Source organism: Pseudomonas multiresinivorans (assembly GCF_012971725.1).
In the GTDB taxonomy this organism is placed as follows: Bacteria; Pseudomonadota; Gammaproteobacteria; order Pseudomonadales; family Pseudomonadaceae; genus Pseudomonas; species Pseudomonas multiresinivorans.
In genome coordinates, this window is the sequence record NZ_CP048833.1 from 1246157 (window position 1) to 1303068 (window position 56912).

The 56912-nt window shown below is 65.7% G+C and carries 50 protein-coding genes and 1 riboswitch (2 of these 51 running past the window's edge); of the genes, 37 read left to right on the plus strand and 13 right to left on the minus strand.

Annotated features, from left to right (window positions below; all coding sequences use genetic code 11):
- The 13 genes from waaC to G4G71_RS05685 form a co-directional block, all read left to right on the plus strand.
- A protein-coding gene (gene waaC, locus G4G71_RS05625) for a lipopolysaccharide heptosyltransferase I (protein ID WP_169935992.1) crosses the window boundary here: on the plus strand, nt 1-521 show its 3' end. 553 nt of this gene lie to the left of the window's left edge; only the last 521 of its 1074 coding nucleotides appear in the window; its start codon lies off the left edge, out of view; the stop codon is at nt 519-521.
- Nucleotides 518-1639, plus strand: coding sequence for a glycosyltransferase family 4 protein (locus tag G4G71_RS05630; RefSeq protein WP_169935994.1), 1122 nt, complete (start codon nt 518-520; stop codon nt 1637-1639). The genes waaC and G4G71_RS05630 overlap by 4 nt, the downstream gene beginning before the upstream one ends.
- Nucleotides 1640-1790: 151 nt before the next feature.
- The gene (rfaP, locus tag G4G71_RS05635) at nt 1791-2597 is read left to right on the plus strand and encodes a lipopolysaccharide core heptose(I) kinase RfaP (RefSeq protein WP_169935995.1); all 807 of its coding nucleotides are present in this window, start codon (nt 1791-1793) and stop codon (nt 2595-2597) included.
- On the plus strand, nt 2597-3331 hold the full coding sequence (locus G4G71_RS05640) for a lipopolysaccharide kinase InaA family protein (protein ID WP_169935997.1): 735 nt from the start codon (nt 2597-2599) through the stop codon (nt 3329-3331). Before rfaP ends, G4G71_RS05640 begins: the two co-directional genes overlap by 1 nt.
- The gene (locus G4G71_RS05645; protein ID WP_169935999.1) at nt 3328-4083 is read left to right on the plus strand and encodes a lipopolysaccharide kinase InaA family protein; all 756 of its coding nucleotides are present in this window, start codon (nt 3328-3330) and stop codon (nt 4081-4083) included. The genes G4G71_RS05640 and G4G71_RS05645 overlap by 4 nt, the downstream gene beginning before the upstream one ends.
- The gene (locus G4G71_RS05650) at nt 4080-5558 is read left to right on the plus strand and encodes a lipopolysaccharide kinase InaA family protein (RefSeq protein WP_169936001.1); all 1479 of its coding nucleotides are present in this window, start codon (nt 4080-4082) and stop codon (nt 5556-5558) included. The genes G4G71_RS05645 and G4G71_RS05650 overlap by 4 nt, the downstream gene beginning before the upstream one ends.
- Nucleotides 5559-5573: 15 nt before the next feature.
- Complete coding sequence (locus G4G71_RS05655; protein ID WP_169936003.1) at nt 5574-7331, plus strand: carbamoyltransferase family protein; 1758 nt, start codon at nt 5574-5576, stop codon at nt 7329-7331.
- A complete protein-coding gene (locus tag G4G71_RS05660) occupies nt 7315-8448 on the plus strand; it encodes a glycosyltransferase (RefSeq protein WP_169936005.1) in 1134 nt (377 codons plus the stop codon). Before G4G71_RS05655 ends, G4G71_RS05660 begins: the two co-directional genes overlap by 17 nt.
- Nucleotides 8449-8533: 85 nt before the next feature.
- Nucleotides 8534-9430 (plus strand): lipopolysaccharide core biosynthesis protein, encoded by an 897-nt coding sequence (locus G4G71_RS05665; protein WP_169936007.1) that lies wholly within the window; start codon nt 8534-8536, stop codon nt 9428-9430.
- The gene (locus tag G4G71_RS05670; RefSeq protein WP_169936009.1) at nt 9430-9984 is read left to right on the plus strand and encodes a serine acetyltransferase; all 555 of its coding nucleotides are present in this window, start codon (nt 9430-9432) and stop codon (nt 9982-9984) included. The genes G4G71_RS05665 and G4G71_RS05670 overlap by 1 nt, the downstream gene beginning before the upstream one ends.
- 164 nt (nt 9985-10148) lie before the next feature.
- Nucleotides 10149-11105 (plus strand): glycosyltransferase family protein, encoded by a 957-nt coding sequence (locus G4G71_RS05675; RefSeq protein ID WP_169936011.1) that lies wholly within the window; start codon nt 10149-10151, stop codon nt 11103-11105.
- Between the two features lie 16 nt (nt 11106-11121).
- Nucleotides 11122-12009, plus strand: coding sequence for a glycosyltransferase family 2 protein (locus G4G71_RS05680; protein ID WP_169936012.1), 888 nt, complete (start codon nt 11122-11124; stop codon nt 12007-12009).
- On the plus strand, nt 11919-13247 hold the full coding sequence (locus G4G71_RS05685; protein WP_240964881.1) for an O-antigen ligase family protein: 1329 nt from the start codon (nt 11919-11921) through the stop codon (nt 13245-13247). The genes G4G71_RS05680 and G4G71_RS05685 overlap by 91 nt, the downstream gene beginning before the upstream one ends.
- On the opposite strand, the gene G4G71_RS05690 is transcribed toward G4G71_RS05685, so the two are convergent.
- The gene (locus tag G4G71_RS05690; protein ID WP_169936014.1) at nt 13231-13884 is read right to left on the minus strand and encodes a lipopolysaccharide kinase InaA family protein; all 654 of its coding nucleotides are present in this window, start codon (nt 13882-13884) and stop codon (nt 13231-13233) included. The genes G4G71_RS05685 and G4G71_RS05690 overlap by 17 nt on opposite strands.
- Before the next feature lie 100 nt (nt 13885-13984).
- On the opposite strand from G4G71_RS05690, the gene msbA reads away from it, so the two are divergent.
- The 6 genes from msbA to G4G71_RS05720 all read left to right on the plus strand — a co-directional run bounded on the left by msbA (nt 13985) and on the right by G4G71_RS05720 (nt 22557).
- Complete coding sequence (msbA, locus tag G4G71_RS05695; protein ID WP_169936016.1) at nt 13985-15814, plus strand: lipid A export permease/ATP-binding protein MsbA; 1830 nt, start codon at nt 13985-13987, stop codon at nt 15812-15814.
- Between the two features lie 22 nt (nt 15815-15836).
- A complete protein-coding gene (locus tag G4G71_RS05700) occupies nt 15837-16733 on the plus strand; it encodes a GNAT family N-acetyltransferase (protein ID WP_169936018.1) in 897 nt (298 codons plus the stop codon).
- A 175-nt stretch (nt 16734-16908) separates the two neighbouring features.
- Nucleotides 16909-18321, plus strand: a complete 1413-nt coding sequence (locus G4G71_RS05705) for a PIG-L deacetylase family protein (protein WP_169936020.1) — start codon at nt 16909-16911, stop codon at nt 18319-18321.
- 64 nt (nt 18322-18385) lie between these two features.
- Nucleotides 18386-19810, plus strand: coding sequence for a bifunctional D-glycero-beta-D-manno-heptose-7-phosphate kinase/D-glycero-beta-D-manno-heptose 1-phosphate adenylyltransferase HldE (gene hldE / locus G4G71_RS05710; RefSeq protein WP_169936022.1), 1425 nt, complete (start codon nt 18386-18388; stop codon nt 19808-19810).
- Between the two features lie 247 nt (nt 19811-20057).
- Nucleotides 20058-21341 (plus strand): acyl-CoA dehydrogenase family protein, encoded by a 1284-nt coding sequence (locus G4G71_RS05715; protein ID WP_169936024.1) that lies wholly within the window; start codon nt 20058-20060, stop codon nt 21339-21341.
- Nucleotides 21342-21351: 10 nt separating this feature from the next.
- Complete coding sequence (locus G4G71_RS05720) at nt 21352-22557, plus strand: acyl-CoA dehydrogenase family protein (protein ID WP_169936026.1); 1206 nt, start codon at nt 21352-21354, stop codon at nt 22555-22557.
- A 128-nt stretch (nt 22558-22685) separates the two neighbouring features.
- Here the strand turns inward: G4G71_RS05720 and G4G71_RS05725 are convergent, their stop codons facing one another.
- From G4G71_RS05725 to G4G71_RS05740, 4 genes are all read right to left on the minus strand, one after another.
- Complete coding sequence (locus G4G71_RS05725; RefSeq protein ID WP_169936028.1) at nt 22686-23597, minus strand: NUDIX hydrolase; 912 nt, start codon at nt 23595-23597, stop codon at nt 22686-22688.
- A gap of 329 nt (nt 23598-23926) precedes the next feature.
- The gene (locus G4G71_RS05730) at nt 23927-24730 is read right to left on the minus strand and encodes an aldo/keto reductase (RefSeq protein ID WP_169936030.1); all 804 of its coding nucleotides are present in this window, start codon (nt 24728-24730) and stop codon (nt 23927-23929) included.
- Entirely contained in the window at nt 24727-25902 is a 1176-nt protein-coding gene (locus G4G71_RS05735) for an NAD(P)/FAD-dependent oxidoreductase (RefSeq protein ID WP_169936032.1), read from the minus strand. Before G4G71_RS05735 ends, G4G71_RS05730 begins: the two co-directional genes overlap by 4 nt.
- A gap of 181 nt (nt 25903-26083) precedes the next feature.
- Entirely contained in the window at nt 26084-26416 is a 333-nt protein-coding gene (locus G4G71_RS05740) for a DMT family transporter (protein ID WP_045216137.1), read from the minus strand.
- Nucleotides 26417-26558: 142 nt separating this feature from the next.
- On the opposite strand from G4G71_RS05740, the gene G4G71_RS05745 reads away from it, so the two are divergent.
- Nucleotides 26559-27443 carry a LysR family transcriptional regulator gene (locus tag G4G71_RS05745; RefSeq protein WP_054906323.1) on the plus strand — a complete coding sequence of 295 codons (885 nt, stop codon included), beginning with the start codon at nt 26559-26561 and terminating at the stop codon, nt 27441-27443.
- Nucleotides 27444-27597: 154 nt separating this feature from the next.
- Nucleotides 27598-28869 carry a lipid IV(A) 3-deoxy-D-manno-octulosonic acid transferase gene (waaA, locus tag G4G71_RS05750; RefSeq protein ID WP_169936034.1) on the plus strand — a complete coding sequence of 424 codons (1272 nt, stop codon included), beginning with the start codon at nt 27598-27600 and terminating at the stop codon, nt 28867-28869.
- 258 nt (nt 28870-29127) lie between these two features.
- Here the strand turns inward: waaA and G4G71_RS05755 are convergent, their stop codons facing one another.
- The 4 genes from G4G71_RS05755 to G4G71_RS05770 form a co-directional block, all read right to left on the minus strand.
- Nucleotides 29128-29721, minus strand: coding sequence for a helix-turn-helix domain-containing protein (locus G4G71_RS05755; protein WP_169936036.1), 594 nt, complete (start codon nt 29719-29721; stop codon nt 29128-29130).
- A 54-nt stretch (nt 29722-29775) separates the two neighbouring features.
- The gene (locus tag G4G71_RS05760; RefSeq protein ID WP_240964883.1) at nt 29776-30228 is read right to left on the minus strand and encodes a DUF6896 domain-containing protein; all 453 of its coding nucleotides are present in this window, start codon (nt 30226-30228) and stop codon (nt 29776-29778) included.
- Between the two features lie 67 nt (nt 30229-30295).
- A complete protein-coding gene (locus tag G4G71_RS05765) occupies nt 30296-32245 on the minus strand; it encodes an oxidoreductase (RefSeq protein WP_169936038.1) in 1950 nt (649 codons plus the stop codon).
- An 83-nt stretch (nt 32246-32328) separates the two neighbouring features.
- Entirely contained in the window at nt 32329-32679 is a 351-nt protein-coding gene (locus G4G71_RS05770; RefSeq protein WP_052969598.1) for a cupin domain-containing protein, read from the minus strand.
- Between the two features lie 350 nt (nt 32680-33029).
- Between G4G71_RS05770 and G4G71_RS05775 the strand changes: the two genes are divergently transcribed.
- Together G4G71_RS05775 and G4G71_RS05780 are read left to right on the plus strand one after the other, a co-directional pair.
- Nucleotides 33030-34103: an ABC transporter substrate-binding protein gene (locus G4G71_RS05775; protein ID WP_169936040.1), complete on the plus strand. Its 1074-nt coding sequence runs from the start codon at nt 33030-33032 to the stop codon at nt 34101-34103.
- Nucleotides 34104-34169: 66 nt separating this feature from the next.
- Nucleotides 34170-34958 carry a class II aldolase/adducin family protein gene (locus tag G4G71_RS05780; RefSeq protein WP_024764297.1) on the plus strand — a complete coding sequence of 263 codons (789 nt, stop codon included), beginning with the start codon at nt 34170-34172 and terminating at the stop codon, nt 34956-34958.
- A gap of 265 nt (nt 34959-35223) precedes the next feature.
- Here G4G71_RS05780 and G4G71_RS05785 read toward each other — a convergent pair whose 3' ends face one another.
- Nucleotides 35224-36678 (minus strand): TolC family outer membrane protein, encoded by a 1455-nt coding sequence (locus tag G4G71_RS05785; RefSeq protein ID WP_169936042.1) that lies wholly within the window; start codon nt 36676-36678, stop codon nt 35224-35226.
- A 174-nt stretch (nt 36679-36852) separates the two neighbouring features.
- A riboswitch (TPP riboswitch) is annotated at nt 36853-36960 on the plus strand.
- Between the two features lie 112 nt (nt 36961-37072).
- On the opposite strand from G4G71_RS05785, the gene thiC reads away from it, so the two are divergent.
- Nucleotides 37073-38953, plus strand: a complete 1881-nt coding sequence (thiC, locus tag G4G71_RS05790) for a phosphomethylpyrimidine synthase ThiC (protein ID WP_169936044.1) — start codon at nt 37073-37075, stop codon at nt 38951-38953.
- 165 nt (nt 38954-39118) lie between these two features.
- A complete protein-coding gene (gene cytX, locus G4G71_RS05795; protein ID WP_169936046.1) occupies nt 39119-40405 on the plus strand; it encodes a putative hydroxymethylpyrimidine transporter CytX in 1287 nt (428 codons plus the stop codon).
- 89 nt (nt 40406-40494) lie between these two features.
- Here the strand turns inward: cytX and G4G71_RS05800 are convergent, their stop codons facing one another.
- Nucleotides 40495-41247 carry an RsiV family protein gene (locus tag G4G71_RS05800; RefSeq protein WP_169936048.1) on the minus strand — a complete coding sequence of 251 codons (753 nt, stop codon included), beginning with the start codon at nt 41245-41247 and terminating at the stop codon, nt 40495-40497.
- A gap of 230 nt (nt 41248-41477) precedes the next feature.
- Between G4G71_RS05800 and G4G71_RS05805 the strand changes: the two genes are divergently transcribed.
- The 11 genes from G4G71_RS05805 (at nt 41478) to G4G71_RS05855 (ending at nt 53884) form a co-directional block, all read left to right on the plus strand.
- Nucleotides 41478-42095, plus strand: coding sequence for an NUDIX domain-containing protein (locus G4G71_RS05805; protein ID WP_169936049.1), 618 nt, complete (start codon nt 41478-41480; stop codon nt 42093-42095).
- Nucleotides 42086-42544, plus strand: coding sequence for a DUF1249 domain-containing protein (locus G4G71_RS05810; RefSeq protein ID WP_169936051.1), 459 nt, complete (start codon nt 42086-42088; stop codon nt 42542-42544). The genes G4G71_RS05805 and G4G71_RS05810 overlap by 10 nt, the downstream gene beginning before the upstream one ends.
- Before the next feature lie 159 nt (nt 42545-42703).
- On the plus strand, nt 42704-43513 hold the full coding sequence (cpdA, locus tag G4G71_RS05815; protein WP_169936053.1) for a 3',5'-cyclic-AMP phosphodiesterase: 810 nt from the start codon (nt 42704-42706) through the stop codon (nt 43511-43513).
- Nucleotides 43514-43588: 75 nt separating this feature from the next.
- Nucleotides 43589-44218, plus strand: coding sequence for a YqiA/YcfP family alpha/beta fold hydrolase (locus G4G71_RS05820; RefSeq protein ID WP_169936055.1), 630 nt, complete (start codon nt 43589-43591; stop codon nt 44216-44218).
- An 11-nt stretch (nt 44219-44229) separates the two neighbouring features.
- Nucleotides 44230-46125 (plus strand): DNA topoisomerase IV subunit B, encoded by a 1896-nt coding sequence (gene parE / locus G4G71_RS05825; RefSeq protein WP_169936056.1) that lies wholly within the window; start codon nt 44230-44232, stop codon nt 46123-46125.
- Entirely contained in the window at nt 46125-47177 is a 1053-nt protein-coding gene (locus G4G71_RS05830; protein WP_169936058.1) for an esterase-like activity of phytase family protein, read from the plus strand. Before parE ends, G4G71_RS05830 begins: the two co-directional genes overlap by 1 nt.
- Nucleotides 47174-47698, plus strand: a complete 525-nt coding sequence (locus G4G71_RS05835; protein WP_169936060.1) for a retropepsin-like aspartic protease family protein — start codon at nt 47174-47176, stop codon at nt 47696-47698. The genes G4G71_RS05830 and G4G71_RS05835 overlap by 4 nt, the downstream gene beginning before the upstream one ends.
- 7 nt (nt 47699-47705) lie before the next feature.
- Complete coding sequence (gene parC, locus G4G71_RS05840) at nt 47706-49970, plus strand: DNA topoisomerase IV subunit A (protein WP_169936062.1); 2265 nt, start codon at nt 47706-47708, stop codon at nt 49968-49970.
- A 151-nt stretch (nt 49971-50121) separates the two neighbouring features.
- A complete protein-coding gene (locus G4G71_RS05845; protein ID WP_169942531.1) occupies nt 50122-50844 on the plus strand; it encodes a PqiC family protein in 723 nt (240 codons plus the stop codon).
- A gap of 245 nt (nt 50845-51089) precedes the next feature.
- The gene (locus tag G4G71_RS05850; RefSeq protein ID WP_169936064.1) at nt 51090-52646 is read left to right on the plus strand and encodes an ArnT family glycosyltransferase; all 1557 of its coding nucleotides are present in this window, start codon (nt 51090-51092) and stop codon (nt 52644-52646) included.
- Entirely contained in the window at nt 52646-53884 is a 1239-nt protein-coding gene (locus tag G4G71_RS05855) for a metallophosphoesterase family protein (protein WP_169936066.1), read from the plus strand. The genes G4G71_RS05850 and G4G71_RS05855 overlap by 1 nt, the downstream gene beginning before the upstream one ends.
- A gap of 1 nt (nt 53885) precedes the next feature.
- Here the strand turns inward: G4G71_RS05855 and G4G71_RS05860 are convergent, their stop codons facing one another.
- Together G4G71_RS05860 and G4G71_RS05865 are read right to left on the minus strand one after the other, a co-directional pair.
- Nucleotides 53886-54422, minus strand: coding sequence for a metal-dependent hydrolase (locus tag G4G71_RS05860; RefSeq protein ID WP_169936068.1), 537 nt, complete (start codon nt 54420-54422; stop codon nt 53886-53888).
- Nucleotides 54423-54456: 34 nt separating this feature from the next.
- Nucleotides 54457-56025 carry an AhpA/YtjB family protein gene (locus G4G71_RS05865; protein WP_169936069.1) on the minus strand — a complete coding sequence of 523 codons (1569 nt, stop codon included), beginning with the start codon at nt 56023-56025 and terminating at the stop codon, nt 54457-54459.
- 222 nt (nt 56026-56247) lie between these two features.
- On the opposite strand from G4G71_RS05865, the gene serB reads away from it, so the two are divergent.
- Nucleotides 56248-56912 carry the 5' portion of a phosphoserine phosphatase SerB gene (serB, locus tag G4G71_RS05870; protein WP_024764311.1) on the plus strand. It continues 556 nt past the right edge of the window, so the window shows 665 of its 1221 coding nt (coding positions 1-665); the start codon lies at nt 56248-56250; its stop codon lies beyond the right edge, outside the window.

Genomic DNA, 56912 nt, shown 5'->3' on the forward strand with positions numbered 1-56912 from the left:
ATGGCACCACCTGGGTGACCAAGCACTGGCCCGAGGTGTACTGGCGCGAGCTGGCCCAGCGCATGGGCGAGCGCGGCTGGTCGGTCCGCCTGCCCTGGGGCAACGAGGCTGAGCGGCAGCGCGCCGAACGGCTCGCCGAAGGCTTGGAAAACGCCTCGGTACTCCCCAGATTATCCCTCGCAGGCATGGCCAAGGTGCTGGCCGGCGCTTCCGCCTGCGTGGCGGTCGACACCGGGCTCGGACACCTGGCCGCCGCGCTGGATGTGCCGACGCTGTCGCTGTTCGGCCCGACCAATCCCGGTCTGACCGGCGCCTACGGGCGCTCGCAGGTGCACCTGGCCAGCGACTGGCCCTCTTGCGCGCCCTGCCTGCAGAAGACCTGTACTTACCAGCCTACGGCCGAAGACAAGCGCCAGTTCGACCTGCGGCATGAACAGCCTCTGTGCTTCACACGCCTGAACCCGCAGCGCGTGTCGACCCAGCTGGAGGCGCTGCTGCTGGCCCCGGAGACGCTTCGATGACCCTGGCTTTCGTCCTCTACAAATACTTCCCGTTCGGCGGGCTGCAGCGCGATTTCATGCGCATCGCCCTGGAGTGCCAGAAGCGCGGCCACTCCATCCGTGTCTACACGCCGATCTGGGAAGGCGAGGTGCCGCCCGGCTTCGACGTGCGCGTGGCACCGGTGAAGTCGCTGTTCAACCATCGCCGCAACGAGAAATTCAGCGCCTGGCTGGCCGCGGACCTCGCGCGCTCGCCGGTAGATCGGGTGGTTGGCTTCAACAAGATGCCGGGCCTGGATGTGTACTACGCTGCCGACGGCTGCTTCGAGGACAAGGCGCAGACCCTGCGCAATTCCTTCTACCGCCGCTGGGGCCGCTACAAGCACTTCGCCGACTACGAGCGTGCGGTATTCGCGCCGGAATCGAAGACCGAGATCCTGATGATCTCCGAGGTGCAGCAGCCGCTGTTCATCAAGCATTACCGCACCCCCGAGGCGCGCTTCCACCTGCTGCCGCCGGGCATCGCCCAGGACCGCCGGGCACCGGCAAACGCCGGCGAAATCCGCGCCGAATTCCGCAGCGAGTTCAAACTGGGCGACGATGGCCTGCTGCTGGTGCAGATCGGCTCCGGCTTCAAGACCAAGGGCCTGGACCGCAGCCTCAAGGCGCTGGCCGCGTTGCCGCGCTCGCTGCGCAAGCGCACCCGCCTGATCGCCATTGGCCAGGACGATCCCAAGCCGTTCCTGCTGCAGGTGAAGGCGCTGGGCCTCTCGGACAACGTGCAGATCCTCAAGGGGCGCAGCGATATCCCGCGCTTCCTGCTCGGCGCCGACCTGCTGATCCACCCGGCGTACAACGAAAACACCGGCACCGTGCTGCTGGAAGCGCTGGTCGCGGGCCTGCCGGTGCTGGTCACCGACGTCTGCGGCTATGCCCACTACATCGACGAGGCGAAAGCCGGCCGCGTGGTGCCGTCGCCCTTCGAGCAGGAGCGGCTGAACGCCATGCTCCAGGAAATGCTCGAAGACGGCGCCGCGCGTGCCGACTGGTCGCGCAACGGCCTGGCCTTCGCCGACACCGCCGATCTCTACAGCATGCCGCAGCATGCGGCGGACGTGATCCTGCGGGGGCATGCATGAACGCTTTGGCTTTCGTAGGAGCGAGCTTGCTCGCGAACAGCCGGATGGATCGTGCCACCCCATTTGCGAGGCCGGAGCCGTTCCCTACGGCTTCCGGCATTCCCCACATCCATGTGGGTCACAAGCTCGCTCCTACAGATAGGGCTGTGCCGTGAAGCTGGATTTGAAAGAACCCTTCAAGACCCTCTGGGCCGGCAAGGACCCCTTTGTCGAAGTCGAGCGCCTGCAGGGCAAGGTCTACCGCGAACTGGAAGGCCGCCGCACGTTGCGCACTGAAGTTGACGGGCGTGGCTTCTTCGTCAAGATCCACCGCGGCATCGGCTGGGGCGAGATCGTCAAGAACCTGTTCAGCGCCAAGCTTCCGGTGCTTGGCGCAGGCCAGGAGCAGCGCGCCCTGGAGCGTCTGCACCAGGCCGGCGTGGCAACCATGACCTCGGTCGCCTACGGCGAGCGCGGCGGTAATCCGGCCAGCCAGCATTCCTTCATCGTCACCGAGGAACTGGCGCCGACCACCGACCTGGAAGTCTTCTCCCTCGACTGGCTGCAGACGCCGCCCGAGCCGCGGCTCAAGCGCGCGCTGATCGCCGAGGTGGCGAAGATGATCGGCACCATGCACCGCGCCGGGGTCAACCACCGCGACTGCTACATCTGCCACTTCCTGCTGCACACCGACCGCCCGATCAGTGCCGACGACCTGCGCCTGTCGGTGATCGACCTGCACCGCGCCCAGACCCGCAGCGCCACGCCACGCCGCTGGCGCAACAAGGACCTGGCCGCGCTGTACTTCTCGGCGCTGGACATCGGCCTTACCCGTCGCGACAAATTGCGCTTCCTGCGCGGTTACTTCCAGCGCCCGCTGCGTGACATCCTCCGCGAGGAAGCCGCGCTGCTGGCGTGGATGGAACGCAAGGCGGCCAAGCTCTACGACCGCAAACAACGTTACGGAGACCTGCTCTGATGGCCGGCTGGGTACTCGAAGCCGACTACCAGCACCTCGCCGCCGATTTCGGCAGCCTGGATGCCGTGTTCGCCCTCGAAGGCGAGCGCATCACCAAGGACGCGATGTCCGATGTCGTGCGCGTGGAGCGCGATGGCGTGCGCTACTACGTCAAGCGCTATCGCAAGCCGGGCAAGGGTTTCCGTCGCTACTTGCCGCGACCGCGGGTGAAGGCCGAGTGGCAGAACCTCAAGCAGTTCGCCAAGTGGGGCATACCGACCGCGCAGGTGGTGGCCTACGGCCTGGAGCGCACCAATGGCGGCTTCTCCCGTGGCGCGATCATCACCCGCGAACTGGTCGGCACCGAAGACCTGCACGCCCTGGCCAAGCAGGGCGATCCGCGCCTGAAGGATCGCGCCTGGGTCGCGCATGTCATGCGCCAGCTGGCCGGCTACACGCGGACCATGCATGACCACCACTTCACCCACAACGACCTGAAGTGGCGCAACATTCTGGTCGACGGGGAGGGCACGGTGTACTTCATCGATTGCCCGATCGGTGACTTCTGGGGCAGCTTCATGCTGCGCTACCGGATCACGAAGGACCTGGCCACCCTCGACAAGGTCGCCAAGTACCACCTCTCCTACACGCAGCGCCTGCAGTTCTACCTGCTGTACCGGCGCCGCGAACGACTGAACGCGTCGGACAAGAAACGTGTCCGGCAGATCGTCCATTTCTTCGAGGGACGCGAGTGAAGGATTTCATTGCTGAGGGCGACCAGGCCCTGCTGGAAAGCAACGCCCTGGCCGATTTCGACGCCCTCTGGGCCCTGCAGCTGGATGCGGTGGACGAGCCCAACACCGAGCGTGGCGGCTGGAGCAGCGTGTACCGCCTGGAGCTGGACGGCACCGCCTACTACCTCAAGCGCCAGAGCAACCACCTGACCCGCAGCCTGAAGCACCCGCTGGGCGAACCGACCTTCAGTCGCGAGTTCCGCAATATCCAGCGCTATCACCAGCTCGGCATTCCGTCGATGCAGGCTGCCTTCTTCGGCGCGCGGCAGGTCGGCGGCGAGCGCCGGGCGATCCTCATGACCCGTGCCCTGGATGGCTGGCGCGACCTGGACAGCCTGCTGCAGGGCTGGTCGAACCTGCCCGCCGAACGGCGCCAGGCAGTCCTGCGTGCCTGCGGCATGCTCGCCCGTCGCCTGCATGAGGCCGGGCAGATGCACGGCTGCTTCTATCCCAAGCACATCTTCCTGCGCGAGACCGACGACGCCTTCGAGGCGACCCTGATCGACCTGGAGAAGACCCGTCCGCTGTGGTTCGGCCAACGCGACCGCGTGCGCGACCTGGAGCCGCTGCTGCGCCGCGCGCCGGACTGGAACGAGGCCGACGTGCGTAACCTGCTGGCGGCTTATCTGGGTACTGCCTCGGGTGGTCCGGAGGTCGACGACTGGTACCGCCGCCTGGGCGCACGCCGCAAGAAGAAGGAAAACCGCGCATGAGGTTGTCCGCCCTGCGCGATGCCGGCCGCGCTCCGTCGCTGCCCCTGCGCATCGAGCTGGAAGACGGCGCCGGCCCGGCCGAGCTGCGCCTGGACGGCCTGTTGCGCGTACTGCCCGGGCAGCGCTACGTCGGCGCGGCCAATTGGCGCGGCCGCCCGGTGCTGGCCAAGCTGCTGGTCGGCGGCAAGGCTGCCCGGCACTTCCAGCGTGAGCGTGACGGCGTGCGCCTGCTTGCAGAGCAGGGCCTGACCACACCGCAACTGCTGGCCGATGGCCTGAAGGACGGCGAGGGCGGCTGGCTGCTCTTCGAGTTCCTCGACAACGCCCAGAGCCTCTGGGATGCCTGGCGCGCCGTGGAAGGCGAACCGCTGCTGTCCGACGGCCAGACCGCCGTCATCGCGGAAGCGCTGACCGCCATCGCCCAGTTGCACCTCAAGGGCCTGTGGCAGGAAGACCTGCACCTGGACAACCTGCTGCGCCACGCCGGCAAGCTCTACCTCATCGACGGCGCCGGCATCCGTGCGGAAGCCCCGGGCCAGCCGCTGTCGCGCAGGCATGTGCTGGAAAATCTCGGGGTGTTCTTCGCCCAGTTGCCGGCCAGTCTCGATCCTTTCCTCGAAGAGCTGCTGATCCACTACCTGCTGGCCAATGGCGAGCACGCGCTGCCGCTGGAGGCCCTGCAGAAGGAAATCGCCAGGGTGCGCCGCTGGCGCGTGGGCGACCTGATGAAGAAGATCGCCCGCGATTGCAGCCTGTTCAGCGTCTTCAAGGGGCCGTTCGGTCTGCGCGCGGTGCGCCGCGAGGAAGAGCCGGGCCTGCAGCCGTTGCTGGCCGATCCCGACGCCTTCATCTCAAAAGGGCATATCTACAAGACCGGCGGGGCCGCCACGGTTGCCCGAGTCGAGCTCGACGGCCGGCCGTTGGTCATCAAGCGTTACAACATCAAGAACCTGCTGCACTGGTTCAAGCGCTTCTGGCGCCCGAGCCGCGCCTGGGCCTCCTGGCGCGAAGGCAATCGCCTGGACTTCCTCGGTATCGCCACGCCCAAACCCCTGGCGGTGATCGAGCGGCGCTGGCTGTGGCTGCGCGGGCCGGCCTTCCTGATTACCGATTACCTGGCGGGTCAGGATATAATCGCCCGTTTCAAACCCTACCTGGATCAATCGGAGGGAGGCGGCTTGCCGCCAGAATCGGATCTTGCGGCCCTGGACAGACTGTTCGCGGCGCTGGTGCGTGAACGCATCAGCCACGGCGACCTCAAGGGGCACAACCTGTTCTGGCAGGAGCAGGGCGAAGGCGGGCAGTGGTCGTTGATCGACCTCGATGCCATGCAGCGCCACTCGCGAGAAGCGAGTTTCGCCCGCGCCTATGCCCGCGACCGTGCGCGCTTCCTGCGCAACTGGCCAGAGGGCAGCGCACTGCACCAGCTGCTCGACGAACGTTTACCGCGGGTGCCTGCGCACCCGCCCAGATGAAAGAGGCTAGACCCTGTGGCATTGACCATCCTCGGCCTGTCCGGCGCCGTAAGCCATGACCCTTCCGCCGCCCTGTACATCGACGGCAAGCTGGTCGCGGCCGTCGAAGAAGAGCGCTTCGTCCGCGACAAGCACGCGAAGAACCGCATGCCCTACGAGTCGGCCAAGTTCTGCCTGGAACAGGCCGGGATCAAGCCGTCGGACGTTGACGTGGTGGCCATTCCCTTCGCCCCCATCAGCATCTTCGACAAGGCCCGCTGGCACTACGCCAAGCGCTACGCCTATGCGCCGGACCGCGCGCTGGACGCCATCCTGCTCGGCAACCGCCGCTACCACCGCTACTACAAGCGCATCCAGTGGTGCCTGCAGCAGCTGGGCTTCGACCTGAAGAAGGTCAAGATCCAGCCGGTCGAGCACCACCTGGCCCACGCCTCCAGCGCCTACCACTGCTCCGGCTTCAAGGAGAAGACCGCGATCCTCGGGATCGACGGCAAGGGCGAGTACGCCACCACCTTCTTCGGCTACGGCGAGAACGGCAAGATCCACAAGATCAAGGAGTTCTACGATCCGGACTCCCTGGGCGGCCTGTACGGCGCGCTGACCGAATACCTCGGCTTCGACATGCTCGACGGCGAGTTCAAGGTCATGGGCATGGCGCCTTACGGTGACGCCAGCAAGTACGATTTCTCCCGCCTCGCCAAGTTCGAGAACGGCGAGCTGATCATCAACACCGACTACGCCAACGTCATCGGCTTCCGTCGCTACAAGGAAAAGGGCAAGGGCTACTACTTCTCGCCCAAGCTGATCGAGTGGCTCGGCCCGAAACGTGAAGGCGACATCGCCGACGACCCTTACATCCACTACGCCGCCAGCATCCAGGCACTGTTCGAGAAGCTGTCGCTGGAGATGATGGATTACTACCTGGGCGACATCATCCGCGAGACCGGCAAGATCGCCTTCGCCGGCGGCTGCGCGCTGAACGTCAAGCTCAACCAGAAGATCATCGCCCGTCCCGAGGTCAAGGAGCTGTACGTGCAGCCCGCGGCCAGCGACGCCGGCACCGCGGTTGGCGCCGCCGCTTACGTGTCCTGGGAGCGCGGTGTGCCGGTCGAGAAGATGGAGCACGTCTACCTCGGCCCGGAGTACAGCAACGAAGACGTCATCGCCGCCTGCGCTCGCCACGAGGCCAAGCCGCAATGGCGCAAGATCGACAATGTGCCCGAGCACATCGCCAAGGTGCTGGTCGAGGGCAATCCGGTGGCCTGGTTCCAGGGCCGACTGGAGTTCGGCCCGCGCGCCTTGGGCGGTCGCTCGATCATCGGTTGCCCGAGCATCGCCGGCGTCGCCGACCGCATCAACGCGCAGATCAAGTTCCGCGAGCGCTGGAGGCCCTTCTGCCCGTCGATGCTGGATACCGTCGGCCCGCAGATGTTCAAGATCGACCATCCGGCGCCCTTCATGACCTTCACCTTCGAGGTCAACGAAGAGTGGAAGACCCGCGTGCCGGAAGTCGTCCATGAAGACGGCACCTCCCGCGCCCAGGTCCTCAAGCGCGAGTTCAACCCGCGCTACTACGACATGATGAAGGAGCTGGAGAAGCTCACCGGCAACGGCGTGGCGCTCAACACCTCGCTGAACCGCCGTGGCGAGCCGATGGTCTGCTCGCCGACCGACGCGCTGAACATGTTCTACGGCTCGGACCTGCAATACCTGATCATGCAGGACATCCTGGTGGTCAAGGATGGCGTGGAGTCCCATGACTCGGTCGGCTGAACCGCGCGTCCTGCAGTTCTGCCATGGCTATGACGGGCCGTTCCTCGACTGTGCCCGTCAGTACGCCAGCCTGTTCGCCGGCACCGGCTACCGGGTGACCACGGTGTTCCTCACCGGTGCGCCCGACCCCGAGGTCGTGGTCGGTTGCGCCAGCGACGAAGTGCTCTTCCTCGACTACAGCTCGCGGGATATCCGCGGGCTGAAGCTCAAGGCCATTCGCGATCTGCGCGAGATCGCCCGGTCCCGCGATTTCCGTTTCTGCATTGCGCACCGCTTCAAGCCGACCTGGATTGCCATGCTCGGCACGAAGCTGCCGATCATTGGTGTGCACCACGGTTTCGGCGATTTCCAGCGCCTGGGGCGCAAGCTGTTCGCGCGCTTCTTTGCCGAGCGCCTGAGCCTGCTGGGCGTTTCCAACGCGGTGCGCGACGAAATCCGCGCCTGCCTGCCGGCCTGGCCGCAGGAGCGCATCGAGACGCTGTACAACCGCGTCGACGTCGATGCGCTGCAGGCCATGCAGGTCGAGCGCTATCCGGCGCGCCAGCACCTGGGGCTGGCGGACAACGCCTGGGTGGTCGGCAACGTCGGCCGCCTGCATCCGGACAAGGACCAGGCCACCCTACTGCGCGGCTTCGCCCGCGCCCTGCCGCGCCTGCCGCACAACAGCCTGCTGGCGATCCTCGGCAAGGGGCGCCTGGAAGATGAACTCAAGGACCTGGCGCGTGAGCTGGGCATCGCCGATCGCGTGCTGTTCCTCGGCCAGGTTCCTGACGCCAGACGCTACTTCAAGGCGTTCGACGTATTCGCCCTGACCTCTGATCACGAGCCGTTCGGCATGGTCCTGCTCGAAGCGATGGTTGCCGGTGTGCCGCTGATCTCCACTTCGGGTGGCGGTGCCGGCGAGATCGTCGAAGGGCTGGGCATCCTGTTCCCGCTCGGCGACGATGCAGCGCTGGCCGAAGGCCTGCGGCACCTGTCGGTGCTGGACCGCGAGCAGCGGGTGATGTGTGCGCAACAGATGGACCAGCGCCTGCAGACCCGCTTCTGCGATGAGGCGGTGCGTCGGGAGTTCTGGAGTCTGCCGCTGGTGAAGGCGCTTATCGCCCGAGCCAACTGACGCGGCTGCGGGTCTCCCTTCCTATCTACCGGCCTGGACGCTGGTTGTGCCCTTTGGCAATTCATTGACGAGCGCGCGATTGCAAATGTTGGAACTGAAGCTGGAAGGTGGTCGACGCTGGCTGGGCGAGGGAAGCGTTCAGATTCCTGTCGTCGAGTTCGGAGAATGCCGTGGGCGTTACCAGGGCAGCGTGTTTCTGCTCGCCTCCGGGCCCTCCGCCGGTGAGTTTCCGCTGACCCGCTATGCGGACTGGCCCGTCATCGCGATGAACGGCTCCATCGTTCGCTGTGTCGACCAGCAGATCACCCCATTCTTCTATATCTGCGACGATCCCGGTTTTGTGCGTGATCGCCCTGATCTCGCCTGCCTCGGCGCGCGCAACGCGACCCATCTAGCCATGAGCCTGAACTGCTTCCAGGAGTTGCATCGCCATGATCCGATGTTGCTGCCGCAACGAGCGGGCATCCTGCTGCTGGAACGGGCCAACCGCCGCCATGGCGTGGCTGCGCTTTCCGATCGCTCCTATGCCTGGTCCATCCGCAAGGATCCCGATCTGATCTGCGGGTTCTCCCTGTTGTACAGGAAGACCAATCGTATCGGCTTCAGCCGTGATATGGGCAAGGGTTATTTCGGCGGCCGTACGATCCCTTACGCCGCGACGCAGCTAGCTTGTCATCTGGGGTTCAGCCAGGTCTTCATCGTTGGCATGGACCTGAACAAGAGTATCGGACGCTTCTATGAAACTGGAGCGGCCGCATTGCCCAGCAGCCTCGACGAGGATTTCGAGGATTACATCCTGCCCAGCTTCCGGATCGTCGCCGAGAAGGTCTCGCCCCGGTACCCGCTGAGGCTATTCAATCTGTCGCAGGGCAGCCGGTTGCCGGCCAGCGTTGTGCCGAAGGTCGAGCCCACCCAACTGGATGCATTGCTTGAAGCAGAAATTGCAGCGGCGGGTGGCAAACGTCTGCGAGCGAGGTCGTGATGGATCTGCAGCAATTGATCGAATGCTGGAAGCGCGAAATCTCGAACAAGAAGAAGCCTGGTAGCCGCATCGGGCTTTTCAGCAACATCGTGAAACGTGCCTACAAGAGCAACGTGCTGCGCTATCTACTGCAGTTCCGCCTGGCCCAGTTCCTCTACGGCAAGGGTGGGCTACGGCGACGTTATGCACTGCGCATGCAACGCAAGTTGAATCGACGCTATGCGGTAGACATCAGCGTTGCTGCGCAGATCGGCCCCGGCTTCCGGATCGCTCACCTGCCGGGCGTAGTCATTACCGGTTATGCGCAGATCGGCAGGAATTTCTTCATCCGGCAGAATTCCACGGTCGGCATCAAGACGCTCGGGCGGTTGAACTATTCTCTAGTGATCGGCGATGACGTGAGCCTCGGCGCGCACAGTTGCATCATCGCCGACGAACTCGAGATTGGCAGTGGCGTCACTATTGGAGCGATGACGTTCGTCAACAAGAGCCTTCCGGCAGGCTGCACGTATTACAACACCCGGCAGAGCCAAATTATTCACGCCACATCCTGAGACGGCCGTTGCCTTGACCGGGTTGTTCAGCGTCCCCTAATCTTCGCGGCGCATCGTCCCTGTCGCCTGACCGTGGTGATGAGGCAGGGCGCTGGCGATAGACAAAATCGGTCCAGGATGCACGCTAAATCGATTGCCCGTACTCTGGGATGTAAAGGTGATTCTTGAAAGTTCTGTTCCTGGTCCAGAAAGAACAACGCGCCATTCTCGATCGTCTGTATGACGGTATCGCCGAACATTGCGACTGCGACCTGCGCTGGTTGAGCAGCGACGAGCAGGCCAACCTGCGCCGTTACTTCCGCGAGCAGGTGGATGTGTCGAAGTACGACCGTATCCTGTTCTTCCTGCGCTTCAAAAAGGAAATGCGCCAGGCATCCTTCATCCGCAGCGTGCCCAACCTGGTCATCCTCGAGCACGATGCCTACCAGAACTACATTCCCTGCAAGTACACCGGCAAGTTCAGTGCGCACTACCGCCGACTGCCCTGGGCCCGGGTGATCAGCTCGGGCTTCATGGTCAGCGAGCGTCTGCGCCAGGAAGGCTTCGATGCGGTCTTCGTGCCCAAGGGCTACGACCAGGACCTGCTGCATGACCTGGGGCGGGAGCGGGATATCGAACTGGCCTTCGTCGGCAGCACCGGAAGCGTTGCCTACAGCGGTCGCAAGGCGCTGCTGGACGAGTTGGGCCAGATGGAAAACCTGCTGGTGACCAAGACCAACTCGGGCGAGGACTACCTGAACACGCTCAACCGTATCCGCTTCTTTGTCAGCGCGGATGTCGGGATGGGCGAGTACATGATCAAGAACTTCGAGGCCATGGCCTGTGGTTGCGTGTTGCTGGCGTATGACCAGGGCGAGGTGGAGAACCGCGCGCTGGGACTGCAGGACATGCAGAACGTAGTGCTCTACCGTGATGTGGCCCAGCTGCGCAGCAAGCTGCAGGCGCTGAGGGACGACCCGCAGCGCGCGGCTCGCATCGCCGAGGCCGGGCGGGCGCTGGCGGTGGAGGGCTTCGGGTTCAGCAGGATCGGCGCGCGGATCGTCCAGGCCATGGCTGCCCCACTGCGCGAGCGGCCGCGGCCCGGTATGCTGGAGCGATTGCTCCGGGCCGTGGGGATCTGAGCGATGACAACGTACAATGACACCCGCATCTGAGGTGCCTGTGGAATACCCGCTGATTTCCGTGCTGGTACCTTGCTACAACCGCCAGCGCTATATCGAAGAAGCGCTGCTGAGCATTCTCGAACAGGACTATCCGAACTTCGAACTGATCGTCGTCGATGACGGTTCGCAGGATGCGAGTGCGCAGAAGATCCAGGCGTTGCAGCAGCGCTTTGATTTCCAGTTCTTTCGCCAGGCTAATACAGGGGTGAGTGGTGCCCTCAATACGGCGCTTGGTCATGCCCGAGGTGAGTTCATTGCTACACCGGACTCAGATGATGTCATGTTGCCTGGAAGGCTGAGTGTTCAGGCGGCTTATCTACAGGCAAATCCCGACGTCGGCTGCGTAGGCAGCAAAGTGGTGTACATCGATGAGCAAGGAAGCAGAATAAAATCTGAGAAGGCATCGGAAGTCTGCCGGCTTACTTTCGATGAGTTGCTTGCCAACGCTCGTGCAGTGGGCGGCGGGGTTGCCATGTATCGGCACGAGGCTTTGAGGCGTGCCGGCTTCTACGATTCGGAGATCCGTGTTCAGGATTTCCAGATCACTCTCAAGATCGCTTACCTTGGCTACCGAGTCGATGTTCTTCCGGACCATGGGACCCTCTATCGCCAACACTCCAGCAATTTGTCCAGGACGCTGTATCGGCAGCAGTTGATCTACGACCTGATGGCCATAAACCCCTATCGTGATCACCCTTGCTACCGGAAGGGCCTGGCCTGTGTGGTCAACAAGGCGCTCAAGCATTCGGTTGTCAACGACAAGGCGTATGCATGGTCGGTTCTGCTGAAGCTGCCGCTCTGGAACTGGAATCGCGTTACCTTGCGGCGTTTGCGCCATCTGTTGTTCAAGTTCAGTCGTTAATGAATAAGTTGCTTATGAAAAAACTGATGGTGCGCGCCTGGAATCTCTGGTGTCCCACGGTGGGACCTATTGGTAGCCGCCTCGGAAAGGGCAGTCGGATTGCCGAGGCCATGCTCGGTGTCGGCGTGCTCTGGAGTATCGGGGGCGTACTGCTGACCCCGAGCATGAAGTTTTACTTCAACATGGTCCTGCTGTTCGGTTACCTCCCGGCGCTGTGGCTGAGTGTGGCGCGCCGTCGCGAGCTGGTCCACGTCCTTTCTTCGCACCGGGAAGCCTGGTTGCTCTTGGCGCTGTTCGGCTGGGCGGCTCTGTCGCTGCTCTGGGCCGAGGGAGTAGAAGAGCCGTTCAATGTGCTCAAGCGTGTCTCCCTCTTCATGCTGCTGGTGCTCGGTTGGGTACTTTGGGGGCGCTCGGACGAACGCAGGCTTCGGTTGTCGCTACTGTCACTGGTTACCCTGGCCGGGGCCTACAGTCTGCTGGCGCTGCTCTTGCAGCCCCATTACGACGCGCATCGGCTCAACGGTTTCGGGGGCTTCCTTGATAACCCCAACTCGGCGGCGTATGCGGTTGCCTTCATAGTCGTGATGGGCGTTCCGCTGGTGCCGCGCAAGGGCTGGCAGCAATTGCCCTGGGTGACCCTGCTGGCCGCGGCGTTGCTGTATGTCGGCCTGTGCGGTAGCCGCGGCGCATTGCTGGCGTTGACGGTGACGGCGGTCCTGAGTCTGCTGCTGGTGCCTGGGCGCGTTGCCAAGCTGCTGCCGCTACTGCTGCTGCTGGGTGGCGGAGCTTTGTTCTTCTTCGAACCCGCACTCATCCTTCGAGGTGACTCCGAACGCCTGGAGCTGCTACGTAGCGCCTGGCCGTTGGTGCGCGAGCATTTCTGGGTGGGTGTGGGGTTGGGGGGAGACTATGCGGTGAGTGGGCCTGGCGGGATCTATCATCGCGGGGCTCATAACTTCCTGGTTCACACCTCGATTCAGTATGGTGTGCCGTCCCTTCTGGTATTCCTGGTGATGTGGTTCATGGTCGGCCTGCGCGCCTGGTGTTGCCGTACGCGAGCGCTAGGGCTATCCGTTTTGTTGCTCTGGGTATTTTCCAGCGTCGCCATGCAGTTTGACGTGTTCAGCCTCTGGGAGCGCACGCGCGCAATGTGGCTGATGCCATGGGTGGTGATCCTGCTGGGGCTGTGTCTCGAGCGCTGGCCTCAGGCGAGGCCGGCGATCATGGAGCCGCGCTAAGAATCGCCTCGAGCTCCTGCTGGCTCCAGCGCACTCGGCTGCTTGCCAGGTAGGCTCTGGCGAGGCCGCTGGTGTGGCCACCGGCGAGCAGCCATTGGCGGTCGCTGTCGTAGCGCAGCATGTGGGCGAAGTTGCGTTTGCGCTGCTGGCGCGACAGGGCGCGGCGATGTTTCTTCATGTCGGCGAGGTCGATCAGGCCCAGGGTGCCTTCGGGGGTCTTCACCACGTTGCCCAGGTGCAGCGAGCGGAAGTACACGCCCTGGTCATGCAGCTCTGCGATCAGCTCGCCCAATTGGGCCGCCAGGTGCGTATCCGCTTCTCCGGCCGCAATCACCTGACGCAACGTGTCGCCTGGTAGCGGCTGATAATGCACCGCATCACGGGCGATCTCCGCAATGCGGTAGACCGCAATGATCCGCGGGCAGGGCACCGCCAGGCGCTGCAGTGTCTCGGTGTTGTCGGCGAAGCGCTGCGCGTAAGGATAGAGCGCGGCCGAGGATATCAGTCGCTTGCGCCGGAACAGCTTGAGGAAGTTGCCATCGGCCAGGCACAGGACCTTGTCGCCATGCTTGTCGGCTTCCAGCACCTGGGCGCCGGCGCGCAGCGCTTCGTAGGCGGAGAGAGCAAGGTCTTGCATAACGGGTTCCTGAATCGATAGCCGGCTATAGTAGCCCACCCGCCGGGCAAACGAGAGCGCTGTGTTATAATCGCCGACCTTTTAAGCGTGCGATTCCTACATGTCCGGTAAAGAACCCCAGGCAACTTCCAGCCTGAAGATCTACTTCCGACTGCTGTCCTATGTGCGCCCGTATATCGGGATGTTCCTGCTCAGCATCATCGGCTTCCTGATCTTCGCCGCGACCCAGCCGATGCTGGCGGGCATCCTCAAGTATTTCGTCGACGGCCTGGCCCATCCGGATGCCAAGCTGTTCCCCAATTCCTCCGTGGCCTGGCTCAGTGACCTGTCGCTGCTCTACGCAGTGCCGCTGCTGGTGGTGCTGATCGCCGTCTGGCAAGGCGTTGGCTCCTTCCTCGGCAACTACTTCATTGCCAAGGTTTCCCTGGGGCTGGTGCAGGATCTGCGCATTGCGCTGTTCAACAACCTGCTGACCTTGCCCAACCGCTATTTCGACAGCAACAACTCCGGCCACCTGATCTCACGCATTACCTTCAACGTGACCATGGTCACCGGTGCGGCCACCGATGCCATCAAGGTCGTGATCCGCGAAGGCATGACCGTGGTCTTCCTGTTCCTCTCGTTGCTGTGGATGAACTGGAAGCTGACCCTGGTGATGCTCGCCATCCTGCCGATCATCGCCGTGATGGTGACGACCGCCAGCCGCAAGTTCCGCAAGCAGAGCAAGAAGATCCAGGTGGCCATGGGCGATGTGACCCATGTGTCCTCCGAGACCATCCAGGGCTATCGCGTGGTCCGCAGCTTCGGCGGCGAGCCCTACGAGCGTGAGCGCTTCCGCCACGTGACCAACGAGAACACCAGCAAGAACCTGCGCATGAACAAGACCTCGGCGATCTACACGCCGATGCTGCAGCTGGTGATCTACAGCGCCATGGCCGTGCTGCTGTATCTGGTACTGCTGCTGCGTGGCGATGCCACCGTCGGCGACCTGGTGGCCTACATCTCCATGGCCGGCCTGCTGCCCAAACCGATCCGCCAGCTCTCCGAAGTCAGCTCCACCATCCAGAAGGGCGTGGCCGGTGCCGAGAGTATCTTCGAGCAGCTCGATGAGCAGCCCGAAGTGGACAACGGCACCGTCGAGCGTGACCGCGTACAGGGCCGCCTGGAGGTGAAGAACCTCAGCTTCACCTACCCAGGCACCGAGCGGAAAGTCCTGAACGAACTGAACTTCAGCGTCGAGCCGGGCCAGATGGTGGCGCTGGTCGGTCGTTCCGGCAGCGGCAAGTCGACGCTCGCCAACCTGATCCCGCGCTTCTACGACCACAGCGAAGGGCAGATCCTGCTCGATGGCACGGACGTCGAAGACTACAAGCTGACCAATCTGCGCCGGCACATCGCCCTGGTGACCCAGCAGGTCAACCTGTTCAACGACAGCGTGCTCAACAACATTGCCTATGGCGACCTCGCCAGCAAACCGCGCGAAGCGGTGGAGAAGGCGGCCGAAGATGCCTTTGCCCGCGAGTTCATCGACCGTCTTCCTGAAGGCTTCGATACCGAAGTCGGCGAGAACGGCGTGATGCTCTCCGGCGGCCAGCGCCAGCGCCTGGCAATTGCCCGCGCGCTGCTCAAGGATGCGCCGGTGCTGATCCTCGACGAGGCCACCTCGGCGCTGGACACCGAGTCCGAACGGCACATCCAGGCCGCCCTGGAGAAGGTCATGGAAGGCCGCACCACGCTGGTCATCGCCCACCGCCTGAGCACCATCGAGGCGGCGGACCTGATCCTGGTGATGGACCAGGGCCATATCGTCGAGCGCGGCACCCACGATCAGCTGATCGCCCAGAACGGCTACTACGCCCGTCTGCACGCCCGCCAGTTCGCCGACGATCCGGTCGACGGCAACGAATTGAGCGTCGAGCAGCCGGTATGACGCTGGAGCGGAACACCCTGGCATGCTGAATCGTCTGCGAGTCTTCCGCGAACGCGGCTGGACGCCCATCACGGCGGCAGACTATGCCGCCGCCTGGCACCGGTTTGGTGGCAGCGTCGCTACCCACCCCGACGTCGTCGAGCGCCTGGCCGCCCTGGCCGGTATCCCGGTGCGCTACCTCGGTTGGTTCGAAGGCGACGAACTGCGCGCCGCCGTGGCCACCTGGGGGCGCAACCTGGCGTTGTCCAAGGACGTGCTCAAGCGCGAGGGCAAGAAGGCGTTGTTCGACCTGGGCAATGCCGAAATCATCCTGCCGATCGCCGACGGCGCGCGCATCGAGCTGCGCCATCAGGTGCGCTACCTCTCCGAGCTGAACCGCGAGCAGGTCAGCGACGCCCGCGAGCAGCCCGAGCAACTGGCGATGAACCGCGCGCCGGCCGACTTCTCGAAAAAATTCCGTTACAACCAGCGCCGCGAACAGCGTTTGCTGGAAGAGGCGGGCGGTGTGCTGCAGCCGATGAGCGAGCTGAGCCCCGAGGAGCAGGCGAGCATTTATGCCGACCTGTTCCAGCGCCGCTGGGAGTTCGAGGTGCCGGGGAAGGCGCGGCTGGCCGAAGTGTTCGGCCTGATGCGCGAGTTCATGCGTGGTTCGCTGGTGCGCCTGGACGGCGAGCCGGTGGCGATCCAGATTCTCTACCGCGTCGAGGCGCCGAAATGGATCAGCGTCGAATACATAAATGGCGGCGTGGCACCGGAGAACCGTGAGTTCAGCCCCGGCAGCGTGCTCAGCTTCGTCAATACCCAGGAGGCCTGGGCCGAGGCCGAGGCACTGGGCAAGCCGCTGCGCTACTCCTTCGGCCGCGCCGACCGCGAGTACAAGGACCGCTGGTGTCACCGGGTGCCGGTGTTCCAGGTCTGACCCCGCTTTTCGTAGGAGCGAGCTTGCTCGCGAACCGCATGACACGGCAGTGCCAGGCGGAACACCGTTCGCGAGCAAGGGCCAGGCGCCCCCTCGCTCCTACAGTTCGTGCACGGTGCCTTGGCCCGTGCGTAGGAGCGGACTGCGTCCGCGATCGGTTTCCACGGAGAACGACATGACCGCCCGCAAACAGCAACTGCTCAAACAGCACCGCCGCAAGAAGCGTGTGGTCCTGCTCGTTGCCCTGCTGGCGCTGATCCTGCTGGGTATCCTCGCGCCCTGGTGGAGTGTGCCGCTGGCCGTGTTGCTCGGCTGGGTCGCCCATGAGGCGTGGTTCGCCGATCACCTGTTCTACTCCCCGCGCGACGACTATCGCTACGACTTCCCCGAAGGCTCCATCGCACTGCCGGTCTCCCTGGGCGCGCACGGCTTGCACGTTGCCACCGGCGCGTTGCCGGAGCGGGAGGAGACCCTGGTGCTGGAGATCGAGGTGAAAGCCTCGTTGCTCGGCCGCTGGCTCGATCCGCAGGTAGTGATCGAGGGCGTCGAGAGCGACCGTCAGGACTTCGAACGGGGCGTCAGCGGCAAGCGCTACCTCAACCTCTCCGGTCAGGGTGAAGCGCTGCGTGCCGGGCGGCTGCGCATCCGCAACCGCCATTGCCGGCTGGCGCAGCAGGGCGTGCTGCATGCCTTCGACAATCCCGATTACGCCCGGCAGCGCCTGCTGATCATCGCCCCTCACGCGGATGACGCCGAACTGGCTGCCTTCGGCCAGTACAGCCGTTGCCCGGAAGCCTGGATCGTCACCCTGACCCAGGGTGAAATCGAGGCCGAGCACTACCAGCGTCTCGGGCTGGGCAAGGCCGAGGCCGCCAGGCTCAAGGGCCGCCTGCGCACCTGGGACAGCATCGCCGCGCCGCTCTGGGGCGGGGTGCCTGCCGAGCGCTGCGTGCAGTTGGGTTACTACTGCCTGCAACTGCCGGCGATGTCGGCGGAACCGAGCAAGGCGTTCGGCTCCCGCGAGTCGGACGAGCACGATATCCGGACGGCTCGGGGCTTCAACTCGCTGAGCCTGCCGGGCGATAGCGACGGCGCACCGACCTGGCTCAACCTGGTGGCCGATCTGACCTCGCTGATCGAGCACATCCGTCCGGAAGTCATCCTCACCGCGCATCCGGAACTGGACCCCCACGCCGATCACGTGCACGCCACCCGCGCGACCCTGGAGGCCATCGAACGCAGCATCTGGAAGCCGCAGACCCTGCTGCTCTACGCCAACCACCTGCACGACAACGACCGCTGGCCCATGGGCCCGGCCGATGGCGGCATCGCCCTGCCACCTTGTATCGAGGCATTGCCGGCCGACCCGCTGTGGAGCCCGGTGCTGGATGCCGCGACGCGCATCGACAAGGCCCAGGCCCTGGCGTTGCAGCACGATCTGCAGACCCCGCTCACCGGCAAGAAGCGCCTGCGCCGGCTGATCCAGCGTGTGCTCGCCGGTCGCCAGTGGCCGGTCACCGGCGACGACGAGTTCTTCCGCAAGGCGGTGCGTCGCCACGAGCTGTTCTGGGTGCGCAGACTGCCCTGACCGGCGCAAGTCGCACCGGGCGGCTATGGTATTATCCGCGGCGATTTCGACCTGCGGAGTTCCCATGAAATTGACCATGCCCCGATTCGATCAGGCCCCCGTTCTAGTAGTCGGCGACGTGATGCTCGACCGCTACTGGCACGGCGCGACCTCGCGCATCTCGCCCGAGGCCCCGGTGCCCGTGGTGCGGGTCGAGCAGCATGAGGACCGCCCCGGTGGCGCCGCCAACGTCGCGCTGAACCTCGCCGCCCTCGGCGCTCCGGCCTTCCTGGTCGGCGTCACCGGCGTCGACGAAGCCGCCGACAGCCTGAGCGACAGCCTGCAGGCCGTGGGCGTGACCACTCGCTTCCAGCGCATCGCCGGCCAGCCGACCATCGTCAAGCTGCGGGTCATGAGCCGTCACCAGCAACTGCTGCGCGTGGACTTCGAGGAAGCCTTCCGCACTGACGCCGTGGCGCTGTCCGCCGACGTCGAGGCACTGCTGGACCAGGTCCGCGTGCTGGTGCTCTCCGACTACGGCAAGGGCGCGCTGAAGAACCACCAGGCACTGATCCAGGCCGCCCGCCAGCGTGGTATCCCGGTGCTGGCCGACCCCAAGGGCAAGGACTTCGCCATCTACCGTGGCGCCAGCCTGATCACCCCGAATCTTTCCGAATTCGAAGCCATCGTCGGTCGCTGCACCGATGAAGCCGACCTGGTTGCCAAGGGCCAGCAGCTGATGACCGAGCTTGAACTCGGCGCGCTGCTGGTCACCCGCGGCGAGCACGGCATGACCTTGCTGCGCCCCGGCCATAGCGCCCTGCACCTGCCGGCCCGGGCCCGCGAAGTGTTCGACGTCACTGGCGCCGGCGATACCGTGATTTCCACCCTGGCCGGCGCCATCGCCGCTGGTGAGGATCTGCCGCAAGCCGTGGCCCTGGCCAACCTCGCCGCCGGCATCGTCGTCGGCAAGCTCGGCACCGCCGCCATCAGCGCTCCCGAACTGCGCCGCGCCGTGCAGCGCGAGCAGGGCTCCGAGCGTGGCGTGCTGAGCCTCGACCAACTGCTGCTGGCCATTGAGGACGCCCGCGCCCACGGCGAGAAGATTGTCTTCACCAACGGCTGCTTCGACATCCTCCATGCGGGCCACGTGACCTACCTGGAACAGGCGCGCGCCCAGGGCGATCGCCTGATCGTCGGGGTCAACGACGACGGTTCGGTCACTCGCCTGAAAGGCCCGGGCCGCCCGATCAACAGCGTCGACCGCCGCATGGCAGTGCTCGCCGGCCTCGGCGCGGTGGACTGGGTTGTCAGCTTCGGCGAAGACACCCCCGAGCGCCTGCTTACCGAAGTTCGTCCGGACGTGCTGGTCAAAGGTGGCGACTACGGCGTCGAGCAGGTGGTCGGTGCCGACATCGTCAAGGCTTACGGCGGCGAAGTCCGCGTGCTGGGCCTGGTGGAAAACAGCTCCACCACCGCCATCGTCGAGAAGATTCGCCACCAGGGCTGATCTGCTTTCGCTAGCCTGGGCCGTTCCTGCAGGGAGCGCCTTTTGTAGGAGCGAGCTTGCTCGCGAACAAACCCCGCTGCGGGGCAATTCGCGGGCAAGCTCGCTCCTACAGACTCTCATCACCCCAGGTAACCCCGCATACCCCCCACTGACCGCTCTGCCAGCGACCAACGGCAAAGCGGTCATGGTTCCCCCGCCGTTTCCCGGCGCATGATCGGGGCATCCACCCTCCGCGGAGCGAGATGCCATGACCACCGACGTGCAGGGCCGCGCCCTGGCCGTGCTGAACCGTGTCGCCCAGGCCGATTGGCCGGACCGACTCAAGCTGCGCAAGCCTTTCGAAAGACTGCTCTACAGCGGCAGCCGCACTGGCTTCCGGCTGGCCAGCGAGCGCGCCGCCAAGCAGCCCAAGACCCCACGCAAGGCCGATCCGGACGGGCTGTTCGACCTGTCCCTGTCCGACGAGCAGCAGATGCTGGTGGAGATGCTCGAAGGCTTTGCCGCCGAAGTGCTTCGCCCGGCCGCCCATGAGGCCGACGCCAAGGCCAACCTGGGCCTGGAGCTGCTGGCCCAGGCGCAGGAGCTGGGGCTGACCCACTACGGTGTCAGCGAAGTGCACGGCGGCATGGCTGGCGAGCGCACGGTGGTGACCAATGCGCTGATCGCCGAATCCCTCGCCCGTGGCGATCTCAGCCTGGCCGCCGCGCTGCTGGTGCCGCTCTCGGCGGCCAACTGCATTCGCCGCTGGGCCTCATCGGAACAACAAGCCCGCTGGCTGCCGGCTTTCGTTGCTGAAGAGGGGGCGCCGCTGATCGCCATTGCGGTGAACGAGCCGCAGCTGCTGGCCGATCCGTTGCGCCTGTCCACCAAGGCCCGCAAGCGTGGCTCGAGCTACACCCTGTCCGGCGAGAAGTGCCTGGTGGTACGTGGCGTGGATGCGCAGAAGCTGATCGTGGCGGCGGATGCTGGCGACGGCCCGGCGCTGTTCCTTATCGACACCCGCGCCAAGGGTGTCGAGGCACGTGCTGAATCGGCCATGGGCTTGAAGGCCACCGGAACCGCGCGAATTCGTTTCAAGAATGTGAAGGTTCCGGCCGAACAGCGTTTGGCGGCGGAGCAGTTCGACTATCAGTCCTTCCTCGATTACACCGCGCTGGCCTGGTGTGCGTTGGCCGTGGGCACCGGGCAGGCTGCGCTGGACTACGTCATCACCTACTGCAACGAGCGCGAGGCCTTCGGCGAGCCGATCAGCCATCGCCAGGGCGTGGCCTTCATGGTCGCGGACATTGCCATCGAGCTGGACGCCATGCGCCTGATGGTCTGGCGCGCCTGCGCGCTGGCTGAGCGCGGACAGGCTTTCCATCGCGAGGCCTACCTGGCGAAGCTACTCTGCGCCGAGAAGGCGATGAAGATCGGCACCGACGCGGTGCAACTGCTCGGCGGCCACGGTTTCACCCAGGAACACCCGGCCGAACGCTGGTACCGCGATCTGCGCGCCGTCAGCCTGATGGCTGGCGGCCTGCATCTGTAAGGAGCCTTGCATGTACCTCGAGACACCGAAGAAATTCCGCACCTTGCAGAACCAGGCCCGCCAGGTTGCCGAGAACTACCTGCGGCCGATTTCCCGCAAGTACGACAAGGCCGAGCACGCCTATCCCAAGGAACTGGACCTGCTCGCCGCGCTGCTGGACGGCATGAACGCCGGTTCGCCGGACGCCGTCGGCGCCACCTCGGCCAGCAAGCGCAAGGCCGGCGCGGAGGAGGGCGTGAAGAACGGCGGCAACCTCTCCGCCTGCCTGGGCGTGATGGAGATGTGCTGGGGCGACACTGGCCTGTTGCTGGCCATGCCGCGCCAGGGCCTGGGCAACGCCGCCATCGCCGCGGTGGCCAATGAGGAGCAGCTCAAGCGCTTCTCCGGCACCTGGGCAGCCATGGCCATCACCGAGCCGGGCTGCGGCTCGGACTCGGCAGCGATCCGCACGACTGCTACCCGCGATGGCGATCACTACCTGCTCAACGGCGAGAAGATCTTCGTCACCTCCGGCGCCCGCGCCGATGCCGTGGTGGTCTGGGCGACCCTGGACAAGAGCCTGGGTCGCGCGGCGATCAAGTCCTTCGTGGTGGAGAAGGGCACGCCGGGTATGACCGTCACTCGGCTGGAGAAGAAGCTCGGGATCAAGGCCTCGGACACCGCCTCCATCAGCTTCACCGATTGCCGCGTACCGGCAGCGAACCTGCTGGGCAATGCCGAGATTGACGTGCAGAAAGGTTTCGCCGGGGTGATGGAAACCTTCGACAACACCCGGCCGCTGGTGGCCGCCATGGCCATCGGCGTGGCCAAGGCCTCGCTGGATCGCACTCGCGAGCTGTTGAAGAAGGCCGGCTGCCGCTTCGACTACCGCCAGCCGCTGCTGACCGCCAGCCACGCCGAAGCCACGCTGTATCGCCTGGAGGCCGAATGGGAAGCGGCGCGTCTGCTGACTCTGAAGGCGGCGTGGATGGCCGACAATCGCCTGCCCAATTCCAAGGAGGCCTCCATCGCCAAGGCCAAGGCCGGGCGGGTAGCCAACGAGGTGACACTCAAGTGCGTCGAGTTGGCGGGCGCGTTGGGCTATGGGGAGGAAGAGTTGCTGGAGAAATGGGCGCGTGATTCGAAGATCCTCGACATCTTCGAGGGCACCCAGCAGATCCAGCTGCTGATCGTGGCGCGGCGGTTGCTCGGCAAGAGCTCCAGTCAATTGAAGTGAAGCTGTTGTAGGAGCGAGCTTGCTCGCGAACTGCTCAACGCCGGCGTACCCGCCTGACATGGTTCGCGAGCAAGCTCGCTCCTACAGACGTCGCCCTACCGTCAGGCAGGGCGAATCAGGGGACGGCCTCAGGCCGTGCGTCGCCCGCTGCCGGCATTGCCGGCGGCGGGCGGCCACTGCTCCATCCATTCGCGGAAACGGATGCGCTCTTCGCGCACCAGCCAACCTTCCTGCTCGGCGAAGCTTTCCGATAGCCAGAGGCCGCGGGTGCTCGCCTTGCACAGTTCGCCCTTGCTCAGGGTGAAGAGTTCGCCAGTGGGTTGGCCATGCTCCAGCGGCAACAGGTAAAGGTCCGGACGACGGCGATCGAGGCGCGCCACCAGCGGACCGCTTTCGAGTTTTTCGTCGACATGGAACAGGCTGACCTCGCGGGCGTCCTTGGGCAGCTCCATGCGCAGGTCGTAGACCAGTTGCAGGGAGGCCGTCGGCAGATGCACGTAGGCCTGCGGGCGCTCCAGCAGGCGCAGCGCGCCGGCCTGTACCGGACGCGAGGCGCCGGACAGCGGGGTGAGCGAGAAGTGGCTGGTTTCGCGGTAGCGCAAAATGCCCTCATACGGCGTCGGCAACCAGGTGTCGCCGAAGCGCCCGCCGAGCCAGCCGTCGGCGGTTTCCACCAGGCATTCCTCGGCCACTTCCTGGATCGCCGTGAGCAGCGGCAGGTTCAGCTCATGGGCCGGCACGTAGCCGGAAATCAGCTTGAGCACGGTGTCGCCACGATCCAGGCGGCGCTGGCGCACCAGGATCCAGTGGTCGCGGCCTTGGTAATTCAGGGTCAGGCGCACCGAGACGCCGAGATTGGCCAGTTCGGTGGTAAAGCGTTCGGTTTCGTGGATTTCGATGGGGCGGCGCTTTTCCAGGACCTGGGCGAAGTTCAGGGGCTTGCCGAGGGTCTGGTAGGCGAGACCTTCCGGGCTGGCTTCCACCAGCAGCGGCAGGGTCTTGAAGGCGGTCGGGTCCTTGCGGGCGAGCGTACGGGGCATGTGGGGGTTCCTTCTCGTACAGGGCGCCGGGTTGCGCCGGGCGCGTCCTTTTCAAAGGCGACGCCGACGCCAACGCTGACCGTCTGCGGGAGACGGACCGGCCGATCGTTCTTTTCGGGGTCGCTACAACCTAGACAGCCTGACACCGATCCTGGTGTCATCGAAAATCAAAAGGATTTCCGGATTTTTCCCTGAAAGGCTTGGCGATTCCGAGAGTTTTGCAGGGAAATCATCGGCTGGCGACAGTTTCTGTGCCCACGGTTTTCACCGGGGGAGTTGGAGCATGGCACAGGAATACGCAATCCACATGACCGTACGGCGTCTGCCGATCAGTGGTCGAGCACCTCGGCGGCGATGCTCACGTTATGCGCCAGGTGCAACGGATTGATGGTGCCGACGATGGCGCTGGCGACGCCCGGATGGCCCAGCACCAGCTCGAAGCTCGCGCGCACCGGGTCCACTCCCGGCGCCAGGGTGGCGTGGCCGCTGGCCAGGGCCTTCTTGATCAGGATGCCGCGACCCTGGGCCAGGGCATGGTCGATCACTGGCTTTTCTGCCTGTTCATTGAGGTTGTAGGTGACCATGGCGCAGTCGCCGCGCTCCAGGGCCAAGAGGCCGCCGTCGGCGGTCTTGCCGGAGAAGCCGAAGCCGCGGATCAGCCCTTCGTCCTTCAGGCGCTCCAGGGTCGCGTAGACCTCGGTGCCGCGTAGGATGTCCAGGTCGTTGCCGTCGGAGTGCACCAGCACCAGATCGATGTAGTCGGTCTCCAGGCGCTGGAGGCTGCGCTCGACCGAGCGGCGCGTGTGGGCGGCGCTGAAGTCGAACTGCGACTGGCCGCCGACGAATTCCTCGCCGGTCTTGCTGACGATCACCCACTGATCGCGCTGGCCGCGCAGCAGCGGGCCGAGGCGTTCCTCGCTGCGGCCGTAGGCTGGCGCAGTGTCGATCAGGTTGATACCCAGGTCGCGGGCCAGGGCGATCAGGTCGGCGGCCTCGCGGTCATCGGGGATGCGAAAGCCCGCGGGATATTTCACGCCTTGGTCGCGGCCCAGTTTCACGGTGCCCAGGCCCAGCGGCGAGACATTCAGGCCGGTGCTGCCGAGCGGGCGGTGCAGGTGATGCAGGGTCTTCATCCGAACAGCTCCTCCCAGACCGGGCGAGCTATGGCGGGACGAGGCAGTGCGGGCAGGGCAGCTGCGGCCTGTGGACGTACTCCGGCTTTATCCAGGGACTCCAGCACGCGATCGGCGAAGTTCGGCGCCAGGGCCAGTTTGGTCGGCCAGCCGACCAGCAGTGCGCCGTCCTCGGCGAGGAAGGCGCTGTCCGGGCGCAGCAGGTTGTTCTGCGAGGGCTCGGCACGGTCCACTCGCAAGGTGGCCCAGCGCGCGGCGGAAAGGTCGATCCACGGCACCAGCTTGTGCAATTCACGCTGCGCCTCGGCGATCTGCTCGGCCTCGTTGCGCGCCACGCCGCCGGATTCGGCGATGTCGCCGCCCAGGTACCAGACCCAGTCGCCATTGCTCAGCGGGTGGGTAGTGACGGTGACGCGTGGCTTCGGCCCGCCGCCAAGGCAGTGGGCGTACAGCGGTTTCAGGGTCGGCGCGGTGACCAGCACCATGTGCAGCGGGCGGCGCTGCATTTCCGGGCGCTCCAGGCCCAGCTCGCGCAGCAGCGCCTCGTTGCCGGCGCCGGCGCTGAGCACCACGCGCTGGGCGCGGATCTCGCGGCCGTCCACGCACAGGCCGACCAGCTTGTCGCCTTCACGCAGGGCTTCGATGCGCTCGCCGGCCAGTAGGCCGTCGCCGGCCAGTTCGGCGAGGCGTGCAACCAGGCTGGGCACGTCCAGCACCAGTTCGGTGAGGCGGTAGGCCTTGCCCTTGAAGGCTTTATCCTGCAGCGCTGGCGGCAGGTCGCTGCCCTTCACCTGGGCGACGCGGCTGCGCACTGCCTTGCTGGCGAAAAAGCTGGTGAGGTTGCCGGCGAGGCCGCCGGGGGACCACAGGTAGTGGGCGTCGGAAAGCACGCGCACGCCGCGCAGGTCCACTTCGCCGGTGCCAGCCAGGCAGTCGCGCCACAGCGCGGGCATGTCGGCGATGGCTTCCGAGGCGCCGGTCAGCGCGCCGTGCAGCGCGTACTTGGTGCCGCCATGGATGATCCCCTGCGAGCGCATGCTCTGCACGCCGCCCAGCGCGGTGTTCTCCACCAGCACGGTGGAAAAGCCGGCGCGACGCAGGCGAGCGTTGAGCCAGAGACCGGCGATGCCGCCGCCGACGATGAGGATGTCGGTGCTCAGGGATTCGGACATGAAAGCGCCTCGTGGGGAAAACGAAGCGCGCAGTATAACGCCTGATAGATCCGGCGGCCGTTCGCAGCGGTGGCCCGGGCTTGTAGGAGCGAGCTTGCTCGCGAACCCGCTTGACGCCGGGCTGCCGGGAGAGCGTTCGCGAGCAAGCTCGCTCCTACAGAAGGCGGCTGGCGACGGTGCGTCAGTGACCGGCGGTGCGGGAGAACAACTGGATAACCACCACACCGCTGACGATCATGCACATGCCGAGCACGGCGGCGGTGTCGAGTTTCTGCTGGTAGAGGAACAGCGCCGCCACGCTGACCAGCACGATCCCCAGGCCGGCCCAGATGGCGTAGGCAATGCCCACGGGAATGCTGCGCACCACCAGGGTGAGCATCCAGAAGGAGATGGCATAGCCGACGATCACCAGTATCAGTGGCAGCGGCGTGGAAAGGCCCTTGACCGACTTCAGCGAAGCGGTGGCGACGACTTCGGCGACGATGGCGATGGCGAGGTAGAGATAGCCGGGCATGGTGGGTGCTCCCCGGAACGACACGCCGCTCGGTATGAGCGACACGCTGCTGACGTTCGATTCTGCCGGGCATTCTAGTCTTTCCGGCGATGGGATAAAGTCATTACCTATCTGTATCTGAGATAGGTTGGAGGGGTGGGCGATGCAGTGGAACCTGGACCAGTTGCGGCTCTTCGTCAGCGTCGCCGATCAGTCCTCCTTCTCGGCGGCGGCGCGCCAGTTGCAGCGCGTGCAGTCGGCGGTGAGTTCATCCATCGCCCTGCTGGAAAGCGACCTGGGCGTGACCCTCTTCGAACGCAGCAGCGGTCGCCAGCCAGTGCTGACCGCCGAAGGGCGCGCGCTGCTGGACGAGGCACGGGAGGTACTGCGCCAGTGCGAGCGCCTGGAGAGCCGTGCGCGCTCGCTGGTTTGCGGCACCGAGCCACTGTTGCGCCTGGCCCAGGACGAGGCGATGCCCTATCAGCCGGTACTTTCGGGCCTGGAGGCGCTGGCGCAGGAATTCCCCAGCGTGGAGGTACAGCTTTCCAGCAGCGCCCAGGGCGACGTGGCGCGCAAGCTGCTGGAGCGCCGTGCGGACCTGGGCCTGCTGTTTCATCACGAGGGCATGCCGGAGGAACTCGAGCGGCAGCGCCTGGGCACCATCGAGATGGTCACCGTGTGCGGCGCCGGGCATGAGCTGGCGAAGCTCGACTATGCCGATCGCCGCGAACTCGCCCGGCATCGCCAGTTGCTGATGGCCCCGCAGGACAGCCATTACCCCGGTGGCGAGCAGATCAGCCCACTGGTCTGGCGCGCCGACAGCTTCTACGCCATGGCTGAACTGCTGATGCGCGACCTCGGCTGGGCCTGGTTGCCGACCCACGTGGCGCAGTACCCGGCCTACCAGCCGTTGCTGGTGGAGTTGGCCAGCGACTGGACGCCGCCGCCGTTGGTGGTGGAGCTGGTCTGGCGCCGCGACGAACCGCTGGGGCCGGCGGCGAACTGGCTGGGCGAGTGCTTCGCGGAGCATCTCGCCGCGCCCGTGTGATCTGCTCTTCGTAGGAGCGAGCTTGCTCGCGAACAGGGTTTCCTGGCCGCTCCAACGTCAAGCGGTTCGCGAGCAAGCTCGCTCCTACCAAGAACGGTGCACCCTACAGGATTGTGCGGCCGCCAAGCGCGCGAATTTGCTACTCTCCGCCGCCATGAACCGGACCCTCTATACCCTGCTGTTCCACCTGGGCCTGCCGCTGGTCGCGCTGCGCCTGTTCCTGCGTTCGCGCAAGGCGCCAGCCTATGCCCAGCGCATCGGCGAGCGCTTCTCCCTCGGCCTGCCAGACCTCAAGCCCGGCGGCATCTGGGTGCACGCGGTGTCGGTGGGCGAGAGCATCGCCGCCGCGCCGATGATCCGCGCGCTGATGCAGCGCCATCCCGGCCTGCCGATCACCGTCACCTGCATGACGCCCACCGGCTCCGAGCGAATCCGCGCGATGTTCGGCGACCAGGTGCAGCACTGTTACTTGCCGTACGACCTGCCTTGGGCGGCGGCGCGCTTCCTCGACCGCGCTCGGCCGGTGATGGGCGTGATCATGGAAACCGAGCTGTGGCCCAACCACATCCACCAGTGCGCCAAGCGCGGCATTCCGGTGGCGCTGGCCAACGCGCGGCTGTCCGAGCGTTCGGCGCGTGGCTACGCGCGTTTCGCCGGGCTGACCCGGCCGATGCTCGAAGAGATGAGCTGGATCGCCGTGCAGACCGAGGCCGAAGCCGAACGCTTCCGCCAGCTCGGCGCGCGACCGGACTGCGTGAGCGTCACCGGCTCGATCAAGTTCGACCTGACCATCGACCCTGAACTGCTGGTCCGCGCCGCTGACTTGCGCGGCCAGTGGCAGGCACAACAGCGGCCAGTGTGGATCGCCGCCAGCACCCACGCCGGGGAGGACGAAATCGTCCTGGCGGCGCATCGCCAACTGCTGGAAAAACATCCGGACGCCTTGCTGCTTCTGGTGCCACGCCACCCGGAGCGCTTCGGCCCGATGTTCGAACTGTGCCAGCGTGAAGGCTTCCGTACCCAGCGTCGCTCCACCGGCGAGCTGGTCACGGCGGACACCCAGGTGCTGCTCGGCGACACCATGGGCGAACTGCTGTTCCTCTATGCGCTGGCGGACGTCGCCTTCGTCGGCGGCAGCCTGGTGCCCAATGGCGGCCACAACCTGCTGGAGCCGGCGGCGCTGGGCAAGCCGGTGCTGTCTGGCCCGCACCTGTTCAACTTCCTGGAAATCGCCGCCCAGTTGCGTGAGGTCGGCGCGCTGCGCGAAGTCGCCGATGCGCCTTCGCTGGCGGTGGGCGTGGCGGCGTTGTGGGACGAGCCGGCTAGCGCCGAGCGTATGGCAGAGGCCGGGTTGGGGGTGATGAAGGCCAATCAGGGTGCTTTGGAACGGTTGCTGGATGGCCTGGGCCGACTGATCAAGGGTTGATCGGGCTTCGGTGCGACGGATTTTCCTCACCCTAGCCCTTTTCCAGGGGAAGAGGGGCCGTTCGGTGTAGGGCCAAGCGCCGAGTCAGCCGGATGTTACCGTTCTTGAAAGCTGGGAAACGGAGCCTGACAAAACGTTCACCCAGAACTTCCCGGTGCCTCGACTGTAGGAGCGAGCTTGCTCGCGAACGCTCTTTCGGCAGCAACGGCATCAGGCAGGTTCGCGAGCGAGCTCGCTCCTACGAAAAGCCCCGAGACTTCAGAACGTCGGCGGCGTAATCACCCACAGCACCACCGCGTCCACATCTCCCGGATTGCCGTAGCGGTGCGGCTCCTGGCTGGAGTAGCTGAAACTGTCGCCTTCATTGAGCAGGAAATAGCGCTCGCCCACCCAAAGCTCGAAAGTGCCACTAAGCAGATAGCCGGCTTCCTCGCCCTCGTGGCTGTAGCTCTGCTGGCTGTAGGTGCCGGGCGGGAACTTCGAGTGGAGGATTTCCAGCTGGCGGCTGGGCTGCGGGCTGAGCAGTTCGTCGACGATGCCGTCCTCGTAATGCACGCTGGTGCGGGCGTTGCGCCGTACGACGTAGCCGGCGTCCGATGGGTCGACCTGCACTTCGCTGGCGAAGAACCACTGGATGGTCACGCCCAGGCTGCGGGCGATGTTGAACAGCGCCGGGATCGATGGATAAGCCAGGTTGCGTTCCAGTTGGCTGATATAGCCGGCAGTCAGCCCGCTCTGTTCGGCCAGCTCCGCCAGAGTCATGCCACGGCGCTTGCGCAGGCCGCGGATGCGGGTGCCGAGGAACTGCGCTTCGGCGTTGGCGGGTGCTTCCTGCGGGGCTTTGCGGCTCATGCGGCGAGGGTCCTGGCGAATGTCGTCGTGGGGCATTCTAAACAATGCGTCGATTCATCGTTGCCCGCAGTGCGGCTCAAGAGGCGCGACGTAGTAGAGGATGTAGCCGGAGTAGTGCAGCGATCCTGCTTCGACCTCCTGGTTAAAGCACGCCTTGAGGGCATCTTCGTCGGCAAAACCATAGTCGGGTAGCCGAGCCTCCGCGAAACCGGCCAGACGCCAGACATCGAACCCGTCGATTTTACCCTTGGCGCCAAAGTCGAAGTCCACAGTTCCTTCGGACAGGTGCACGGCGCAGCCGTAGCCATGCTTGAAGTAGCGCACACCCTCTTTGAGGGTTCCCCGATGGGGAATGTCGAGAAATGCCCATTCGTGATTGCTGGCGGGGCGAGTGATGGCCGATTGCTCGAGCAACGCCACGGCCTGGCGTACGGCGCGCTGATAGTCGGCGATGATTCTGGCGAGACCTGGATTCATGGCTTCAACGATTGACTGCAAAGCGGCCATTCTAGAGCGCAATCCTGGTTGATGGGCGCTGGAGACGGATTAATCCGTCCCCAGCGTTCAAGCTGGCTCAGATCGCCCAGCCCGCCTTCAGCCCCTCGTAGATCGCTTCTTCCGCCGTGCGCGGCGCCAGGCAGTCGCCGATGCGGCGGACCTCGGCGAGGTCGGCGATCTCGTCGGCCAGTTCGTCCACCGGTTGGTGGCCCTGGCAGAGCACCAGGGTGTCGATGTTTTCCACCAGCATCGGCTCGCCGCTGGCGGTGTGCTGGAGGTAGACGGTGCTGTCGTCCACGCCGTACAGCCGGGCGTAGGTGGTGATGCTGATGCCCAGGCGGTGCAGCTCGCCGGCCAGGTGGTCGCGCACGTAGAGCGGCAGGCTTTCGCCGGCGTGGGTGCCGTTCACGGCGAGTTGCACCTGGTGGCCGTCGCGTACCAGGCGCTCGGCGATGCCGGGGGCGATCCAGTCGGCGCGCCAGTCGGTGACCAGCACCGAGCGGCCGAGCTTCACTTCGCCGCGCAGCACCTGCCAGGCGTCCACCACCTGCAGTTCGCCGGCTTCTTCGTAGGGGGGGCGATAGGGTTTGGCGCCGGTGGCGACGATCACCACGTCAGGGCGTTCCTGCTCGACCAGCGCGCGGTCGACACGGGTGTTGCGGCGCACTTCGACGCCAGCCAACTGCATCTCGCGTTGCAGGTTGGTGGAGGCGCCGCCGAACTCCGCGCGGCGCGGCAGAAGCTGGGCGAGGTTGACCTGGCCGCCCAACTGAGCGGTGGCCTCGCAAAGGGTGACGTCATGGCCACGCTGGGCAGCGACAGCGGCGGCCTTCATTCCGGCCGGCCCACCGCCGACCACCATTACGCGTTTGCGCTGGGCGGTCATCTTGCGTTCGGCGTAGATCAGCTCGCGGCCGGTTTCCGGATGCTGGATGCAGGAGATCGGGTAGCCGCGGTGGAAGTGGCCGATGCACGCCTGGTTGCAGGCGATGCAGGCGCGCACGTCCTCGACGTGGCCGCTTTCGGTCTTGCTCGGCATCTGCGGGTCGCAGATCAGCGCGCGGGTCATGCCGCAGACGTCGGCCTGGCCGCGGGCGACGATCAGCTCGGCTTCCTGCGGCTGGTTGATGCGCCCGGTGACGAACAGCGGGATGTCCAGATTGCGCTTGAAGGTGCCGGCTTCGTTGGCCAGGTACGCAGCTTCGATGGCCATCGGCGGCACGATGTGGATGGCGCCGCCCAGGGAGGCGGAGGTGCCGGCGACGATGTGCACGTAGTCCAGGTCTTTCTGCAGCCCTTTGACGCCCTGCAGCGATTCGTCCTCGGTGAGGCCTTCGGGATCGCGTTCGTCGGCGGAGATGCGCAGGCCGATGATGAAGTCCTCGTCGGTGGCGGCGCGGATGGCGGCGATCACTTCGCGGGTGAAGCGCAGGCGGGCGTCGAGGTCGCCGTTGTAGCCGTCGCTGCGGCGGTTCACCCGTGGGTTGAGGAACTGCGCCGGCAGGTAGCCGTGGCTGGCGACCACTTCCACGCCGTCGATGCCGGCAGTGTGCAGGCGCCGTGCGGCGGCAGCGTAGCCTGCGATGATCTCGTCGATCATCGCCTGGCTCAGCTCGCGGGGCATCACGCGGAAGCGTTCGTTGGGCGAAGCGGACGGCGCGTAGGCCACGGCCAGCAGGCCGTCGCTGGATTCCATGATTTCGCGGCCCGGGTGGAACACCTGGGACAGCACCACCGTGCCCTCGGCGTGGCACGCCTCGGCGATGCGCCGATAGCCGGGGATGCACTCGTCATCGGTGGCCATCAGCACATGGGATGTGTAGCGGGCGCTGTCGTGCACGCCGGCGACCTGAAGCACGATCAGGCCGACGCCGCCCTTGGCGCGGGCGGTGTGGTAGGCCACCAGCTGGTCGTTGACCAGGTTGTCGGTGGGCATCGAGGTGTCGTGCCCGGTGGACATGATGCGGTTCTTCAGCGCCTTGCCGCGGATCTGCAGCGGGCTGAACAGGTGGGGAAACTGGCTCATCGGGCAACTCCGGATTCTTGTTGTGGTGCAACTGGTGGTGCGGCGTTGAAGTGCCGGCCGCGGCGGGCGGCCGGCGGTCGGACTCAGGCGTTGCGCGCCTGCCAGTCCACCGGGTAGAGGGCGTAGAAGACGCAGGCTTTTTCGCCTTCGTAGGCCAGCGGCGTGCGTTCAGGCACCCAGATCACATCGCCCGGCTTGGCCTCGATCACCTGGTCGGCCAGGCGCAGGCGGAAGTTGCCTTCCAGCACCACGATCAGTTCGTCGTAGAGCACTGTCCACTCGATGGAGACGCCGTCGAAGCGCGCCAGGCCCGCGCCCATGGTCTCGCTGTCCGCCGGGCCGATCAGGCGACAGATGGCGGCGCGTTCGATGTCTTGTCCACCGTAGGACTGGAACTGCAGGGCGGATTGCTGGAAGTGGCGAACCTGGGACACGGCGGTTTCTCCTGGGTGGGCAATGTTTTCTAAGCAAATGTTGTTTAAGTTCTTTCTATGGAAATTTACCGACAGTAAAAAATCAACTTGTTTTTTTAAAAGTGACTGGGTAGTTTCGATGCCGCTCCCGGAGTTTTCCGGGGGCAACCGCGACGTGCTCCACAACAACTACAAGAGGAGAGGCGCATGAACCGTCCCGTACGGTCCCCCCTCGCACGGCGGGTCCACCCGCTGGCAATCGATTCATCTCTGCCCTGTCTTTCTTGCTCCGTGGTTCCGGCGCGCCCGTCCTGCGTGTGCGCAGCCATTCCAGCTGCGCCCGCTGCCACCTACGACTGGGGGTATGCCCGATGACTTTGCGTCAAAGCACTTTCCACAAACGCTTCTTTCTCAAGACCGCCGCCGCGCCGCTGCTGCTGGCCCTCGGGCTGTGCTGCGGCGGCGCCCGGGCCGCCGAGAACATGGTGGTGGTCGGTTATGGCGGTGCGGGTCAGAAGGCCCAGGAAGCGGCCTTCTTCCAGCCGTTCAGCAAGCAGTCCGGGGTCGGCGTGACCCAGAGCGAATACAACGGCGAAATGGCCCGCATCAAGGTGATGGCCGACACCGGCCACGCCGACTGGGACGTGGTGCAGATCGAGGGCCCGGACCTGGCCCGTGGCTGCGACGAGGGCCTGTTCGTGCCGCTGGACTGGCAGCAGATCGGCGGCAAGGACCAGCTGATCCCCAACGCCGCCAAGGATTGCGGGTCGGCCGCTCTGGTATGGGGCGTAGCCATCGCCTACGACGCCGACAAGCTCAAGCCCGCGCCGCAATCCTGGACGGATTTCTGGGACGTGAAGAAATTCCCCGGCAAGCGTGGCCTGCGCAAGCGCGCCATCTACAACCTGGAGTTCGCCCTGATGGCCGACGGCGTGAAGCCGGCGGACGTCTACAAGGAGCTGGGCACCAAGGCGGGGGTCGACCGTGCCTTCGCCAAGCTCAACCAGATCAAGCCCTACGTGCAGTGGTGGGAAGCCGGCGCGCAACCGGCGCAGTGGCTGGCCGCCGGTGACGTGGTTATGACCACCACCTATACCGGGCGTATCGCCGATGCCTTCAAGGGCGGGCGTAACCTGCAGCTGGTGTGGCCGGGCAGCCTGTATGGCATGGACTACTGGGCGATCATCAAGGGCTCTGAGCACGTCGATGCGGCGAAGCGTTTCATCGCCTTCGCCAACCAGCCTGATGCGCAAGTCGACTACGTGAAACACATTGCGTATGGTCCGACCAACAAGCAGGCCGCCGAACGCCTGCCCTCCGACCTGGCTGGCTGGGTGCCGACCTCGCCGCAGAACCTGCCGCAGGGCCTGGCGATGGACGACGAGTTCTGGGTCGACCATGGCGAGGAGCTGGAAGAGCGCTTCAATGCCTGGGCCGCGCAATAACCAGAACGTGACCGTGACGCCGGGGCCTCTGCCCCGGCGCCTTCTTGCCTTGAGGAGAAGTGCACCATGACGTCGCTGCAGGCGCCCAGCCGCGCCACCTGTTCACCCGAGGAATGGAAGCTGCGCGAGGAACTGGCGGCCTGCTACCGCCTGATCGCGCACTACCGCATGTCTGACCTGATCTTCACCCACATCTCGGTGCGCATCCCCGGTCCCGAACACCATTTCCTGATCAACCCCTATGGACTGATGTTCGACGAGATCACCGCGTCGAGCCTGGTGAAGATCGACCTGTCCGGCCATGCGGTGGAGCCGTCGCCGTACAAGGTCAACCCGGCCGGTTTCGTGATCCACAGTGCCATCCATGGCGCCCGCGAAGACGCTCAGTGCGTGCTGCACACCCACACCCGCGCCGGCTGCGCGGTGGCGGCGCAGGCGTGTGGGTTGCTGCCCCTGAACCAGATGTCGATGGAGTTCTACGGGCGGCTGGGCTACCACGATTACGAAGGCATCGCCCTGTCCATGGACGAGCAACAGCGCCTGGTTGCCGACCTGGGCGATCACCTGGGCCTGATGCTGCGCAACCATGGGCTGCTGACGGTCGGCCAGACAGTGCAGCAGGCGTTCCTGCGCATGTACTACCTGGAGAAGGCCTGCGACATCCAGTTGGCGGCCCAGGCGGGCGGCGAGCTGGTGATTCCGCCGGAGGAGGTGTGTCGTCACACCGAGCAACAGTTCAATGCCCCAGCGCGACCGCTGGCCGAAGGGGAGTTGAGCGATCCGGATGGTTATGACCTGGCGTGGTCGGCACTGCTGCGCATGCTGGATCGCGTCTCGCCGGGCTATCGCGACTGATCGTTTGGCCACTCTGATGATGGCCCTCGCGCGTGGTTCAACCGATCGCGGACAGAGTCCGCTCCTACGCACGGGATGAGGTTTGTGCAGGAGCGGACTTCGTCCGCGATGTCTCCTCGGCGGCTCCGTCGGTGGGCTTGGCCCGGGGTTCGAGCAATCACGGACAGAGTCCGCTCCTGCGTGGCCCCTGGCGCAATTTGTAGGGACGCGCTGTACAGCTGAAAAGGAAAAGCCCCGCATCGCGGGGCTTTTTCGTGGGGCGGGATCAGTACTTCGAACCGGCCTTGAGCTGCGCCTCGGCGGCCTTGGCCAGGTCTGGCGGCAGGAAGTCCTTGTCCGGGTTGTAGTCCGGCTTCAGGTAGCTGCCCAGCGCTTCCAGATCGCTCGGCGCTAGGGTGCCGGCGGTCTGCTTGAGGCTCAGGTTGTCGAGGATGTAGTCATAGCGGGTGTTGTTGTAGTCGCGCACCGAGTTGTACAGCGAACGCTGGGCATCCAGTACGTCGACGATGTTGCGGGTACCGACCTGGTAACCGATCTCGGTGGCTTCCAGCGAGCTCTGGTTGGAGATGATTGCCTGGCGGCGCGCCTTCACCTGCTCAACGTCGGTGTTCACCGCACGGTGCTGGTTGCGCGCGTCCTGTACCACCTGGCGCCGCTGGCTTTCGCGCAGTTGCTCACTCTGGTTCAGACGTTGGTAGGCCTCGCGCACCTGGGAGCTGGTCAGGCCGCCGCTGTAGATCGGTACGTTCAGTTGCAGGCCGATGCTGGTCTGGTCGACATACTTGCCGTAATGCGGTTCGCCCGGCACGCCGGAGTTGGCGAAGCCCAGGGCGTCGTTGTCGCCCTTCTGGTACTGGGCCACGGCATCGACGGTCGGCAGGTGGCCGGCCTTGCGCTGGCGCAGGGTCTCTTCGGCGGCGTCGACCGCGTAGTTGCTGGCCTGCAGGCGCAGGTTCTGCTGGACCGAGGTGTCCACCCAGGCCTTGGCGTCGTTGGGGATCGGCGCCACGACCGGCAGCGAATGGAGGATGCCCTCGATGGCGCTGTACTCGCGGTTGGTCAAGGTCACCAGGGCCTGGAAGGCGTCATCCACCTGCTGCTCGGCCACCAGGCGGTTGGCCCGCGAGGTGTCGTAGCTGGCCTGGGATTCGAGCACGTCGGTCTTGTCGGAGAGGCCGACGTCGAAGCGTTCGTTGGATTGGTCGAGCTGGCGCTTGAACGCCGCTTCCTCGGCCTTGCTGGCGGCCAGGTTGTCCTGGGCGCGCAGTACGCCGAAATAGGTCTGGGCGGTCTGCAGGATCAGCTGTTGCTGAGTTGCAGAGAATTCCAGCTGGGCCTGTTCGGTGGTGTTTTCCGCGGCCTTGAGCTGGAACCAGCGATCGGCACGGAACAGTGGCTGGCTCAGGCTCGCCTGCACCAGCTGGGTATTGCGGTTCAGCGTGGCGCTGGGGGTGTCCAGCGAGGTGCGGGTCGACCCGGTGCTGGCGCCGGCGTTGATCTGCGGCAGCAGGCCGGAGCGCGCCTGGGGCACGGCTTCCTTACGCGCCAGGTAATCGGCCTGGGCGGCGGCGAGGTCGGCGTTGTTATCGACGGCGTCCTTGTAAACGCTGATCAGGTCCGTCTTGGTGGGCAGAGGAGTAGCGGCCGGAGCGGGCTGGGCAGCCCAGGCAAAGCCTGTCGTAGCGGCAACAGCGACAGCCAGAGAGAGTCTGCGCAGCATTCGTTCATCCTGGAAAGTGATGCGAGGTGGGGCAAGGCTACGGTTGCCGCCGGTGGCGGTCAAGGCGCGTTCGTACGAGCCTTCCGAGGCTGGAGTGTAGCTGCCTGTAGGAGGCAGCAAGGAATTCTGTCAGACGGCGATTGGCTAATCGCTGTGCACTTGATTAGACTGCGGGCGTTCTTGTCGGGGTGCCCCATTGCGAGGGGCTGAGATCGGATAGTTCCGGATCCCGTTGAACCTGATCGGGTTAGCACCCGCGTAGGGAACAAGAAGACCGCATCCCGCGGCGCATTCCGCCCCGGCCCCAGCCCTTCACGGGATGCGTCCCTTCGCTGCAGCAAGCAGCTCCTCTCGTTCCAGGTTCTCCCCGGCAATCAACCCCAGGAGAGCCAGGATGAGCACCCAGAAAAACAACGTCACCCGCCTTGAACAGCTCGATCGCCAGTCGACTCAGCCGTTTCCGAATTCGAAAAAGGTCTACCTGACGGGCTCGCGTCCGGATATCCGTGTTCCCGTGCGCGAAATTTCGCTTGCCGATACTCCCACCGCTTTCGGCGGTGAGAAGAATGCCCCGGTAATGGTCTATGACACGTCCGGCCCCTACACCGATCCGGATGTTCGCATCGACCTGCGCAAGGGCCTGCCGGATGTGCGCTCACACTGGATCGATGAGCGTGGTGACACGGAAATCCTCCCCGGCCTGACCTCCGAGTTCGGCCAGTCGCGCCTGGCCGATGCCAGCCTCGATGCCCTGCGTTTCGCCCACGTGCGCACCCCGCGCCGTGCCAAGGCCGGTCGCAACGTCACACAGATGCACTACGCGCGTCAGGGCATCATCACGCCGGAGATGGAATACATCGCCATCCGCGAGAACATGAAGCTGCAGGAAGCCCGCGCCGCCGGCCTGCTGGATGCCCAGCATCCGGGGCAGAGCTTCGGCGCGAGCATCCCGAAGGAAATCACGCCTGAGTTCGTCCGTGAGGAAGTGGCCCGTGGCCGCGCGATCATCCCGGCGAACATCAACCACACCGAACTGGAACCGATGATCATCGGCCGCAACTTCCTGGTGAAGGTCAACGGCAACATCGGCAACAGCGCGCTGGGTTCCTCCATCGAGGAAGAAGTGGAGAAACTCACCTGGGGCATCCGCTGGGGCGCCGACACGGTGATGGACCTGTCCACCGGCAAACACATCCATGAGACCCGCGAGTGGATCCTGCGCAATAGCCCGGTACCCATCGGCACCGTGCCGATCTACCAGGCGCTGGAGAAGGTCAACGGCATCGCCGAGGACCTGACCTGGGAAATCTTCCGCGACACCCTGATCGAACAGGCCGAGCAGGGCGTGGACTATTTCACCATCCATGCTGGCGTACTGCTGCGCTACGTGCCGCTGACCGCCAAGCGCGTTACCGGCATCGTCTCGCGCGGCGGCTCGATCATGGCCAAGTGGTGCCTGGCGCATCACCAGGAGAATTTCCTCTACACCCACTTCGAGGAAATCTGCGAAATCATGAAGGCCTACGACGTCAGCTTCTCGCTGGGCGATGGCCTGCGCCCGGGGTCGATCGCCGACGCCAACGACGCCGCGCAGTTCGGCGAGCTGGAAACCCTCGGCGAGCTGACCCGCATCGCCTGGAAGCACGACGTCCAGGTGCTGATCGAAGGTCCCGGCCATGTGCCGATGCACCTGATCAAGGAAAACATGGACAAGCAGCTGGAGTGCTGCGACGAAGCGCCGTTCTACACCCTCGGCCCGCTGACCACCGACATCGCGCCGGGCTATGACCACATCACTTCCGGTATCGGCGCGGCGATGATCGGCTGGTTCGGCTGCGCCATGCTCTGCTACGTCACGCCCAAGGAGCACCTTGGCCTGCCGAACAAGGATGACGTGAAGACCGGCATCATCACCTACAAGATCGCCGCCCACGCCGCCGACCTCGCCAAGGGCCATCCGGGCGCGCAGATCCGCGACAACGCGCTGTCCAAGGCGCGCTTCGAGTTCCGCTGGGAAGACCAGTTCAACCTCGGCCTGGACCCGGACACCGCCCGTGCCTTCCACGACGAGACCCTGCCGAAGGATTCGGCCAAGGTCGCGCACTTCTGCTCCATGTGCGGGCCGAAGTTCTGCTCGATGAAGATCACCCAGGAAGTCCGCGACTACGCCAAGGAAAACGGCCTGACCGATGAGCAGAAGGCCATCGAGGCCGGCTTCCAGCAGCAGGCCGCGCGCTTCAAGGACGAAGGCTCGGTGATCTACAAGCAGGTGTGACCGATTGCTCCCCACCCTTGGCACCAAGGGTGGGAGCCGCCTGTAGGAGCGAGCTTGCTCGCGAACGGTGCTTGTCAGCGGCTCCGCAACTGGGCGGTTCGCGAGCAAGCTCGCTCCTACAAAAAACAACAAAACCTAATCCAACATTCGAGCCTTGCACGCATCGTGACCACTACCGCCATCGACTATTCACCGACCTCCGCCGTGGGCAGTGCCCAGCGCGTGCTCGGCCTGCGCGACCTGTTTTCCCTCTGGTTCTCCCTGGGCATCGGCCTGATGGTGCTGCAGACCGGCGCGCTGCTGGCGCCCGGCCTGGGCCTGGCCGGCGCGCTGGGCGCGATCCTGCTCGGCACCCTGGTCGGCGTGCTGCTGCTGGCCAGCGCCGGGGTGATCGGCACCGATACCGGCCTGTCCGCCATGGCCTCGCTCAAGCTCAGCCTGGGCAGCCACGGCGCCGCGTTGCCGGCGCTGCTCAACCTGATGCAGCTGGTCGGCTGGGGCGCCTTCGAGATCATCGTCATGCGCGATGCCGCCAGCCTGCTGGCCGCCCGCGCCTTCGGTGAAGGTGGCGCCTGGACCAACCCTGCGCTGTGGACCCTGGTGTTCGGCGCGCTGGCAACCCTGCTGGCCGTCGCCGGCCCGCTGGCCTTCGTGCGCCGCGTGCTGCGCCGCTGGGGTATCTGGCTGCTGATCGCTGCGTGCATCTGGCTGACCATTGACCTGTTCAAGCGTGCCGACCTGGCGGCGCTCTGGGCCAAGGCCGGCGACGGCTCGCTGTCCTTTGCCGTGGGCTTCGACATCGCCATCGCCATGCCACTGTCGTGGCTGCCGCTGATCGCCGACTATTCGCGCTTCGGCAAACGCGCCGGGCACACCTTCACCGGCGCGGCACTGGGCTTCTTCATCGGCTGCTTCTGGCTGATGGGGCTGGGCGTGGCCTACACCCTGGCGTTCGCCCAGGGCAGCGACGCCAATGCGCTGCTGCTGGCGCTGGCCGGCGCAGGAATGGGCATCCCGCTGCTGCTGATCCTGCTCGACGAGTCGGAGAAGGCATTCGCCGACATCCACTCGGCGGCGGTCTCCAGCGGCATCCTGCTGCCGCTCAAGGTCGAGCACCTGGCGCTGGCGATTGGCGTGATCTGCACCCTGATCGCCTGGTTCGCGCCGCTGGAGCAGTACCAGAACTTCCTGCTGCTGATCGGCTCGGTGTTCGCCCCGCTGTTCGGCGTGGTGCTGATCGATCACTTCGTCCTGCGCCGCCGCGCGCCGGCCGCGATTCTCCATGGCCTGCGCTGGGGCTCGCTGCTGGCCTGGGGCGGCGGCGTGGTGGTGTATCACCTGTTGGCGAACTACCAGCCTGATCTGGGCGCGACTCTGCCGGCGCTGGTGGTGGCGGGCGTGCTGCAACTGCTGCTGGGGCGTCTGGGCGTGAAAGGGCCGGCTTCGGCGTAACGCTGTTCGCGAGCAAGCTCGCTCCTACAGGCACCCGGTAACGCCGAGTGTGCTCTTCGTAGGAGCGAGCTTGCTCGCGAACCGGACCTTTACTGCGCCCCGCGCCCAGGGAAGTAATAGGTCTTCACGATCCCGTTCAGGCGCGGGTACGGAATCTTCAGCTCCGGATGCCCGACCGAATGCGGGGCGATGCGGTCGATGTCGTACTTGAGCGTCAGCGCGCCGAAGGTCAGGGCAAAGTGCTCGGTCGGCTGGAACGGCCAGTTCTTCGAGAAGTTCGGGTCCTGCTCGTCCAGCTTGTTCTGCAGGATCCACGCCTGGTGCGCCATGCGCGCCACTTTCCAGAAGTTGTCCTCCTGGCCGGGCTGGAGAATGTCCTGCAGGGTGAGCACCTTGTGGATGCGTCGATCATAATTGATGAAGGCGCGGCCGGGCTGGCCGTACTCGCCGCCGGTGAAGCGATAGCTGGACAGTTCGATGATCACCAGACCGTCATGCTGTTCGCGGATCTTCGCTTGCAGGTAGGAGCTCCAGCCGGGCTGCGCCGAATCGAGGAAGCGCTTCTCGTAGACATCCAGGCTGGCGGGGGCCGCACCGTCGCCCTCGCGGGCCAGTTGCAGCAGTTGGGTGTTGATCGCTTCGTTGAGCGCCGGCTCGTCGTCGAAGCTCAGGGTATCGAGGTTGAACAGCGGGCATTGCTCGCCCTGGCAGCCCGGCTGTGCGTGTTCGAAAGCGGTGTGGCGCGCAGTGAGCGGCTCGTCGAGCGAGGGCTTGAACAGACCCTGGCACGCCCCCAGTAACAGGCAGATGCTGCCCAGGGCGGCAAGTTTCAGAAGTCGCATGGGAATCCTTGTCGTTGACGTTCGCCGGCAATTGGAGTGGTTCGACCGCCATCGGCGCTGCCGGTTCGGCGGGTGAGTATGAACCACTTTGGCGGAACGACGGCAGTGTGCGACGGTCACAGCAGACCGGCCGCCCGGCGGCCCGCGAAAGAGGCTGCGCCTGCTCCGGCGGCGCGATAGGATGGCGCGAAGTTCAACGCACTGTCAGTAGGAACGGGAGTAGGAACGGGATGTCGGAAACGTTCAAGCCAGGCCCCCAGGATATCGAGATCCAGGAGCGCGAACAGTGCTTCAAGGGCTTCTACAAGGTCGACCGCCTGCGCCTTCGGCACCGCCAGTTCGCCGGCGGCATGGGCCCGCTGCTGACCCGCGAATTGTTCGTGCGCCACGATGCCGTGTGCGTGCTGCCCTACGACCCGCAGCGCGATGAAGTGGTGCTGATCGAGCAGTTCCGCGTCGGCGCCATGGACGCCGGGGTCAATCCCTGGCTGATGGAGCTGGTCGCCGGGCTGATCGACAAGGACGAGGAGCCAGAGGAGGTCGCCCGCCGCGAAGCGGTGGAAGAAGCCGGCCTGACCCTCGGCGCGCTCTGGCCGATCGCCCAGTACCTGCCATCGCCCGGCGGCAGCAACGAACTGGTGCACCTGTTCGTCGGTCGCTGCGACAGCAGCAACGCCTCCGGCATTCACGGGCTGGAAGAGGAGGGCGAGGACATCCGCGTCCACGTCATGCCGTTCGAGGAAGCACTGCAGGCCGTGCGTGACGGCCGCATCAACAACGCGGCGAGCATGCTCGCCCTGCAATGGCTGGCGCTCAATCGCGCCGAGGTTAGGGGGTTATGGGTGTGAATCTGCTGCGCGAGCGCTATCGCGTCGACCTGGCGGGTCTGCAGGCGACCTGCGAGGCGAACTACTTGCGCCTGATGCGCCTGTTGCCGGAAATGCGCGAGACCCAGGTCTCGCGCCGTGTGGCGCTCAGCGAAGGCGAGCGGCTGCTCGGCGTGCTGGCGCTGGACGTGATCGAAGCCTGCCCGTACACCACTGTCCTGCAGGTACGCCAGGAGCTGGGGCTGCCCTGGCTGCCGGCGCCGAAGCTGGAAGTACGGGTGTACCACGACGCCCGCATGGCCGAAGTGGTCGGCGCCGAACAGGCGCGCCGCCTGCTGGCGATCTACCCCTACCCGAACCAGGCGATGCACCAGCCGGACGAGAAGAACCAGCTCAACCAGTTCCTCGGCGAATGGTTGAGCCACTGCCTGTCCTGCGGCCATGAGCTGGAGCCGGTCCTGCAACGCTGAGTTGGCGGTAGTGGCGGCGTGCCATGATATCCTGCCCGTCCATCGCAGACTCGTGTCCCTAACTGTGATCTGTGACGCTTTCCCGGTTTGCTCAGGGGGGCGCCTGTCACCATACTTCGTCACGAATCCCCGCACGCCCGCCTCACAGGAGAAGGCGCATTGCCCACCCAGTCCACCGCTTCCGATTCCGTCCTGGTCGTCCAGCTTTCCGACAGCCATCTGTTCGCCGAAGTGAACGGCCGGCTGCTGGGCATGGACACTGCCGACAGCCTGACCCAGGTCGTCCGACTGGTGGGCGAGGAGCAACCGGCGATCGACCTGGTGCTGGCCACGGGTGACCTCTCCCAGGATGGCTCGATAGAGTCCTACCAGCGCTTCCGCGAAATCACCGCATCGATTGCCGCGCCGGCCCGCTGGTTCCCCGGCAATCACGACGAAATGGGGCCGATGCGCGAGGCCGTCGCCGGCACCGACCTGCTCGACCCGGTGATCGACCTGGGCGCCTGGCGGGTGGTCCTGCTGGACTCCACCATTCCCGGCGCGGTGCCGGGGCAGATGACCGTCGAGCAGATTCACCTGCTCGAGCGCGCCATCCAGGCCGCTCCGGACAAGCACCTGCTGATCAGCTTCCATCACCACCCGGTGCCCATCGGCAGCCAGTGGATGGACCGCATCGGCATCTACAACCCCGAGCGCCTGTTCGCCGTACTCGATCGTCATCCGAACGTACGCTGCCTGCTCTGGGGCCACGTGCACCAGGAGATCGACCGCATGCGCGGCGACGTGCGCCTGCTGGCTTCGCCGTCCACCTGCGTGCAGTTCACCCCCGGTAGCGAAGACTTCTGCGTCGACAGCCCGGCGCCTGGCTATCGCTGGTTACGGCTGATGGCCGATGGTCGGGTGGAGACAGGCGTTTCGCGCGTGACCGACATCGAGTTCGAAGTCGACTACAGCATCAAGGGTTATTGATCGGTCACGCTTCGAACGCCTTGCGACGCTGACCCACTTGCGGCATGCCACTTGCAGCTTGTAGCCTCCCGGCCCATGACCGCATTCCTCTATATCCACGGATTCAACAGTTCGCCCGGCTCGCAGAAGGCGCGCCAGTTCACGGCCGCCATGGAGCGCCTGGGCCTGGCCGAGTACGTACGTGTGCCCGCGCTACACCACCATCCGCGCAAGGCCATGGCGCAGCTGGAATCCGCCGTCGCCGAACTGGGCCAGCCGCTGCTGATCGGCAGCTCCCTGGGCGGCTACTATGCGACCTGTCTGGCCGAGCGCCATGGCCTGAAGGCCGTGCTGATCAACCCGGCCGTGGCGCCGCACCGACTGTTTGATGGCCAGCTCGGCCCGCAGACCAATTATTACAGCGGCGAGACCTGGGAACTGACCCTGGATCACGTTGCTGCGCTGGCGGAACTGGAAGTCCCCGCGCCCACCGACGGCTCGCGCTACCAGGTGTGGTTGCAGACCGCTGACGAAACCCTCGACTACCGCGCTGCCGAGAGCTACTACCGGGCCGCAGCCTTGCGCATCGAGTCCGGTGGCGATCACAGCTTCCAGCGCTTCGTCAGCCAGCTGCCGGCCCTGCTGGCCTTCGCCGGCGTGCCGTCCGGCCAGTGGCGCGACATCGACTTCTCCGCCTTTGAAGCCATCACCTCTTCGACTGATTAAGCAGGAACCCCATGGCCCAGCAGAACGCCTATAACGCAGACGCCATCGAGGTTCTCTCCGGCCTCGATCCGGTGCGCAAGCGCCCGGGCATGTACACCGACACCTCGCGCCCGAACCACCTGGCCCAGGAAGTCATCGACAACAGCGTCGACGAAGCCCTCGCCGGCCACGCCAAGAGCGTGCAGGTGATCCTCCACGAGGACAACTCGCTGGAAGTGATCGACGACGGCCGCGGCATGCCGGTCGACATCCACCCCGAAGAGGGCGTGCCCGGCGTCGAGCTGATCCTCACCAAGCTGCACGCCGGCGGCAAGTTCTCCAACAAGAACTACCAGTTCTCCGGCGGCCTGCACGGCGTGGGCATCTCGGTGGTGAACGCGCTGTCGACGCTGGTCGAGGTGCGCGTGAAGCGCGACGGCAACGAATACCGCATGACCTTCGCCGACGGTTTCAAGTCCAGCGACCTGGAAGTCGTCGGCACCGTCGGCAAGCGCAACACCGGCACCAGCGTGCACTTCTGGCCGGACGCCAAGTACTTCGACTCGCACAAGTTCTCCGTCAGCCGCCTGAAACACGTGCTCAAGGCCAAGGCCGTGCTCTGTCCCGGCCTGCTGGTCAGCTTCGAGGACAAGTCCAGCGGCGAGCGCATCGAGTGGCATTACGAGGACGGCCTGCGTTCCTACCTGGTCGACTCGGTCGCCGATAACCTGCGCCTGCCCGACGAGCCGTTCTGCGGGTCGCTGGCCGGCAACAAGGAAGCCGTGGACTGGGCGCTGCTGTGGCTGCCCGAAGGCGGCGAGTCCGTGCAGGAAAGCTACGTCAACCTGATTCCCACCGCCCAGGGCGGCACCCACGTCAACGGCCTGCGCCAGGGCCTGCTGGACGCGATGCGCGAGTTCTGCGAGTTCCGCAACCTGCTGCCGCGCGGCGTCAAGCTGGCCCCGGAAGACGTCTGGGAACGCATCGCCTTCGTGCTCTCGATGAAGATGCAGGAGCCGCAATTCTCCGGCCAGACCAAGGAGCGCCTGTCCTCCCGCGAGGCCGCCGCGTTCGTCTCCGGCGTGGTCAAGGACGCCTTCAGCCTGTGGCTCAACGCCCACCCCGAGCTGGGCCTGCAACTGGCGGAGCTGGCCATCAGCAACGCCGGCCGCCGGCTCAAGGCGGGCAAGAAGGTCGAGCGCAAGAAGATCACCCAGGGCCCGGCGCTGCCCGGCAAGCTGGCCGATTGCGCCGGCCAGGACCCGATGCGTGCCGAGCTGTTCCTGGTGGAGGGTGACTCCGCCGGCGGTTCGGCCAAGCAGGCGCGCGACAAGGAGTTCCAGGCGATCCTGCCGCTGCGCGGGAAGATCCTCAATACCTGGGAAGTCGATGGTGGAGAAGTACTGGCCAGCCAGGAAGTGCACAACATCGCCGTGGCCATCGGCGTCGATCCGGGTTCGGCCGATCTCGGCGAGCTGCGCTACGGCAAAGTGTGCATCCTCGCCGACGCCGACTCCGACGGCCTGCACATCGCCACGCTGATCTGCGCGCTGTTCGTCCGCCATTTCCGCCCGCTGGTGGATGCCGGCCACGTCTATGTCGCCATGCCGCCGCTGTACCGTATCGACCTGGGCAAGGAAATCTTCTACGCCCTGGATGACGCCGAGCGCGACGGCATCCTTGATCGGCTGGTTGCCGAAAAGCGCCGCGGCAAGCCACAGGTCACCCGATTCAAGGGGCTGGGTGAGATGAACCCGCCTCAGCTGCGCGAAACCACCATGGACCCCAACACCCGCCGCCTCGTCCAGCTGACCCTGGAAGACGCCGAAGGCACCCTGGAAATCATGGACATGCTGCTGGCGAAGAAACGCGCCGGCGACCGCAAGTCGTGGCTGGAAACCAAGGGCAACCTGGCGGACTTCGCCTGATGCGCTGGCTGCTGGCCTGCTCCTGCCTGTTGACGAGCCTGTTCGTCGGCGCCGCGGGCGCTGCCCAGGCGCCCGAACAGGCGCCGAAGACTGGCGCGCCGGTGGCCGCGCCCGTGGCTCCTGCGTCGCTGCAGTTCGTCGCCGAGCATCCAGTGGAGGGCATGCCCAGCGGCAACCTTTCCGGGCTCGCTCTGTGCGGCAACGAGATGTGGACGGTGTCCGACCGCGACGACGACCGTATCTATCGACTGCTGATCGACGAAGCGCCGGGCAAGGCCTGGCAGGCTACCGCCGAACCCTTCGTGGTGCCGGGCACCCCGGAAAGCGGCCTGTCCTGGGGCACCCGCGCACGGGTCACCGTCGGCGGGCTGTTGCGTGGTGGCGCCATGGACTTCGAAGGCATCAGCTGCGACCAGGCTGGGAACCGCTATCTGGTCAGCGAAGGCTACGCGGCCGTGCTGCTGCTTCCCGCCCTCGGCGAGCCGAGCTGGCTGCCGCTGCCGCAGAGCCTGCTGCGCCAGGCGCGCGCCAGCGGCCTGCTGATGGAGTTCAATGCGCTCTACGAAGGCATTGCCGTCAGCGCCGATGGCAAGCAGCTGTGGCTGGCCGCCGAGCGCCAGCGCCGCGGCCTGCTCAAGGTGCACAACGAGAACGGCACCTGGAAGTGCGAAGGCAACTGCGTGATGCTCAGCGAGGGCGGTACGGCAATGCCGCCGCCGGAGCTGGGCAGCGAGCGCGCGCTGCCGATCGATTTCTCCGATATCGCGTTGTTCAAGGACAAGCTGTTCACCCTGGAGCGCCTGGCGCACCAGATCTGCCGCCGTGACGCCAAGACCGGCGCGCAGGAGTTGTGCTGGTCCTTCGCCGCCGGTGCGCTGGCCCCGGAGCGCCGCTACGACCTGCCTTATGGCGTGGCCGAAGCGTTGATCCTCGACGAGCAGGGCGCCTGGATCGGCCTGGACAACGGCGAACATGCCCGCGCCGACGGCGATGGCCGCCCCTACGTGCTGCGCTTCGCGGCGCCGGCCGGCGGCTGGCTTGGTGGCAAATGAACGACGCAGTACCGGGCAAGCGGGTCGGCAGGGTCATGATGTTCCTCGCCTGGGGCGCGGGCATCCTGCTCGCCACCCACTATTTCGGCGCCTGGGAAACCCGTCAGCACAATCCCAACCCTCAACCGCAGTCGACTCGCGCCAATGGCGCCGTGGAAGTGCGGCTGGTGGGCAACCGCGCCGGCCACTATGTGGCCGACGGCCGGATCAATGGCGAGGCGGTGACCTTCATGCTCGATACCGGCGCTACCCAGGTAGCCCTGCCGCAGCGCCTGGCCGACCGGCTCGGCCTGCCGCGCGGGTTGCCGATCACCCTGGACACCGCCAACGGCCGCAGCCAGGGCTGGCGCACGCGCCTGCCCAGCCTGCAGCTTGGCGACATCCGCCTCACCGATGTGCCGGCGCTGATCGCGCCGGGCATGGAAGGCGACGAGGTGCTGCTCGGCATGAGCGCACTCAGACAACTGGATTTCACCCAGCAGGACGGCACCCTGGTGCTGCGCCAGCGATCTACACCGTGAGGCACGCATGAGCGAAACCCTCGATCTGAGTCTGGAGGGCGTGGAGCGCCGGTCACTGGCCGACTTCACCGAACAGGCTTACCTGAACTATTCCATGTACGTGATCATGGACCGCGCCCTGCCGCATATCGGTGACGGTCTCAAGCCCGTGCAGCGGCGTATCGTCTATGCCATGAGCGAACTGGGCCTGGATGCGGACTCCAAGCACAAGAAGTCGGCGCGTACCGTCGGTGACGTGCTCGGCAAGTACCATCCGCACGGCGACTCGGCCTGCTACGAAGCCATGGTGCTGATGGCGCAACCGTTCTCTTACCGCTATCCGCTGGTGGATGGCCAGGGCAACTGGGGTGCGCCGGACGATCCCAAGTCCTTCGCTGCAATGCGCTACACCGAGGCTCGCCTGTCGCGCTACGCCGAGACCCTGCTTTCCGAGCTTGGCCAGGGCACTGCGGACTGGGTGCCGAACTTCGACGGCACCCTCGACGAACCGGCAGTGTTGCCAGCGCGGCTGCCCAACCTGCTGCTCAACGGCACCACCGGCATCGCCGTGGGCATGGCCACCGACATTCCGCCGCACAACCTGCGCGAAGTGGCTGCCGCCTGTATTCGTCTGCTGGATGAGCCGAGCGCTACCGTCGATGACCTGATCGAGCACGTGCCCGGTCCGGATTTCCCCACCGAGGCGGAAATCATCACCCCGCGCGCCGACCTGCTGAAAATCTACGAAACCGGCCGTGGCTCGGTGCGCATGCGCGCCGTGTATCGCGTCGAGGACGGCGACATCGTGGTCACCGCTCTGCCGCACCAGGTCTCCGGGGCCAAGGTGCTGGAGCAGATTGCCGGCCAGATGCAGGCCAAGAAGCTGCCGATGGTGGCCGACCTGCGCGACGAGTCGGACCATGAGAACCCTTGCCGCATCGTCATCATTCCGCGGTCCAACCGCGTGGATGCCGAAGAGCTGATGACCCACCTGTTCGCCACCACCGACCTGGAAAGCTCGTACCGGGTGAACATGAACGTCATCGGCCTGGACGGCAAACCCCAGGTCAAGGACCTGCGCCAGGTGCTCAGCGAATGGCTGACCTACCGCACCGACACCGTGCGCCGCCGCCTGCAGTTCCGCCTGGACAAGGTGGAGAAACGCCTGCATCTGTTGGAAGGCTTGCTGGTCGCCTTCCTCAACCTCGATGAAGTCATCCACATCATCCGCACCGAAGATCAGCCCAGATCGGTGCTGATGCAGCGCTTCGAACTGTCCGAACTGCAGGCCGACTACATCCTCGACACCCGTCTGCGCCAGTTGGCGCGTCTGGAAGAGATGAAGATTCGCGGCGAGCAGGAGGAACTGGCCAAGGAGCGCGCCAAGCTGCTGGCCATCCTCGGCTCCAACGCCAAGCTGCGCAAACTGGTGCGCGACGAGCTGATCGCCGACGCCGAGACTTACGGTGACAACCGTCGCTCGCCGATCGTTGCCCGTGCCGAAGCCCGTGCCCTGTCGGAAACCGAGCTGATGCCGACCGAGCCGGTCACCGTGGTGCTGTCCGAGAAGGGCTGGGTGCGTTGCGCCAAGGGCCACGATATCGACGCTACCGGCCTGTCCTACAAGGCCGGCGACGGCTTCAAGGCTGCTGCGCCGGGCCGTTCGAACCAGTATGCGGTGTTCATCGACTCCACCGGGCGCAGCTATTCGCTGGCCTCCCATAGCCTGCCATCGGCCCGTGGCCAGGGCGAACCGCTGACCGGCCGTCTGACGCCGCCGCCGGGCGCGTCCTTCGAGCGCGTGCTGCTGCCGGAGGATAATGCCCTGTACGTGCTGGCCTCCGACGCCGGCTACGGCTTCGTCGCCAAAGGCGAGGACATGCAGGCCAAGAACAAGGCCGGCAAGGCGCTGCTCAGCCTGCCCAATGGCGCGCAGGTCATGGCGCCGCGGCCGGTCAACGACCTGGAGCAGGACTGGATCGCCGCTGTCACCACCGAAGGTCGTCTGCTGCTGTTCAAGGTTTCCGACCTGCCGCAGCTGGCCAAGGGCAAGGGCAACAAGATCATCAGCGTGCCGGGTGACCGCGTGGCGAGCCGCGAGGAGTATCTCACCGACCTCGCCGTTCTTCCGGCGGGCGCGACCCTGGTTCTGCAGGCGGGCAAGCGCACGCTCTCGCTCAAGGGGGATGACCTGGAGCACTACAAGGGCGAAAGGGGCCGTCGCGGCAACAAACTGCCGCGCGGTTTCCAGCGAGTGGATGCCTTGCTGGTAGAATCGCTGTCTCAGGATTGAAACGCGGTTCGATACATTCTGCCTCTGGAGCTGAGGCGCCGGTTGAGGGATGATACGTCCCTTTGGCTACTGGCGCCTCAGCGCGTTGCCTGACGCTGTAGTGAAATTTGTTGGAAGTAGCGCCGATTTTCGGCGAATGACGGTGAACCAGATGAGCGCTTGGCGCGTCTTGGCCTTATTTTCCCTCGTCAGCCTCCTTGGGTTGACGGGCTGTACAGTGAACCGACCGACCCAGTTGTACCAACTGGACGCGGGCGCGGTTCCTGTCCCGACCCGTGACAACGGCGTCGCTGTTCTGCTCGGCCCGGTGTCCCTGGCCGATTACCTGAAGCGCGAGACCATGGTCCAGCGCCAGGCCGACGGTATCCTCAACCTGTCGACCGAAGCCCGCTGGGCTGGCAGCCTGGAAACCAACGTCAGCCAGCAGCTGATGCGCCTGCTGTCGGGCGAGCTGGACAGCACCCGCCTGGCACTGTTCCCGGAGAAGCCCGGCTTCACTCCGCAGGTGCAGGTCATGCTGACCATCAGCCGTCTGGATTCCGGCCCGAAGGAGCCGGCGGTGCTGGAGGCGCGCTGGCGCCTGCTCGACCAGAAGGGTGAGCTGCGCGACAGCCGCGTCTTCCGCGAGGAAGAGGCGCACTCGGGCAGCGTGCAGGACCAGGTCCGTGCCCAGGGTGACCTGCTGCGCAAGCTGTCCGCACAACTGGCCCGCGACGTGCGCCCGGTTGCCGCGGCAGTCGCCGAGCAGCAGGCCGCGCCGCCGCGCAAGCCTCAGGTGGCCAACACCGAGCAGGCGGCCAAGCCCAAGGAAGAGGGGCCGAAGATCCCGCTGGTGGTGCCGATCCGCACCGATGTCGAGGTCTACCGCTTCTAAGCCGGCACGTCTCGGCGCGGAATCCCGCGGCCCGCAAAGTCTGTCTTTGCGGGCCGTTTTGCTTCTGCCGTGGCCGGTTTTGACATCTTCTTGACGGCCCCTGTGGTATCTACGGGCGCTTGTGCAGGCTATTGGCGCCCGGACGTTTCCGCGCGGAGCCTGCGAGAGACTCAAGCGTGTCGTCATTCCCTCCTACCTCCGGTATTCAGGCAGATTCCGCCCTGAGTCGTCAGACGCTTTGCGTCATGCTGGCGGCTCTGGTGCTGTTCCTGCTCGGTGTGCACGGTGACGCCTTCGTTGGCTTCGACTCGCGCTTCGTACTGTTCGCCCGCGAAATGCTGCGCCACGGGCCGAGTTGGTTCCCGACTACCTACGGCGCGCCCTATCCGGACTATCCGGCTACCTCCACCTTCCTGACCTACCTGCTCTCCCTGCCGCTGGGGCGGGTCACCGAGCTCACCGCCTGGCTGCCCACCGCGGTGGCGGCGGCCATCTGCGCCGGCGTGGTGTATCGCCTGGTGGCTCCGTTCTCGCGCTCCTGGGCGCTGGTCAGCCTGGCGATGCTGCTGCTGACGGCCACCTTCGTCAGCGAGACCCGGGCCGTTTCCCTCGACCTGATGGTCGCCGCCGTAGGGCTGCTGGCCTTCTACCTGGCCTTCCACGCCGAACGCCACGGCCTGCCGGGCCTGCTGCTGCGGCTGCTGCCACTGCTGTTCATCGGTTTCGCCCTGCGCGGCCCGCTGGGTCTGGTGGTGCCGGCCGGCATGGTGTGCAGCCAGTTGCTGCTGGACCGGCGCTGGAAGTCCCTGTTTGCGTTCTCGGCGGGCGCGCTGGTGCTGCTGATTCTCTGCGTATTCGCGCTGATTGCCCTGGCGCGCTCCGCGGGCGGAGAGGAATTTGTCCAGGATGTCCTGCGGATGCAGGTGATCGGTCGTCTGGACGGCTCCGCCGGCTCCAGCGATGCGCTGTATTACTTCCGCAGTTCGCTGGGCAACTACGCCCTGGCCTTCCCGCTGGCGCTGCCGGCGCTGGCGTTGCTCTGGCAGCGGCGCCGCGAGCCGGCGTTCCGCCTGGTGGCGGGTTGTGCCCTGGCGGCGCTGGTGGTCATGGTCGGCCTGTCGGTACCGCAGGCCAAGAAGGCCCGCTACATCGTTGCCATGGCGCCGCTGGCGGCCATTGTCGCCGGGTATCCCTTCATGGTCGCCGGCAGCCGTCTGGCGCAGATGCTGCGTGGTGTGCTGCGCGTGCTGTGGCTCGCCTTGCCGGCCATGCTGCTGGCCGGATTGTGGCTGGCCTGGAAGCGCTACCCGCAGGAGCTTGCCGCACTGGGCTGGCGCCTGCCGGCCTGCATCGTGGTGCTCGCCGCGCTGCTGGTGCTGGGCGCATTGCGCTGGCGGCGGCCGGCGGTACTGGCCCTGGGGGCGGCGCTGGCGCTGTGGGCAAGCTACATCCTGGTCTTCGAGCCGGTGGAGCATCGCCTGTACGACAGCCAGGCGTTCTCCCGCGAGCTGGCCCTGAAACTCGATGCGCAGCCTGCGCCCCTGGCGCTCTATGGCATGGCTCCAGACGCGCGGGCGATCAAGCTGATGGTCAATCTCGACCGTGACCTTCAGCCGCTGTTCCTCGACCGTCCGGAGCAGGTGGCTGCCCAGCGCGGCCCGCTGTACCTGATGATCCAGGCGCGCGATGCCGAGCGTATCGCCGCCTCCCTGCCCGCGGCCCCGCAGCAGTTGTTCGAGGGCCGTTTCGACAATGACACCTATCGCCTGCTGCGCCTCCCCGGAGTGGGCTCCAATCCGTGATGAAAGCACTGACATCCCTTCTTGCCTGCTGCCTGCTGCTCGGCGGCTGCGGCGATTCCGATACCCAGGATGTGGTCGAGCGGGACCAGGCGTTCTTCCGCCAGCATCCGCTACCGCCCCTGGAAATCGTCTCCGGCGGTGGCAGCTTCGTACTGCCGCTGCTGCCCGACACCCAGTTCTACGCTGAGAACAACCACCGCAAGCGCCACCTGTTCCGCAGCGAGCAGCGCTTTCCCGACCTGCCGTACCAGCCGGCGCTGGCGTTCTTCGCGCAGACGTTCTGGCTGGCCAGGAACGCCGAAGTTCTCCAGGTGCCGCTGGTGGTGCACCTGGGGGACGTGGTGGAGAACGCCGGGGTCGCCACCCAGTGGCAGACCGCCAGCGGTGCCATGCGCACGCTGGAGGAGCGCGGCGTGCCCTACAGCATTGCCACGGGCGAGCGCGACGTACACGAGGAGGCCAGCACGGATGACCGCCGCTCCTTCCTGGATCGCTTCAAGGATCACTTCGGCCCCGAGCGCGCGGCCTGGCAGAGCACCTACGTCGGCAGCGATCCCAGGGGGCTGAGCCAGGTGCATCTGTTCCAGCGCTACGGTCAGTCGTTCCTGCTGCTGGCGCTGGACTGGAGCCCTTCCGAGGCCACCCTGGTGTGGGCGCAGAGCGTCATCGACGAGCATCCCCATGTGCCGGTGATTCTTGCGTCCCACAGCATCCTGCGGCGCAGCGACAAGGGCGTGGCGGAGCTGTCCCGCGAGGACAATGCCAGTGGCGTGCTGCTCTGGGATCGGCTGATTCGTCGCAACGACCAGGTGTTCCTCACCCTGAACGCCCACGCCGACGGCGCCGTGCACACGCGGATGCTCAACGACCTGGGGCACAGCGTCGATATGGTGATGGTCGACTACCAGCACCAATACCTGGGCGGAAACGGCCTGATGCAGCTGCTGGAACTGGACCTGCGGCGCAACCATCTTGCCGCGCTGTCGCTGTCACCGTGGGTGCTGTGGAAGCGCCAGGTCTATCCGCAGGCCTACAAGCCCTGCGAGTCGTTGCAGGCGCTGCACGATTGCGACCAGTTGATGCCGGAGGATTCGCCCGGCTGGGACAACCGCTTCCAGGTGGAGCTCGATTACCAGGCGCGGTTCAGCAGTTTCCAGGGCTACAGTGCGCAGTTGCCGCTACAGGGTGAGCAGGCCTCGCTGCTGGAGCAGCTCCAGGCGCAGCTCGGCAAGCGCTGAGTCAGGCGTCCCGGCGCAGCAGGCGGCGCATTCCGATGCCGGCCAGCGCCACGCCCAGGCAAGGCAGCCAGACCCAGCGCGCCTCGGAGAGCAGCACTTCCAGGCCGCGCGGGCTGAGGAAGCGCGACAGGCCGATGGGCGAGACCTCGATCGGGTGCAGTGGCAGGAAGTACCGCTGCTCGCTCCACGGCCAAAGCCAGGCGACGCCCAGGCCGCCGTCGGTCATCGCATCCAGCACGCTATGGGTCGCGGTCGCCAGGCCGATCCACAGGCCGGCTTTCAGCGGGCCGCTTCCCAGCAGCCGACCGCAAAGCGCACCCAGCACTCCGAGGCATGCGGCGAACAGCAGTGAGTGGCTGAAGCCTCGATGGCCGAAGGCATCGTGGTAGGCAATGCCCAGCTTGAAGGCCACCACGTCGAGGTCGGGCAGGCACGCGGCGATCATGCCGGCCAGCAGCAGGCGCGGCCCGATGACGCGCGAGCCAAGGGCGAGGCCCACGGCCAGCACGGGCAGGGGATGGGTGATCAGGGTGGTCATGGAATCCTTTCCACGTGGGGCCGGGTGGCCCCCCTCAGGTGGTGCGCAGCGCGCGCATGCGCGAAAGCTGGCGCTCCAGCATGGACGGGTAGGGCTCTTTCAGCCATTCCACGCAGCAGGCGTTTTCCGGGCTGGCGATGGGGCGGATGCGTGCCCGCTCGCGGACCTTCTCGTCGTCGCCGATGGATTTCTCCACCAGCAGCAGGTTGCGGCTGTGCTGGCTGAGGGCCAGGGCGTCCTGGGCGGAGGAGTCCTGCAGCAGGTCGGCCTGCTCCAGATCGGCGACATCTTCGCCCAGCACCAGGCCCAGTTGCAGCTGCAGGGTAATGCCGCTGTCGGCCACCTCGATCTGCAGGGCATGGCCCAGGGCGCGCATCAGCTCGCCGCAGCACAGTGCGTTGGTGAGGAACTCCTCGTCCTGGTCGCGGCTGTGGAAAAGGATCAGGCTGCCGCCGTCGCTGAGGGTGTAGAGCGTGCCCTTGTACAGGCGCGCGGCCTGCTCCAGGCAGTCGCGGTAGCGTTCCAGCAGGTCGACAAGGCGCGCGCGCGGCAGGCGGCGCAGCTGTTCCTGGGCACCCAGTTGCACGGCCAGTACAGCGCTGGTGCCGGCGGAGATCGGCTCCGGCTCGGCTTCAGGCTCTTCTTCCTCGACGCCGATTTCGTCCTCGGCTTCCTCTTCCGCCACGGCCTCGAACTCTTCCTCGGGGAAGTCATCGTCAGCATCGGCCTTGCGGCGCGCGGCGGGGGCGAGCAGCTCGTCGTCGGAGAAAATGTTCTCGTCGAACTCGTGTTCGTCAGCGGTGCCCGCTGCTTCCAGCGACGGCTCTCTGGCGGCGGGCTTGCCGGCCTTGGCGGGCGCTTTCGGGCGCGGCGCGGGAGCGCTGGCAACCGGTTCGGGAGCTGGCGGCTTCTCGGGCACCAGGCGCGCTTGCAGCTGGCGGGCAAGGTCACCGATCTCGTTCTGCAGGCCGGCGCCTGGCGCGGGGTCGTCCGGGTCGCGCAGCCAGACACGAAGCTGTAACAGCGGTGTGGAAATCTGCCGCCCCAGGCGCAAACCGAAGGTCAGGGTGAGCAGCAGCAGGATCAGGCTGATCAGCCCCATGCTCTGCAGGCTGACGGTCATCGGCTGCTCGAACTGGTGCATGTCGAGACTGATGCGCAGGTGGCCGGCGATCACTTCCTGGAAGGTGATCGGCGTGGAGTACAGGCCCTCGGCATCGCCCAGCAGGCCCTGCTTGGGCCGCGTGCCGGACTCGGCGAGGATGCGGTTGTCCACGCTGTAGATGGCGGCGTGGGCCACCAGCGGGTTCTTGGTCAGGTTGTTGAGCAGCACATTGAGGCTGAGGATGTCGTTGGACACCAGCAACTCGGTGGCCGACTGCGCGGTCTGCGTGGTCAGGCTCTGGCCGAGGGCATCGGCCTGCTGCTGCATGGCCTGCTTGAACTGCATGCCCATCACCCAGGCGTAGATCACCAGGGCAGCGGCCACCAGCAACAGGCTGTGGATGGCGATGCGCAAGGCGATCGGCACGCGGCGCTGGCGCAGGGCGTGGAAGAGCAGCAGGAAGAAATTGTCGGGCTTGACGGAGGTGGGCCGGGTCACAGCGGGCTCGGTCTTCTCTAGGGCAGATGCGGGGCAGTATAACGAGGCCCTACCGGGGGGCAAAGCGCCACGGGGTCTGTCAAGTCGACCCAGGCCGTAATGGTCCGGGGAACTGGCCGTTAATCCGATCGACGGCGCTGGCCCCGAACGGGCGAGCGGAGCATCCGCAGGCAGTGAAAGCAGGTAGAATGTCTGCCTTTTTTCCATGGCGGAGACAGCGCCTTGCGCGAGATCGTCCTGATCAACATCACCGGGGAAGACCGCCCCGGCCTCACCGCAGCCATCACCGGCGTCCTGGCGCAGGGTGGCGTGAACATCCTCGATATCGGCCAGGCGGTGATCCACGACACGCTGTCCTTCGGCATCCTCGTGGAAATCCCGGACAACGAGCGCGCTTCGTCGGTGCTCAAGGACGTGCTGTTCACGGCCTACGAACTGGACCAGCAGGTTCGCTTCACACCGGTCTCCGAAGACGATTACCGGCAGTGGGTCGGTGGCCAGGGCAAGCCGCGCCACATCGTCACCCTGCTGACTCGCCGGGTGACCGCCGAGCAGCTGCAGCGGGTCAGCTCGATCACCGCCAAGTACGGCCTGAACATCGACCAGATCGATCGCCTGTCCGGGCGTATGCCGCTGGACATGCCGGCCGACCAGGGCAAGGGCTGCATCGAGTTCTCCGTGCGCGGCGAGCCCGCCGACCCGGCGGCCCTGCGTGCCGAGTTCCTCAGCGTGGCCCAGGAGCTGAACGTCGACATCGCCTTCCAGCAGGACTCGGTGTTCCGCCGCAACCGTCGCCTGGCGGTGTTCGACATGGACTCGACGCTGATCGAGGCCGAAGTCATCGACGAGCTGGCCAAGGCAGCCGGCGTGGGCGAGCAGGTTTCCGA

Excerpts from the sequence above, each read along its gene's own strand:
- G4G71_RS05630 (WP_169935994.1), top strand. The coding sequence starts at position 518 with ATGACCCTGGCTTTCGTCCTCTACAAATACTTCCCGTTCGGCGGGCTG.
- G4G71_RS05640 (WP_169935997.1), top strand. The coding sequence starts at position 2,597 with ATGGCCGGCTGGGTACTCGAAGCCGACTACCAGCACCTCGCCGCCGAT.
- G4G71_RS05650 (WP_169936001.1), top strand. The coding sequence starts at position 4,080 with ATGAGGTTGTCCGCCCTGCGCGATGCCGGCCGCGCTCCGTCGCTGCCC.
- G4G71_RS05660 (WP_169936005.1), top strand. The coding sequence starts at position 7,315 with ATGACTCGGTCGGCTGAACCGCGCGTCCTGCAGTTCTGCCATGGCTAT.
- G4G71_RS05665 (WP_169936007.1), top strand. The coding sequence starts at position 8,534 with ATGTTGGAACTGAAGCTGGAAGGTGGTCGACGCTGGCTGGGCGAGGGA.
- G4G71_RS05670 (WP_169936009.1), top strand. The coding sequence starts at position 9,430 with ATGGATCTGCAGCAATTGATCGAATGCTGGAAGCGCGAAATCTCGAAC.
- G4G71_RS05680 (WP_169936012.1), top strand. The coding sequence starts at position 11,122 with ATGACACCCGCATCTGAGGTGCCTGTGGAATACCCGCTGATTTCCGTG.
- G4G71_RS05685 (WP_240964881.1), top strand. The coding sequence starts at position 11,919 with ATGGTCGGTTCTGCTGAAGCTGCCGCTCTGGAACTGGAATCGCGTTAC.
- G4G71_RS05690 (WP_169936014.1), bottom strand. The coding sequence starts at position 13,884 with ATGCAAGACCTTGCTCTCTCCGCCTACGAAGCGCTGCGCGCCGGCGCC.
- msbA (WP_169936016.1), top strand. The coding sequence starts at position 13,985 with ATGTCCGGTAAAGAACCCCAGGCAACTTCCAGCCTGAAGATCTACTTC.
- G4G71_RS05700 (WP_169936018.1), top strand. The coding sequence starts at position 15,837 with ATGCTGAATCGTCTGCGAGTCTTCCGCGAACGCGGCTGGACGCCCATC.
- G4G71_RS05705 (WP_169936020.1), top strand. The coding sequence starts at position 16,909 with ATGACCGCCCGCAAACAGCAACTGCTCAAACAGCACCGCCGCAAGAAG.
- hldE (WP_169936022.1), top strand. The coding sequence starts at position 18,386 with ATGAAATTGACCATGCCCCGATTCGATCAGGCCCCCGTTCTAGTAGTC.
- G4G71_RS05715 (WP_169936024.1), top strand. The coding sequence starts at position 20,058 with ATGACCACCGACGTGCAGGGCCGCGCCCTGGCCGTGCTGAACCGTGTC.
- G4G71_RS05720 (WP_169936026.1), top strand. The coding sequence starts at position 21,352 with ATGTACCTCGAGACACCGAAGAAATTCCGCACCTTGCAGAACCAGGCC.
- G4G71_RS05725 (WP_169936028.1), bottom strand. The coding sequence starts at position 23,597 with ATGCCCCGTACGCTCGCCCGCAAGGACCCGACCGCCTTCAAGACCCTG.
- G4G71_RS05730 (WP_169936030.1), bottom strand. The coding sequence starts at position 24,730 with ATGAAGACCCTGCATCACCTGCACCGCCCGCTCGGCAGCACCGGCCTG.
- G4G71_RS05735 (WP_169936032.1), bottom strand. The coding sequence starts at position 25,902 with ATGTCCGAATCCCTGAGCACCGACATCCTCATCGTCGGCGGCGGCATC.
- G4G71_RS05740 (WP_045216137.1), bottom strand. The coding sequence starts at position 26,416 with ATGCCCGGCTATCTCTACCTCGCCATCGCCATCGTCGCCGAAGTCGTC.
- G4G71_RS05745 (WP_054906323.1), top strand. The coding sequence starts at position 26,559 with ATGCAGTGGAACCTGGACCAGTTGCGGCTCTTCGTCAGCGTCGCCGAT.
- waaA (WP_169936034.1), top strand. The coding sequence starts at position 27,598 with ATGAACCGGACCCTCTATACCCTGCTGTTCCACCTGGGCCTGCCGCTG.
- G4G71_RS05755 (WP_169936036.1), bottom strand. The coding sequence starts at position 29,721 with ATGAGCCGCAAAGCCCCGCAGGAAGCACCCGCCAACGCCGAAGCGCAG.
- G4G71_RS05760 (WP_240964883.1), bottom strand. The coding sequence starts at position 30,228 with ATGGCCGCTTTGCAGTCAATCGTTGAAGCCATGAATCCAGGTCTCGCC.
- G4G71_RS05765 (WP_169936038.1), bottom strand. The coding sequence starts at position 32,245 with ATGAGCCAGTTTCCCCACCTGTTCAGCCCGCTGCAGATCCGCGGCAAG.
- G4G71_RS05775 (WP_169936040.1), top strand. The coding sequence starts at position 33,030 with ATGACTTTGCGTCAAAGCACTTTCCACAAACGCTTCTTTCTCAAGACC.
- G4G71_RS05780 (WP_024764297.1), top strand. The coding sequence starts at position 34,170 with ATGACGTCGCTGCAGGCGCCCAGCCGCGCCACCTGTTCACCCGAGGAA.
- G4G71_RS05785 (WP_169936042.1), bottom strand. The coding sequence starts at position 36,678 with ATGCTGCGCAGACTCTCTCTGGCTGTCGCTGTTGCCGCTACGACAGGC.
- thiC (WP_169936044.1), top strand. The coding sequence starts at position 37,073 with ATGAGCACCCAGAAAAACAACGTCACCCGCCTTGAACAGCTCGATCGC.
- G4G71_RS05800 (WP_169936048.1), bottom strand. The coding sequence starts at position 41,247 with ATGCGACTTCTGAAACTTGCCGCCCTGGGCAGCATCTGCCTGTTACTG.
- G4G71_RS05805 (WP_169936049.1), top strand. The coding sequence starts at position 41,478 with ATGTCGGAAACGTTCAAGCCAGGCCCCCAGGATATCGAGATCCAGGAG.
- G4G71_RS05810 (WP_169936051.1), top strand. The coding sequence starts at position 42,086 with ATGGGTGTGAATCTGCTGCGCGAGCGCTATCGCGTCGACCTGGCGGGT.
- G4G71_RS05820 (WP_169936055.1), top strand. The coding sequence starts at position 43,589 with ATGACCGCATTCCTCTATATCCACGGATTCAACAGTTCGCCCGGCTCG.
- parE (WP_169936056.1), top strand. The coding sequence starts at position 44,230 with ATGGCCCAGCAGAACGCCTATAACGCAGACGCCATCGAGGTTCTCTCC.
- G4G71_RS05830 (WP_169936058.1), top strand. The coding sequence starts at position 46,125 with ATGCGCTGGCTGCTGGCCTGCTCCTGCCTGTTGACGAGCCTGTTCGTC.
- G4G71_RS05835 (WP_169936060.1), top strand. The coding sequence starts at position 47,174 with ATGAACGACGCAGTACCGGGCAAGCGGGTCGGCAGGGTCATGATGTTC.
- parC (WP_169936062.1), top strand. The coding sequence starts at position 47,706 with ATGAGCGAAACCCTCGATCTGAGTCTGGAGGGCGTGGAGCGCCGGTCA.
- G4G71_RS05845 (WP_169942531.1), top strand. The coding sequence starts at position 50,122 with ATGAGCGCTTGGCGCGTCTTGGCCTTATTTTCCCTCGTCAGCCTCCTT.
- G4G71_RS05850 (WP_169936064.1), top strand. The coding sequence starts at position 51,090 with ATGCTGGCGGCTCTGGTGCTGTTCCTGCTCGGTGTGCACGGTGACGCC.
- G4G71_RS05855 (WP_169936066.1), top strand. The coding sequence starts at position 52,646 with ATGAAAGCACTGACATCCCTTCTTGCCTGCTGCCTGCTGCTCGGCGGC.
- G4G71_RS05860 (WP_169936068.1), bottom strand. The coding sequence starts at position 54,422 with ATGACCACCCTGATCACCCATCCCCTGCCCGTGCTGGCCGTGGGCCTC.